Origin of the sequence: Nocardioides daejeonensis, assembly GCF_003194585.1 — a bacterium.
Classification (GTDB): domain Bacteria; phylum Actinomycetota; class Actinomycetes; order Propionibacteriales; family Nocardioidaceae; genus Nocardioides; species Nocardioides daejeonensis.
On sequence record NZ_QHKZ01000006.1, the window covers coordinates 56,004 to 113,533 of the forward strand.

Consider the following 57,530-nt stretch of genomic DNA (forward strand, 5'->3'; position numbering starts at 1 on the left):
CGGTGCTGAAACGCGCCTGGCGCAGCTCGCGGGCGCTCACCGGCCCGTCGCCCGCGGGCAGCCGGCCGGACCGGTCGGGTCCTTGCTCCTTCATCGGCGCGCCGCCCCCGGCAGCGACCACGGCGACGCCGCCCAGGAGCAGGACCGCCACGACAGCGAGGATCCACATCATCATCGGGCGATCACTCCGGACGGTGCGGCTCGGGCTGCTGGGCGCGACCGTGCCGAGCAGCCACCATGAGGTCGACGACCTCCTGCAGATCGTCGGTGACGGTGATCAGCTCCAGATCCTCGGACGACATCTTCCCCTGGGCCGCGACCGTGTCGCGCAGCCAGTCGACCAGGCCGCCCCAGTAGTCGGTGCCGACCAGCACCACGGGGAACGAGGTGACCTTGCCGGTCTGCACGAGCGTCAGCGCCTCGAAGAGCTCGTCCAGCGTGCCGAGACCGCCAGGCAGCACCACGAAACCCTGGGAGTACTTCACGAACATCGTCTTGCGGGCGAAGAAGTAGCGGAAGTTGATGCCCATGTCGACCCACTGGTTGAGGCCGGACTCGAAGGGCAGCTCGATGCCGAGCCCGACGCTGATCCCGCCTGCCTCGCTGGCGCCCTTGTTGGCTGCCTCCATCGCTCCCGGTCCACCGCCGGTGATCACCGCGAAGCCGGCCTCCACCAGGCGCTGCGAGACCTCCACGCCCACCGCGTAGACCGGGTCGTCGACCCTGGTCCGGGCCGAGCCGAAGACCGCGATCGCGGGACCGAGCTCGGCCAACGCCCCGAACCCCTCCACGAACTCGGCCTGGATGCGCAGTACTCGCCACGGGTCGGTGTGGACCCAGTCGGTCGGATCGTGTGAGTCCAACAGACGCTGATCGGTCGTCGTCTCCTCGACGAGCGCGCGACGCAGGAGCACCGGCCCCCGTCGACGGTTCCTCGGCTCGCTCACGCTCTCCCCCCTTCGACGCCTGCGGTGAGCCACGCGCGGAGGGTCCGCTCGCAGCGCTCGATGTGCTCGACCGGCACGTGCTCCTCCTGCTTGTGGGCCAATGTCGGATCGCCCGGACCGTAGTTCACGGCCGGGATGCCCAGGGTGCTGAACCTCGCCACGTCGGTCCAACCGAACTTCGGGGCGACCTGGCCGCCCACCTCCGCGACGAAGGCGGCTGCTGCCGGGACCTCGAGGCCCGGCAGCGCACCCGGCGCGCTGTCGACCACCACGACGTCGTACGGCGCGAAGAAGGTGCGCAGGAAGGCCTCGGCCTCGGCCTCGGAGCGGTCCGGCGCGAACCGGTGGTTGACCGTGACGACGCACTCGTCGGGAAGCACGTTGCCGGCCACCCCGCCGGAGATGAAGACCGCGTTGAGGCCCTCGTGGTAGGTCAGCCCGTCGATCACCGGCCGGCGCGGCTCGTGCCGCTCGAGGCGGGCGAGGATGTCGGCCGCCTTGTGGATCGCGTTGCTGCCCATCCAGGCGCGTGCGGAGTGAGCCCGCTCGCCGTGCGTGCGTACCTCGACCCGGAGCGTGCCCTGGCACCCTGCCTCCACCGAGGCGTTGGAGGGCTCCATGAGGATGGCGAAGTCGGCCTCCAGGAGCTCCGGGTCGGACCGACTGAGCAGGTTGAGCCCGTTGAAGCGGGCCTCGACCTCCTCAGCCTCGTAGAAGATGAAGGTGACATCGCGGTTGGGCTCGGCGACCTCGACGGCGAGCTTGAGCGCCACCGCGACGCCACCCTTCATGTCACAGCTGCCCAGCCCGTGGAGCGTCCCGCCTTCGAGGCGCGCGGGCAGATTGTCGTTGAGCGGCACCGTGTCGAGGTGGCCGGCGATCACCACCCGCTCGGCACGGCCGAGCCGGGTGCGCGCGACCAGCGTGTTGCCGCGACGCGTCACCTCCAGGTGGCTGGCGGCCACGAGAACCGCCTCCACCGCGTCGGCGAGCTCCCGCTCCCGGTGGCTCACCGACTCGACGTCGACGAGCTGACGGGTCAGCTCCACGACGTCGGTGCTGGTGTCGATGTGGAGGGCACTCATGTCTCCATCCAACCAGCCGCACTGTCGAGTTCGCGCAAATGGCAGGTTGAGTTAGCGCGTATTGCGCCTTGAGTTCGCGCATATGGCGCGGGCACTGCCATTTGCGCGAACTGAACAGGGCGTTTGCGCGAACTCGACACGTCATACGCGCGAACTCGACACGGCGGGCATGATGGGGAGCCCCGGAGGAGTCGGCAAGGAGACCCATGGAAGACCGGCGGGACGACGCGGTCTCGGCACTCGTGCACGCGGGGCTCGAGGTGCACGACGACGCGGGCACCCGCGCGATGTACGGCTCCGACGCGTCGCTCTACCGGATCCAGCCCCTGGCGGTCGTCCGGCCTCGCGACGCAGCAGAGGTGGAGGCCGCGCTGGCGGCGGCTCGGGAGACGCAGGTGCCGGTCACGTCCCGGGGTGCCGGCACCTCGGTGGCGGGCAACGCGATCGGCCGCGGCATCGTGCTCGACTTCTCGCGCCACCTGAACCAGGTGGTCTCCGTCGATCCCGGTGCCCGGACCGCCGTGGTCGAGCCGGGCACCGTCCACGCCGACCTGCAGCGGCGTGCGGCGGCGTACGGGCTGCGGTTCGGGCCCGACCCGTCGACCCACGGCCGCTGCACGATCGGCGGGATGATCGGCAACGACGCCTGCGGTTCGCGCTCGCTTGCCTACGGGCGTACGTCGCAGAACGTGCTCGGCCTGGAGCTCCTCACCGCTGCCGGGGAGCGGCTGTCCACCGGCGGCGCGGCGAGCGGCCCCTGGGTGCGCGGCGGCGACTCGCTGGTCTCGGGCTTGCACGAGGCGATGGCCGGGCACCTGGCGACGGCGCGCACCGAGTTCGACCGCTTCGGACGCCAGGTCTCCGGCTATGCGGTGCAGCACCTGCTCCCCGAGCGGTTCGATCTCACCCGCGGCCTGGTCGGCTCCGAGGGCACGTTGGCAGTGGTCACCGAGGCGACCGTGCGCCTGGTGCCCGACATGCCCTGCCGAGCGCTCGCAGTGCTGGGCTTCGCCGACATCGTGGCGGCGGCGGAGGCGGCGGTGCGCGCTGTCGACCATGGCCCGACGGCGTGCGAGGGGCTCGACTCCCGGCTGGTCGACGTACTCCGCGAGCGCCGGGGGGCGGCCGCAGTGCCGGAGCTCCCACGCGGTGGCGCCTGGCTCTTCGTGGAGTTCTCCGGCACTGCGGCCGGCGAGGTGCTGGACCGCACACGGCGCCTCGCCCGAGAGCTCGCAGAGGTCGATGCGATCGTCGTCGAGGATCCGGCGCACCAGGCGCGGCTCTGGCGCGTCCGCGAGGACGGCGCCGGGTTGGCCGGCCGCGCACCGTCGGGCCGACCTGCCTGGCCCGGCTGGGAGGACGCAGCGGTGCCGCCGGCACGTCTCGGCGCCTACCTGGCCCGCTTCGACGAGCTGCTGTCAGATCACGGGCTCACCGCCGCGCCGTTCGGGCACTTCGGCGAGGGATGCATGCACCTGCGGCTCGACTTCCCGCTCGACCGCGACGGCGGCGTCGCCCGGATGCGGGAGTTCGTCGAGCAGGCAGCACGCCTGGTCGGGGAGTTCGGCGGCTCCCTCTCCGGCGAGCACGGCGACGGGCGGGCACGCAGCGAGCTGCTGCCGCACATGTACTCCGCCGACGCACTCACGCTCTTCAGGCGGATCAAGCGGGTCTTCGACCCGGACGGCCTGCTCAACCCCGGCATCCTGGTCGACCCGGATCCGGTCGCCACAGACCTCCGGTCGTACGCCGCGACCCGGACCCGCGTGCCGCTCGCGTTCGCCTACCCCGAGGACGACGGAGAGCTGGCAGGCGCCGTGCACCGCTGCACCGGGGTGGGGCGGTGTCGCGCCGACAACTCGGCGGCGCACGGCGTCATGTGCCCCTCCTACCTCGCCACCCGTGAGGAGAAGGACACGACGCGGGGTCGGGCGCGGGTGCTGCAGGAGGTGGTGCGCGGCGAGCTGGCCTGGGATGCGCCGGCGGTCCACGAGTCGCTGGACCTCTGCCTTGCCTGCAAGGGATGCGCGAGCGACTGCCCGACCGGTGTCGACATGGCCGCCTACAAGGCCGAGGCGCTGTATCAGCGCTACCGAGGGCGCCTCCGGCCCCGGTCGCACTACACGCTCGGCAGGCTGCCGACCTGGGCCGCCCTGGCGGCACGGATGCCGCGCCTCGCCAACGCCGTGCTCCGTGCACCGCTCCTCGGTGGGCTGCTGGTCCGGGCGGCGGGCGTCGATGCCCGGCGCACGCTCCCGCGCTTCGCCGACCGCCCCTTCCGCCGCGCCGTCCGGGCCAGCGGCACGGGTCGTCCGGTGCTGCTCTTCGCGGACTCCTTCTCCGACCACTTCGACCCCGATCTGCTGGCAGCGGCGGTTCGGGTGCTGGAGCAGGCCGGCTACGCACCGCGCACCCTGAGCCGGCGCACCTGCTGTGGCCTCACCCTGATCACCACCGGCCAGCTGGATGCCGCCAAGCGGACGCTGCGGCGTACTGTCGCGGCGCTGGGGCCCGTCGCCCGCCGGGGCGTCCCGATCGTCGGCGTCGAGCCCTCGTGCACCGCCGTACTCCGCGACGAGCTCCCTCGGCTGCTGCCGGAGGATCCGGATGCGCTGGCGGTCGCCGCATCGACCCGGACCCTCGCCGAGCTGTTGACGACCACCGAGGGCTACGAGCCGCCGGACCTGCGGGGCGTCGAGGTGATCGCGCAGCCGCACTGCCACCACCATGCCGTGCTGGGCTGGTCCACCGACGCTGCCCTGCTCGCCCGCTCCGGTGCGGCGGTGCATCGCGTCTCCGGATGCTGCGGCCTCGCCGGCAACTTCGGCGTCGAGGAGGGCCACTACGAGGTCTCGGTGGCGATCGCCGGGCAGCAGCTGCTGCCCGCCTTGGACGCGGCACCGGACGCCGTGGTGCTGGCCGACGGCTTCTCCTGCCGCACCCAGATCGCCGATCTCCGGTCCCGCCCGTCGCTGCACCTGGCGCAGCTGCTGGATCCCCACACCGCACCACCACGACACGCGGGGGAATGAACCGTGACCGGCCCGCGTTGCCCAGATAGTCAATCTTTCAACTATTAAGCGGGGTCGCGGCGCGTCCCCGCGGAAGGTGGACGACATGGTTGTCTACAACGAGCTCATCGCCGTCACGGCGGGAGCGGGACTGCTCGGCTTCGCGGCCTTCTTGACGCAGCTGATCCGGGGCAAGCGGATCGACAGCGAGGGCTGGGCGGGCTTCTTCGGCGTGAGCGGCCTGCTGCTCTTCGTGCTGGGTGTGCACACGACCGTCACCTGGCCCTACGGGGGCGACGGCTTCGAATACGCCAACGTGGCGTTCGGTCAACCGGCAGCGGCCTTCGGCGCGCTCCTGCTGCTGGCGGGCCTCTATCTCTGGCGTCATCGCGAGCTCTTCGCCGGCGAGGTCGAGACGGCGAACGCGACCGCCCTCGCGGCGCTCAAGCCGGCTGGGATCTTCGTCGGCGCACTCGGCCTGAGCATGGCCGTGCTCGCCATCAGCTTCGTCCGCTACGAGTTGGGAGCTGCGCCGCCGGAGGAGCCGATCAGCGGGCGTTTCGGCGACATGCCGATCCTCGAGGCTCTCTTCCTCGGTGGCCTGTGGGGCATCGTGGCCGTCGGCGCGCTGCTCTTCGCCGTTGCGCTGTGGACCGACCGCCCGCAGCTGCTGCGCTGGGCGATCTGGGCCTGGGTCATCGGCGGCACCGTTTTCCTGCTCTTCGGAGCGATGAACTTCTACACCCACCTCGGGATGTACCACAACATCTCGCACGGCACGTCGTACAAGTGGTGATGCGCTGATCTCCGCCCAACAGGCAGCGGCCGCGAAGAGCTCTCCTCGCGGCCGCTGCTGTGTGTTGCTCAGGCCTTCGCGACGGCGATGTGCAGCGCGTCGCCCGGGTGCACCTCGTACGACGTCGCCAGGGTCTCCCCCGCGATGAGCTCCTGGTGGGCGCGGGCCGCCTCCTGGGTCTCGTCGTCGCCGGCGATGGTAAGCGAGATCCGGTCCGAGACGTCGAGCCCGGCGTCGCGCCGCGCCTGCTGCACCGCCCGGACCAGGTCACGGGCCAGGCCCTCGCGAGCCAGCTCGTCGGACACGACGACATCGAGCACCACGAACCCGCCGCCGGGAAGGATCCCCGTCGCCACTCCCTCGGCGCCCTCGCCCGCAACGGTCTCCAGGGTGTACTCACCCTCGACCAGCGCCAGGCCGCCCGAGGTAACCACACCGTCGGCGTCGACCGACCAGTCCCCCGTCTTCGATCCCTTGATGGCCTGCTGCACGTCGCGTCCCAGGCGCGGTCCCGCGGCCCGGGCGTTCACCGACAGCCGCTGCTCGACCGCGTAGGCCGTCGCCTCGGGAGCCCCGAGGTCGAGGAGCCGGACCGCCTTGACGTTGACCTCGTCGGCGACCAGCGCCTCGAAGCCCGTGAGCGCACCCGCCTCGGGCAGCACCACGGTCAGGGACGAGAGCGGCAGCCGGTTGCGGAGGTTGCCGGCCTTGCGCAGCGCCGACGTCGCCGAGCAGACCTCGCGCACCTGGTCCATCGCGCCCAGCAGCTCGTCGGCGGCAGGCAGTTCCTCGGGCTTCGGCCAGTCGGCGAGATGCACCGAGCGGCCCCCGGTGAGACCGCGCCAGATCTCCTCGGTGGTCAGCGGCAGCAGCGGCGCGACCACCCGGCAGATCACCTCGAGGGCGGTGTGCAGCGTGTCCATCGCCTGGTGGGTCTCGACAGGCTCGACCCCCGATGAGGTGTCGCTCCAGAACCGCTCCCGCGACCGTCGGATGTACCAGTTCGTCAGCACGTCGAGGAAGGAGCGGGTGGTCTCGCACGCGCCGGCGATGTCGTAGTCGTCCATCTGCTCGGTCATCGCCGCGACGTACTCGCGGAGCTTGGCGAGCAGGTAGCGGTCGAGGGGATCTGTCGACCCCGTCTGCCACCGTGGCTCGTAACCCGCAGCGTTGGCATAGAGAGAGAGGAAGTACCACGAGTTCCACAACGGGATCATCACCTGACGCACCGAGTCGCGGATGCCCTGCTCGGTCACCACCAGATTGCCGCCCCGCAGGATCGGAGAGGCCATCAGGAACCAGCGCATCGCGTCGGCGCCGTCGCGGTCGAACACCTCGGAGACGTCCGGGTAGTTCCGCAGCGACTTCGACATCTTCTGGCCGTCCGAGCCCAGCACGATGCCGTGGCTGATGCAGGACTGGAAGGCGGGCTTGTCGAAGAGCGCCGTGGCCAGGATGTGCAGCGTGTAGAACCAGCCGCGGGTCTGGCCGATGTACTCGACGATGAAGTCACCCGGGAAGTGGTGCTGGAACCATTCCGCGTTCTCGAACGGCACGTGGTTCTGCGCGAACGACATCGAGCCGGAGTCGAACCAGACGTCGAGCACGTCGTCGACGCGGCGCATCGTCGACCGGCCCGTCGGGTCGTCCGGGTTGGGCCGGGTCAGCTCGTCGATGAACGGCCGGTGCAGGTCGGGCTCTCCGTGCTTGTTGCGCGGCAACCGGCCGAAGTCGCGCTCGATCGCCTCGAACGAGCCGTAGACGTCGAGGCGCGGGTACGCCGGGTCGTCGCTCTTCCACACCGGCACCGGGGAGCCCCAGAAGCGGTTGCGGGTGATCGACCAGTCGCGGGCGTTCTCCAGCCACTTGCCGAACTGCCCGTCCTTGATGTGCTCCGGCACCCAGCGGATCTCCTGGTTGAGCTCCAGCATCCGCTGCTTGAACGCGGTGACCTCGACGAACCAGGAGGAGACGCCCTTGTAGATCAGCGGCTGCCGGCAGCGCCAGCAGTGCGGGTAGGAGTGGTCGTAGGTCTCGCGGCGCAGCAGCACCGTGCCGGCCGAGACCGAACCGGCGGCCTCAACTGGCTCGGCCTCCGCGAAGGCACGCGTGGCGGCCTTCAGGTGCTCCATGATCGGCGCGTTGGCGTCGAAGACCAGCATGCCGGCGTACTCGGTGACGGGTGCGGTGAAGCGGCCGTCCTTGCCGACCGGCATGACCGCCTCGATGCCCTCGCGGTCGGTGATCTCCTTGTCGACCTCGCCGAAGGCACCGGCGGTGTGCACGACCCCGGTACCGTCGGTCGTCGTCACCGCATCGTCGGCGGCGACGACACGGAAGGCCTTGTCGTGGCCCGCGTAGTAGCCGAACGGGGGCGTGTAGGTGCGGCCGACCAGGTCGGCGCCGCGGTAGGTGCCGAGCACCGTGAAGTCGCCGTTCTCCTCGGCAAGCTCCCGCGCGTACGACGCCAGGCGCGCCTGCGCAAGCACGTACTTCGCGCGCTTATCGGTCCCCGGGACGGGCGCCTCCACGACGACGTAGTCGATGTCGGAGCCGACCATGACGGCGAGGTTGGACGGCAGGGTCCACGGCGTGGTGGTCCAGATCAGGATCAAGGCGTCGTCGAGCACCGCGTCGTCGCCGGTGGCGTCGAGGGCGAAGCCGACGGTGACGGCCGGGTCCTGCCGGACCTTGTAGACGTCCTCATCCATCCGCAGCTCGTGGTTCGACAGGGGCGTCTCGTCGTTCCAGCAGTAAGGCAGCACCCGGAAGCCCTCATAGATGAGGCCCTTCTCGTGGAGCGTCTTGAAGGCCCAGATCACCGACTCCATGTAGTCGGGGTTGAGCGTCTTGTAGTCGCCCTCGAAGTCGACCCAACGGGCCTGGCGGGTCACGTAGTCGCGCCATTCGCCGGTGTACTTCAGCACCGAGGTGCGGCACAGCTCGTTGAACTTGTCGATGCCGAGCTCATGGATCTCGTCGGTGGTCTTGATGCCGGCCTGGCGCATCGCCTCGAGCTCGGCCGGGAGGCCGTGGGTGTCCCACCCGAAGCGGCGCTCGACGCGCTTGCCGCGCATCGTCTGATAGCGCGGCACGATGTCCTTCACGTAGCCGGTGAGCAGGTGGCCGTAGTGCGGCAGGCCGTTGGCGAAGGGCGGGCCGTCGTAGAAGACGAACTCGTTGCTGCCGTTCTCTCCCGGGTCGCGTGCCTCGACGGACGCCTGGAAGGTGCCGTCCGCCTCCCAGTAGGCGAGCACCGTCTCTTCGATGTCGGGGAAACGCGGGTTGGACGGAACGCCGTCGTTGCCGGACATGGAGACCTTCGGGTAGGTCATCGGTGCTCTCCTGGGGTTCGTGCCTGTGGTCTTCTGCCACGAGGACGACCCCTGGGGACCGCGGTACCACCTCGCTTGCCACCGCTACATCACGGTGGCCGCTTCATGAGGGCTGTGACGGGCCCGGCCCGTCCGGTTCTACTAGGCCCTCTGGCATGGTCTCGACAGGCTCGACCACCGATGTGGCTGTTCTTCCGGAGGCTCGCCGCTGATGACGGCTCGAACGCCTGTAGACCCAGGCTACCGCGCAGCGCGCGCCGGCTGCGAATCGGTTTCGCGGGCGGGTGCCGCCTTGTGCCGCGCTCCGCTGTCACCAGGTGGCAGTGCAGCGCGGCACAACGTCAGCCGACTCGTCGAGCAGTGAAGTTCACCGTCGCCCAGCAGCGGTTGGGCCCGTTGTAGCGGAACCTCGCCTTGGTGACCTTCTTGCCCTTGGCCAGGCCGACCAACGAGGCCGTGTAGAGCTTGCCCTTCTCGACGATGTCGATGATCCCCGACTTGGGGATCTTGGAGCTCTTGATGGAGTAGTAGTTCCAGGTGTAGGTGGGGAAGTCCGGGTAGCCACCGCAGGTGGTCATCGCGTAGACCCGGAAGCCGGTCAGCTTGCCACGCTTCACCTGGAAGGTGATGCGCTTGTCCTTGCTGCGGTACTTGCCGTCCTTGATCCGTGGCGGCGCGGAGGTGGGCTTCACCTTGAAGCTCTTCGAGGTCTTCGCGGCCGAGGTACCCCGAGCGGTCAGCTTGAGCTTGGTGGCGCGCTTCTTCGTCAACTTCACCTTGACGGTGATCGAGGCAGAGCTGTCGTCGTAGAGGTCGTAGCTCGTCGTGGCCTTCTTGACCTTCAGCCCCTTGCCCTTCCCGGTCACCGTGATCCGCCCGGCCTGGAACTCCCCGACGTTGCGGACGTCGACGACGATCGGCGTCCATATCCCCTTGACCAGCTTCAGCTTCTTGGAGCCGAGCAGCTTGGCGCTCTTGATCAACAGATCGGCCTTCGCATAGACCGGCGTGAGACTCCCCCCGAGGAGGTCATAGGTCGTCGTGGTTCCGCCAGGCTCGGTCAACGCCGCAAAGGCACAGTCGTAGGAGCTGTAGACCGAGTGTGCGGTGCTGTTCAGCGTGTACGCCGCCCCCGACCTGCTCCACCCCGCTGCCGGCGTACCTGTGGTCGGCGTGGCGTACTCGATCTGCCCGTCGCACGAGCCTCCGGTCCACTCACCCAACGTGAGCCGCAGCCGCGCGTTCTGCGCCGAGGTCGGCACCGCCCTGAGCACCACGGTCGCCCGGGCCCGGTCCTCGCGCACCGAGGTGGTGAGCTTGGCACTGCTCAGCTGCCGGGCCGGCGTACTACTGGTGGGTTGGCCCGTCGGCCGCTGCGTCAACGTGCCCGAGCGCCCCACGACCGGCGGCTCGTCCGCCTGCGCGGAGCCGGCACCGAGCACGGCGACCCCTGGGAGAACCATGCCCAGGAGAGCAAGATGGAGGAAGAGTGGACGGACGCGCATGCGAGTCTCCTGTCGTCTCGAGAGCGGCACCCCCTGCCGCACGACTGCCTCGACCCTAGGTCACCTCGCGCTTGTTGGGTACCGCTGGGAGCACGACGGAAGGAGACTCATGTCAGACGTTGGAATCGTGGTGATCGGCGGCGGCCTGGCCGGCGCCAAGACGGTCGAGGCACTGCGCGAGCAGGGATACGACGGCCCACTGACCCTGGTCGGCGCCGAGCCGCACCTGCCCTACGAGCGCCCGGCGCTCTCCAAGGACCACCTGCTGAAGGGAACTCCCCTGGCGGAGTTCACCCCGCACAATGCCGCCTGGTACGACGACCACGACGTCACGCTGCGCCTGGGCGTCGCGGCCGTGGTGCTGGACATCGCCGGCCACACTGTTGCGCTCTCCGACGGCGAGGAGCTGAGCTACACGAAGCTGGCTCTCGCCACCGGGTCGCGACCACGACAGCCGGAGCTGCCCGGCGCCGATGCCGAGGGCGTGCACGTGCTGCGGACCTTCGAGGACTCGGAGGCGCTCGACGCCGCGTTCGGCGCCGACTCCCGGGTCGCGGTCGTGGGTGGCGGCTGGATCGGGCTCGAGGCTGCGGCTGCCGCGCGCGAGCGAGGGGCGGAGGTGACGGTGCTGGAGATGGGCGAGCAGCCCCTCGGCAAGATCCTCGGCACCCGGATCGGCGCCGCCTTCGCCGACCTCCACCGCAAGCACGGGGTCGAGGTGCGCACTGGCGTCGAGGTCGCCCAGGTCACCCAGAGCAAGAGCCGGGCCACCGGCGTCCAGCTTGCCGACGGGGCGCATGTCCCTGCCGACGTCGTGGTCTTCGGGATCGGTGCCGCACCGAACATCGAGCTCGCCGACGAGGCGGGCCTGCAGGTGGACAAAGGGGTGCTGGTCGACGCCGCCCTGCGCACCAGCGACCCTGACGTGGTGGCCGTCGGCGACATTGCCGAGCAGGCGCATCCGAGCCTCGGGAGGCGGGTCCGCGTCGAGCACTGGGACACCGCGCTCCGTCAGCCGGAGATCGCCGCCCGCACTCTGCGGGGGGAGGAGGCGGCGTACGACCGGACGCCGTACTTCTTCACCGACCAGTTCGAGCTCGGCATGGAGTACCGCGGCCTGGCGACTCGGCCCGACGACGTGGTCGTCCGCGGCTCCTTGGACGGCGACTACCTGGCGTTCTGGTTGACCGAGGACGATCGGGTGGAGGCCGCCATGAACGTGAACCTCTGGGACGTCGGCGACGACCTCGCCGCCCTCGTCGCCGAGCGCCGTCCGGTGGATCGGAAGCGACTGGCCGATCCCGAGGTCCCCTGGGACGAAGCGACCAGCTGAGGTTTGGCGGCGCGCGGGCCGGGCAGGGTCGTGACCGACTACAAGCACCGAGGTGAGTCATGTCCGAAGCAACGACGGCCGGCGCGCCGTCCGCCGGCGAGGGCAACGGCCGCGTGCTGATCGGCCTGTTGGTGCTGCTGGGCCTGTTGGTCGCCGGCGGTGTCGGCGTGGCCGCCGCGCTCGACGCCGACGAGCCGCGGGCACCGGCCACCACCTCGTTGACCCCGGCTCAGACCGTGGCCGAGGCGATCGGCTCGATCACGGAGGGCGACTGCGAGGCGGCCCGTCGCCACGTGCCGGCGCTCGATGACACCTTGTGCCACGCGCTGCGTCCTGCCGGGTTCCGGTACGGCGAGGTGCGGGCGCTCTCCGCCGACGCCGAGGAGGCGATCGTGCAGATCACCGTCCATGCCGCTGGCGACGCCTTCCCCGTGCGGGTCTGGCTGGAGCGCGATGTCGAGCGTTGGGTCGTCGTTGACTGGAGCGAGCCGGCCGGGACGGCGCGGCAGTAGCCGGCTCCGACTGGTGCGATCCGCTCCGACTGGTGCCGTCTTGATGTCGCGGAACGGCGTCCTGGCGCTTGTGAAGCGACCACCACCCCGCGTGACAGCGGGGTGCGGCAGCGGCGGTCAGAAGGTGGCGGCGAAGCTCCAGGCGGAGTGGATCGCGCCCTCGATGTAGCCGACCGTGGCGGCATCTCCGACCACCTCGACCGGGACGCCGGCGGTCGCCAGCGCCTCGGCGAGCGGAGCCCCGGCGGTGGTGTCGGCGGCATAGACGACCATGTCGGCAGGCGCGGAGAGAGTGTTCTCCCCCACCGTGAACTCGACCGAGTCGGAGGTGATCCGGGTGACCGTCGCCTCGCGGTGCAGGGTCACGCCCAGCTCTCCGGCCTTGCGCACGGCGGTCCACCGACGCGGCATCGCCATCGGCAGGCCCAGGGGCTTACCGGCTTCGACGAGCGTCACGGAGCGACCGCGCTCGGCCAGCCACTCGGCAAGCTCCAGGCCCACCAGGGAGCCTCCGATCACCACGACGTTCTTGCCCATCGGAAGGAAGGTGCGGGTGAGCTTGCGGATCGCCTCGGGGCTCTTGGTCACCCCGGAGAGCTTGCCGAGCTTGCCGATGGTGCGCAGCAACCGAGAGCCGTCGGAGGCCTCAGCGCTGCCGAGCAGCAGGTTGCGCAGCGTGTCGCCGGTGTGCACGTGCGGCAGGTCGCCCCCAGGCACGTCGGGACGCGGCCGCACCGCACCCGTCGCGACGACGACGTGGTCGGGTCCGATCTCCTGCACGAGCTGCGGGGTCGCCTCGGTGTCGAGGCGCACGTCGATGCCGAGCCGCTCCACCTCGACGGTGAGCCAGTCCAGCAGCCGCTCGTTGTCGGGCGTCGTCAGTGTCGAGAACCACAGCGTGCCGCCCAAACGGTCCGCTTTGTCGACGACTGTGACCCGGTGACCGCGCTCGGTGAGCAGCCGCGCGGTCTCCAGGCCCGAGGGACCGGCGCCGACGACCAGCACGTGACGGCTCTGGCGGGTCGGCGAGAGGGGCAGGAGCTTCTCGTTGGCAAGCACCGGGTTGACCGCGCAGAGCGGCGTGTCGTCGTAGAAGTTCTCCTGCACGCAGACATAGCAGTTGATGCAGGGGCGGACCCGCTCCGGCTCGCCGGCGGCGATCTTGTTGACCAGCTCCGGGTCGGCCAGCAGCTGACGGCCCATCGCGGCGAAGTCGATCCGGCCGTCCGCGATCGCCTTCTCGGCGATCTCGGGCAGCATCCGGCCCACGGAGATCACCGGGACCGAGACGTGCTTCTTCACCTCGGTCGCGAGATCCAGGTAGGCAGCGACCTTGTTGGGCAGCGGGCCGTCGGTGAAGTTGGAGAACGGGTTGCGGCCCCACCCGGTCACGTGGATGGCGTCGGCGCCCGCCTTCTCGAAGAGCGCGGCGGCCTGGCAGGACTCCTCGTTGGTGAGGCCGCCCTCCTGGCCGTACTCGGCACCCGCGACGCGCACGATGACGGCCATGGTGTCGCCCACGGCCGCCTTGACCGAGGCGATCACCTCACAAGCGAGCCGCGCCCGGTTCTCGAGGCTGCCGCCGTACTCGTCGGTGCGACGGTTGTCGGCACGGTTGAGGAAGCCGCCGAGCACGTAGCCGTGGGCGCAGTGGATCTCGATGGCGTCGACCCCGGCGCGCTGGCAGCGCAGTGCGGCGTCGGTCCAGGTCTCGATGAGCCACGCGATGTCGTCGGCGGTGGCCTCGTGGTAGCTGCCGGACTTGCCCTGTGTGACGGCGCCCATCTTCATGAGCTCGTCCATGGTGTTGTCGGCCAGGGCGCTCATGTCGTAGCTGTAGTCGGGCCTCGACGGCACCAGCATGGGGCGGTCGTTGAGGATGTCGACGCGGGCCACCTTGCCGTGGTGAGTGCTCTGCACGCAGAGCTTGCTGCCGGCGGCGTGGACCGCGTCGGCCAGGGCCTTGAGGCCGGGCAGGAAGCGATCCTCGGAGAGGCCGGGCTCCTTCGTGCTCGTCGCACCGATCGGGTAGGCCACCGCCGAGGCTCCGGTGATGATCAGCCCGGTACCACCGGCCGCACGGGCGACGTAGTGGTCGACGTCCTCCTGCTCGATCTCGCCGTCGACGCAGACGTTCATGTCCATCGCGGGCAGCACAACCCGGTTGGCGAGCGTCATCGGGCCGATACGGCCCTCGGAGAGCAGGTGGGAGTAAGTCTTGGTCCTGGCCACGCCCGCACGCTAGGCCGGGCCGGGCCGGGCCGCGTGGCGGTGGCCCGCTCAGCGGGAATCGACGGACGGCGTCACTGCGGGCAGCTCGAGGCCGCAGGCTTGCCCTCGAGCCGGTCGATCAGCCACTTGATCACATCGGTGACCTCCGCGTAGGCGATCCCGACGTGCGTGGCGTTCGGGTACTCCCGGTAGTCGATCGCCTGGCCGGCGGCGCAGCGGCGTTGCACCCAGGCGCGCTGGGAGGCGACCGGAACCACCTCGTCGGAGCCGCCCTGCGAGACCCGCACCGGCGCCTCGATCTTGCCGTCGGGGAGGTTTTCCTCCACCAGCTTGTAGAAGGTCGTCCCTGGCTCGAGGGCGGGCAGCACCGGCGCCTTGAGCTGCTTCTCCATGCCGTTCAGCCCCTGGTTGCCGCACCGGTCGCCGATCTTCTCGATGAGCTCCCGATTGGACGGGTCGACCTCGTCCCACAGCCCGCTGTCGGGATAGACCTGCCGCCAGGAGTCCAGCAGGTAGGCCCAGAGCCGCCGCTGCGCGGACGTGTCCTGGGTGTAGTCGAAAGTCTTGAGCAGGTCGGTCGGCGGAGCGGTGGCCGCGACGCCGAGCAGCTTGATGTCGGGGGCGTAGTCGGGTGCAAGCATCCCGGTCCACAGCGCGGCGTGCGCTCCTTGGGACTGACCCCAGACCAGGGCCTTCTTGGAGACCTGGAGATCCGGCATCTGCCGCGTCGCCCGGATCGCGTTGAGCATGTCCTGCGCAGCAGCCTTGCCGACCAGGAAGCCGTGCGGTCCCGGCGTGCCGAGCCCGGCGTAGTCGGGGGCGACCACGACCGTGCCCTGCTGGGCCATCGCTACCAGCGTGTTGGCCGCGAACTGGAGGCGGTCCAGGTCTTCGGAAGGCGCGCACGACTCCGCGATACCCGTAGTGCCGTGAGCGAAGGCGAGGATCGGCTGCGTCTTGACCGCACCGTCGGTGGCCGCCATGACCAGGGCCGAGGCCTCGCGGACCTTTCCCTCTCGGTCCTGAGTGAGGTAGACGATCCGTCGAGTCTCGAAGCCCTTGACGTTCTGCTTGCCGACCGGCGGGCCGACACTGACCAGGTCGCCGGGCTCGGAGGCACCCGGGAAGGTCTCCGGTGGCGTCCGCTGCGGGTCGCCCTTCGTGGCCAGCCAGATGACCAGGCCGGCCACGAGCACCAGGCAGAGCCCTCCGGCCAGGAGGTAGGGCAGCGGGCGGCGCGCGAAACTCACGGGGTCATCATGACCGATCCCTGGTCGCCGCCGACCGCGGATCGGCCGACTTCACCAGATCTCGTAGGATCCACCAGCGTGACTGACAACGCTGCCCACGGCTGGGGCCTGGCCACCCTGACCGCCGACGACACCCTGCTCGACTGCTGGTTCCCAAGCCCCTCGCTGGGGCTTCCGCAGGCGAGCGAGGCACCGAGTGAACTCGGCTCCCTGGCTGGGCAGGACCCGCTGCGCGGCGTACGCCGGGAGGTGCGGTGGGTGGCGATCAGCGACCTGGCCGAGGCACCGGCGTCGAGCGAGGACGCGTGGCTGCGGCTGCATCTGCTCTCGCACCGCCTGGTGGCTCCGCACGGTCTCAACCTGGACGGCGTCTTCGGTCTGCTCGCCAACGTCGTGTGGACCAGCGCCGGCCCGTGCGCCGTCGAGGGCTTCGAGCTCACCCGTGCCCGACTGAGGGCTGCCGGCCAGCACGTGAGCGTCTACGGCGTGGACAAGTTCCCGCGGATGGTCGACTACGTCGTGCCGACCGGCGTGCGGATCGCAGACGCCGACCGCGTGCGCCTGGGCGCCCACCTCGCGTCGGGCACCACGGTCATGCACGAGGGCTTCGTGAACTTCAACGCCGGCACCCTCGGCGCCTCCATGGTCGAGGGCCGGATCTCCGGCGGGGTCGTGGTCGGTGACGGCTCCGACATCGGCGGGGGCGCCTCGATCATGGGCACGCTGTCGGGTGGCGGCAAGCAGATCATCTCGATCGGTGAGCGCTGCCTGCTCGGGGCCAACGCCGGCCTGGGCATCTCGCTCGGCGACGACTGCGTGGTCGAGGCCGGCTGCTACATCACCGCGGGCACGAAGGTCACGCTCGCGGACGGCTCGGTGGTCAAGGCGCTGGAGCTCTCCGGCGCCAGCAACGTGCTCTTCCGCCGCAACTCCGTCACCGGCGCCGTCGAGGCCGTCGCCTGGCAGGGCGAGGGCATCGCCCTGAACGCCGCGCTGCACGCGAACGACTGATCAGATGAGACTGCGCGGCCCGGTCCTGGGCGGCCTGGCCGCCATCGGTCTGGTCGCGGGGGTCTTCGTGGCTGTCGAGATGGGCATCGGCCCGTTTCCCGACCCCGAGGGGTGCACGGCTGACGTCGGCGGCCACCAGGTCTCCTTGAGCACCGAGCAGGCGGAGAACGCTGCCCTCATCTCCGCCATCTCGGTGCAGCGTGGCATGCCGCCGCGGGCCGCGAGCATCGCCCTCGCGACGGCGTACCAGGAGTCGAAGATCGAGAACATCGAGCACGGCGACCGCGACTCGCTCGGGCTCTTCCAGCAGCGACCGAGCCAGGGCTGGGGCACCGAGGAGGAGATCCTCGACCCCTACTACTCCACCAACGCCTTCTATGACGCGCTGGAGAAGGTCGACGGGTACGCCGACATGCGGATCACCGAGGCCGCGCAGCTCGTGCAGCGCTCGGGCTTCCCTGAGGCGTACGAGGATCACGCGGACGACGGCCGGGCCCTTGCCTCCGCACTCACCGGGCAGTCGCAGGGCGGCCAGTTCACCTGCGTGGTGAAGGATGACGTGCCCACCTCCTCGACCAAGCTGGACGACTCCGGACTCACCTCGCGTGCTGCGTTGGTCCGGCAGGACGTCGAAGCCGCCTTCGGACGGCTGTCCCTGGGCGGCTTCGCCCCTGGGGGCGTGCGCGACGGCCACATGGAGGGGTCGGCGCACTACGACGGCCGCGCTCTCGACATCTTCGTCCGGCCGGTGACAGACCCCTCGCGCGCCAAGGGCTGGGCGATCGCCTACTACCTGGTCGCCCAGGCTGACCGTCTCGACATCCAGACCGTCATCTTCGACGGCAGGATCTGGACCGCGGGCAAGCGCTCGGAGGACGGCTGGCGCGACTACAGGCCCGACACGTCGGGCCGCACCGCCGAGCAGGCCGCGATCCTCGAGCACCGCGACCACGTGCACGTCGACGTCTATCGGTGACGTCCGACCGTTAGCGGACAATCAGCAACCGGACAGGTCAAATCCCCCGTTTCCAGGCCACGATGGCAGACACCTGTTGTCTTCCTTCTCTGGAGCTGATCGCGATGACCGTTCTCACGCCTGCCACCGTTCGCCGCAGCGGGGCGGCCCTGGTCGCCACCTTGCTCGGCACCGGGCTCCTCGCCGCCCCGGCCGATGCCGGGGCCCTGACGGAGCGACGCGCTGCGGTGAGCGTCACCATCAAGGCCGACGGAGTGGATCTCTCCGGCAAGGTGAAGAGCCGGCGTACTGCCTGCAAGGTGGAGCGGACCGTCCTGATCTACAAGCAGTTCGGAGGCCGCGGTGGCGGCAACGACCACCTCTTCGCTACCGACACCACCGATGAGCGCGGTCGCTGGAACTCGGGGAACACCGGTCAGGCCGGCAAGTTCTACGCCAAGGTGCGGCCCACCGCGAAGTGCCGCGGCGCGAGCAGCCCGACCGTCCGGGCGGTGCGCTCGAACTAAGACCGCAACGCGCTAATGCCGGGCACGCCACGCCATGCCGAGTGTGAACCGCGAGTTCACCCCGAGCTCCGTCATCGCCTCGGCGATCCGGCGCCGCACGGTGCGGGTGGTCACCCCCAGTACCCGGGCCACCGCGTCGTCAGTGAGTCCATCGGCCAGCAGGCGGACCACGTCGACCCAGGGCGGCTCGTCGGTGCGCCACGCCTGGGAGCGCATCCACAGGTGCTCGAAGAGCAACTCCATCGCTGTGACAACCGGCGGCGTACGGATCGTCAAGGCGCTCTCCGGGCTGCCGTTACCCCAGTGCACCGGCAAGGCCACGAGGCTCGGCGCGTCGACGTAGAGCCAGCTCGGGACGACCTCCGTGCATCGGAACTCGACGCCGGCAAGCCGCGCCCCCGCTACCAAGGTGGCGAGCTCCGCCCCGGTCCCCCAGGTCGGGTCGGCCGGCACCAGCACCCGGACCCGAGCCGATGGCGCCACCTGCTCCTGAAGCCGCCCCAGGTGGCCGGAGTCCAAGGCCACCCGCAACACCTCGGCCTCCGGAGTGACGAGCGAGGGCCGGCAGGGCCGCTCCCGCTCGGCATGGCGGAACCACTCCGCCCAGGAGTCGGAGCGCGCGTGCACGATGCTCACCGCGAGAGGGTGCTCGCCGTCCGGATCGGCGGTGCCAAGATCCCAGGCGCGGATAAGGCCCGGCAATGCGTCCATGAGGGTGACGGTCCGCAGGTTCTCGGCGAGCAACGCCTGAGCCCGCGCCTGGCCGAGCGCAACGAACACGGCGTACGGCGACTCGAACTCCAGGCCATCAGCCACCCGGCGGGCGAAGCCCGCGGCCTCGAGCGCATCGAGCCGGGCAGCGAGGTCGTCCGGACAGTTCCGCAACGCGGCAGCCAGCGTCTGCTCGTCTCGGGGGCGGAGCAGGTAGGCGGTGTGGAGCACCTCCATGGTGACCGAATCCAGGAGTGGTCCCTCCTGCACTCCACGCGGCGAGGCGAGAGGGGAGAGATCGGGAGTCATGAGCAGAGCCTGACCAATCCCCTCCGCACCCGCAAGGGACCGGCCGCTACTCGGCGCGAGCGGTCAGTTCCCCAGACGTGCCACGGCGGCGTCGATGCGCTCGTCCGTGGCGGTGAAGGCGACCCGCACGTGTCGAGCGCCGGCGTCACCGTAGAAGGCCCCCGCCGCGACCAGGATCCCGCGGTCGGCAAACCAGGAGACCAGGTCCCAACAGTCGGTGTCGGCTCCCTCGCGGGTGGTCCACAGATAGAGGGATGCCTCGGAGTCGTCGATCCGGAAGCCCGCGCGCTGCAGTGCCTCCTTGAGCTTGGCCCGCCGCGCCGCATAGCGGGCATGCTGCTCGACGACATGGGTGTCGTCCTCCAGCGCGGCGATCATCGCGTGCTGCTGCGGGCCAGGCATCTGCAGTCCGAGGTTCTTGCGCACCGCCAGCAGCTCGGCGACGACGGCGGGGTCACCGGCGACGAACGCACACCGGTAGCCGGCGAGGTTGGAGCGCTTCGAGAGCGAGTGCACGGTGAGGATGCCCTCGTGTGACCCGCCGCAGACGTCCGGGTGCAGGATCGACATCGGCCGCGGCTCCTCCCACGAGCACTCCAGGTAGCACTCGTCGGAGATCAGCAGCGTCCCTCGTTCACGGCACCAGTCGACCACCTTGCGCAGATGGTCGAGCGGCAGCACCTTGCCGGTCGGGTTGGAGGGTGAGTTGATCCACATCAGCTTCGGGCGCTCAGGCCCGATCGCGGTGAGCGAGTCCGCCGCCAGCCCACGGGCGCCGGCCAGCGCCGTACCCACCTCGTAGGTCGGGTAGGCGAACCGCGGCCAGACCACCAGGTCGCCCGGGCCGACGCCGAGGTGGACCGCAGCGCTGGCAATGAACTCCTTGGAGCCGATCAGCGGCAGCACGCCGTCGATGCCCAGGCCGGTCACGCCGAAGCGACGTCCGAGCCAGTCGACCACGGCCTGCCGCGACTCGGGCAGGCCGATGGTGACCGGGTAGCCCGGGCTGTCGGCGGCCTCGGCGAGTGCACGCTGCACCACCGGCGGAGTCGGGTCGACCGGGGTACCGACCGAGAGATCGACGATCCCGTCCGCGTGGGCTCGTGCGCGCTCGGCGTACTCCGTCAGGCGGTCCCAGGGAAAGGCTGGGAGCCGCGACGAGACAGAGATCAGTGGTCCTGGTTCTGCGGCGGCAGGGCGGCCACGAACTCGGCGTCCTTGTCGATCTCGCCCATCTTGGCGGCGCCGCCGGGAGAGCCGAGGTCGTCGAAGAACTTCACGTTCGCGTCGTAGTAGTCCTTCCACTCCTCCGGGGTGTCGTCCTCGTAGAAGATCGCCTCGACCGGGCAGACCGGCTCGCAGGCACCACAGTCGACACACTCGTCGGGGTGGATGTAGAGCATCCGCTTGCCCTCGTAGATGCAGTCGACGGGGCATTCGTCGACACAGGCGCGGTCCTTGACGTCGACACACGGCTGGGCGATGACGTAGGTCACCAGATCCTCCTGAAGGAGATGCGAATGATGCGGATGGGTCCAGCCTAATATCCCCGCATGGATTCGTCGGAGGGACTCCACGAAATGGGCAAGCATCTGCTTGGTCCGCACGTGGTCGGGCAACGTGTGGTGGTTCGCCGGATTCTGCGCGGGCAGACCGGACCTACCGGGGGCCCGGCCTTCACCGACATCCTCGGGGTGTGTACCGCGTGGGGCGAGGGCCGCTGCCTGGTCCAGCCCGAGCGCGGTCCGGCGGTCGTCATCGCGATCGCCGACATCGTCTCCGGAAAGCCCGTGCCGCCACGGCCATCGGTGCGTCACCGCGTCTCGCCGGAGGAGGCGGAGAGCCACTCCCTGGTGCTGTGGCCGCAGGTGGAGACGGAGCAGGTCGGCGCCTGGGTGCTCCGTACCGACCCCGCACCGGTCGGCCGGCTGCTGAAAAGGGCCAACTCCGCGCTGGCCATCGGCGATCCGGGCCTGCCCCTCGGCGAGGCCGCCGAAGCGGTGACCCGCTTCTACGCGGCCCGGGAGCGAGAGCCACTCGTGCAGGTCCTGGCGGACTCACCCGAGGAGCGGTTCTTCGCCGACGCGGGGTGGGAGCTGGTGCCGGGTGGCGACGCGGAGTTCCTGATCGGCTCGGTCGCACGGACCGCCCGTGCCTTGCGTCCCGCCGCGGCACTCGACTTCGAGACGCTGCTCGCCGGCAACCGACCGCGGGAGGCGCAGGTCGGCGTCGTGTCGGACGGTCCACGCCTCAACGTGGAGCTCCGGATCGGCAACCGCCTGGTCGGCGGCGGCCGGGCCGCCCGCTCCGGCGACTGGCTCGGCGTCCACGCCCTCTCCGTCGAGCCGGAGCTCCGCCGGCGGGGGCTCGGGCGCCGGATCATGGCCGAGCTGGTGGAGTGGGGCGCTGAGCAGGGCGCCACCACGCTCTGGCTCCACGTGGAGGTCGACAACCACGCCGCCCAGGCACTCTATGCCTCTCTCGGCATGACGCCGCACCACGCGTTGCGCTACCTCGCTGCCCCTGCCTCCGCCTCACGTCATGCGTTCTTGAGGCCATAGCCCGCGCAACGCATCACGTCCGATCCGGCTCTGGGCGTACGGCGGCATGAGGTCGAGCTAGTCGGTGGCGGTGGCCCCGGCGAGGTCGATCCGATGCGTGAAGGGCGCCACGAGAGCAAGGATCTCGTCGGTGATGGCGAGGTTGGGGTCGTTCGCGCAGTTGTCGAGGTCGAGCGTGCGGCTCAGTGAGCCGTCGATCTCGAAGCCGAGGCCAGTGCCTCCGCTGCATCCTTCTTGCCCGGGCGCCGGCTCCCCCAGTTCGGCCACGGCAGCGGGGAGATCGGCGGTGAACCTTTCCCACTCCGGGGCCGGCATCGGCAACGTCTCGTCGCTCAACACATCGCCGTAGGAGTCGACGACGAGCCGGATCGACTCCTGGTCAAGGGTGAGCTGCCAACTGCGGTGGTACTCGGGCGGCACCGACGAGTCGCGGAAGGCGACCTTGACCGTGGTGGTCGCCGGGTCGGCGTACTCCTGCTTCTCCCCGCCGCCGCCACCGCCACCGTCGTCGCACGCGGTGAGGCCGGTGAGGGCGAAGGCCAACAACAAGGTCGAGAGGATCAGGCGCATGCGGGTCCGACGCCGGCCGCGCCGAGACGGTTCCCGTCACGACGCTCCGGCCGGCGGTTGCTGTCGCGACGCTCCCGACAGAGCGCCAGGCGCTCAGTCCTGCTTCTCGTCGTCCTTCTTCTCGCCGGGCGGCGGGCCGCAGACGACGCGGTCGACGGCGATGTAGGCGGTGTGGAACTTCTCCGTCTTCTCGATCTTCTTCGAGCCGGGCTTGTGGAAGTAGCGCCAGACGTCGACGTCGAAGCCACTGCTGGGCGCGGCGTTGGGCACGCAGCCGGGCGTGGTGATGTGCCGGGTCGCTGCGGGCCGGTAGTTGTAGCGCTCGCTGGTCTTGGTGGTGATGTCCCAGATCTTGGTCGAGTACATCTTGACCGTCACCACGCCGTTGGACGAGTAGCCAGGCGTCACCTTCGCCGAGATCAGCACACCGTAGTCGGTGTTGTTCTTGAAGCGCAGGTCGACCGAGCCCCAGGCCACGGTTGCCTCTCGTCCGACCGGATAGCGGTCGATGTAGAACGAGTGCGGCTTGTGCTCGATGTCCTGCAGGCCGGCGAAGAACATCGCGTTGAACGTCGTGGTCGCCATCTGGGAGACGCCACCGCCGAGGTCTTCCTTGAAGACCCCGTTGCTGATGATCGTGCCGGTGGTGAAGCCGTTCTCGAGGGTCCGCTCCCCCACGATGTCGTTGAGCGAGAAGACCTCACCGGGCTTCAGCACCGTGCCGTCCACCAGCTCGGCCGCGCGACCGATGTTGACGTTGCGGTAGTTGGCCGGCGGGTAGTAGGTGGTGAAGGACGAGATCTCCTCCTTGATGCCCAGCGCCTTGGCGTCGGCGGTGGTGAAGTCGGCGTCGGTGACTGTGGCCTCCACGTCTGCCTCCCGCTCACCGGCCGGCTTCACGACGAGGTCGAGGAAGGTCGCGGTGATGTCTTCGGTGGCGAAGTCGACTCCCGGCTTGGCGGGGATCACCTTCGGCTTGCCGTTGACCAGCTTCACCGTGGCGTCGACGGGAGCATCGTCGCGGCCGACCATCTTGCTGCGGACGATCTTGTCGAGCCGCTTCTCGTCGAGCGTGGGCTCGAGGGCACCATCGGTCGCCACCAACGAGAGCGCCTTGGTGTAGGCACGCGGAGCCAGCTGCACCTTCGTCTTGTCGAAGTTCAGGGTGACCGACGCAGAGACGGCCGGGTTGGCAAACTCGTCAAGCGCCTTCTGCACGTCGGCCTCGTCGATCTCAGGGTCGGCCTCGGTCAGGCTCAGGTCGGCCGTCTCCCCCTCCAGGAATGCCTCGACCAGCTGCCGCTCGGCGGTGTCGCGATCGATCAGACGGCCGATCACCGGGTCGGTCGTGCGCACCTCGGCGCCCTTGAACGTGACGCTGCCGTCGACCGGGGCCTTGCCGTACTGCTCGTCGAGCAACGCGAGCACCTTCTCCAAGCTTGCGGAGTCGACGACGGTCACCGGCTCGATCTCGTCGCCACCGGTGTAGTAGTTCCACAAGCGGGACGGCGACCAGCTGCGGCCGCCCCCGGCCTCGGCGACCGTGGCCGCTGCATCGAGCGTGATCGGCGCGTCGGCGATGCGGATCTCCTCGCCGCCGTCGATCGAGGCTTTGACCGCCCTCGGGGTGCCGAACTCCTTCTCCAGCTTGGCGATCGCGGCATCTTCGTCCATGCCGCCGATCTTCACTCCCGCGACCGTGGTGCCCTTCGGAACCTTCGCTCCGGCCCCCGCGTAGGCGCCGGCGTACCCGGCCCCGGCGAGCACGAGGACTCCCAGCACCGTCAGCACGACGACACGACCGCCCTTGGACTCCTTGGCGGGCGCTGGGCCGGTGTTCTGCTTAGTCACGCGCGCAAGCCTAGACGTCGCCACCGACGCATCCCGGGGGTGTCCCGCTTGGGCATGTTGTCCCCGCGCTGACAGCGTCCCGCCTCAGCAGCAGCCGCCGCACCGGCCCACGGTCGGGGTGGTCACTGCTCCTGGCTCCCCGGGGACGGACCTGGAGACACCGCGCCGCGGGCCCGGGGAGCCGGCAGGGTGACGATCGCCGCGACCATCAGCCCGAGGCCGCTGGCGAGGAAGAGATAGCCGCGGAGATCTGCCGAGATCGCGTAGGAGCCCGCCGCCGTCCCCTGGATGGCCACGAGGACAAGCACCAGCCAGCCGGTGGTGAAGCCGATCCGAGGCCAGCCGGTCGGCCAGGCCGCCAGGGCGGCGGCAGGAGCCGCCACGGCCAGCAGGAACCAGGCCCAGTTGTGGTCGTGGACGGCGGTGGACGCCAACCCGGTGCCGAGGCCGACGACGAGGGCCAGGAGGCTCAGCAGGACCCGTCCCCAGCGAGCGACTGCGCTGCGACCGGCAGCGGGCATCGTCACAGGCCGGCGAAGAGGTCGGTCTCCAGCCCGTCGGCGCCGACCGGGCCCTTCGCGCCCTTGACCAACCGGTAGAACTCGTAGCCGAGCATCGCCGAGCCGACGTTGTTCGAGAGCGCGAAGAACGGGCCGTCGACGGTGATCTGCGTCTTGTGCGCGGCGAGTGCGGCCATCTTCGCGTCGGCGTACTCGCTCGCGTCGACGCAGGCGCTCAGCAGCTCGTCGGCGCAGACGAACGGGGGCAGCGGGCCATCGGGGTCCATGCCCTCGAACGCGGTCTCGTCGCCCGCCTCGCGCAGCATCCGCAGGCCTTCACGCATCCGCGACTCGGACATCGCGCCCCAGTAGACCTTCGCGATCTCCCAAGGCTCACCCAGGTCGGGCCGGTGCCCGTCGATCGCCGCCAGGAACGCGGCGTAGGTGGCCACCCGGTGGGCCTGGATGTGGTCGGGGTGGCCGTAGCCGCCGAAGTCGTCGTAGGTCACCATCACCTGCGGTCGCACCTCGCGGATCACCGCAACCAGGTGGTCGGCCGCCGCGAGCAGGTCGGCGTGCCAGAAGGCGTTGTCGTGGATCGTGTCAGCCGGGATCGCATGGCCATCGGCGTGCCACTGCATGCCGGAGTCCCGGTAGGTGCCGAACCCCCCGAGGAACCGGTGGTCGGTGACGCCGAGCGCCTTCATCGCCTCGGCGAGCTCCGTACGCCGGTGGGCACCGAGGGCATCGTCCTGATCGGCGGCGAGGTGGCTGAGCTCGGGCACCAGGATCTCGCCCATCTCACCCGCCGTGCAGGTGACCAGGGTGACGCCCCGCCCCTCAGCGGCGTACTTCGCCATCGTGGCGCCCTGCCCGATCGACTCGTCGTCAGGGTGGGCATGCACCAGCAGCAGGCGCTGGTCGGGGATCTGGCCTTCGGTCATGGGCCAAGCCTACGGATCCGCTCCGACGCGGACAGCCACGGTGGGCACTTGTGCTGGTGACGCTCGATGGAGTGTGCGGGCTGCTGACGCCCGAGAAACGCGCCATCTCGCTCCATCGAAGCGAGGTGGTGCGTGGTGCTAGACCGAGGGACGCTTGATGCGACGCGGGGCGAGCGGGAGCTCCATCGGGGCGGCAGCGGTCCCCGAGCCAGCATCGGGCCCCGAGCCGAGATCGGCGCCCGGCCCGACACCGGGACCGGGGGCGGGGACCTGGCCGTCGTCCAGCCAGCCGTCGTGGTTGTCGATCAGCAACTCGAACTGCACCGCGGGCGCGTCGGTGCGCACCGCCCACTGGTGGTCCTCATCGTCGTCCTCTCCCGCCAGGCGCTCGACCTCGACCTGCGCGTTCCAACCGGAGCGGATCAGCTGGGCGGCGACCTCGCGGGCCGTCTCCTCCTCGAAGAAGATCCCCCTCACGAGGCCCGTTCCTCGTTCTCTGCCAGCGCCGCGTCGAGGGCCGGGCGCCGCGCCTCGAACTCGAGCAGCGCCTGGCTGCTGACCGACCGCAGCGGCTCGTCCAGCTGCGCGACCGCGGCACGCACCCGGTCACCGACAGCGGCAAGGAGCTCGCGTGCCGAGGGCCCCGAGAACGCCTCGGCGATCAGCTCCAAGCGGCGGACGATCTCGGCGTCGGAGAGGGTCATCGGCGCCGCGGCCCAGGCGAGGTGGGCGAGCTGTCGCAGCGGCAGCGTCGGTGCGGCGTGCCGCCAGCCGGTCACGCCGGTCACCCGCGTGCCCTCGAAGAGCACCTGCTCGGGCCCGAGCTCGTCGTGGGAGAAGAGCGCGATCGGCCCGAGGTCGGGATGGGAGAAGCCGCCCGCCGCCGCGTTGACGGTGTCGAGGAGCTGCACCAGGGCCACCAGGTGTACGTCGTCCATCTCCTCGACGGGCACGGGGCGGCCGGGCAGCAGCTCGAGCACCTCGCGACCGCGCTCGTCGATGCCGAGGACTCGCGGCACGCCCGGCACCAGGTGCCGACGCAGCTGCGCGAGCAACGCGTGCACGGCCGGGGTCCACGGGCCGGTGGGGCGGCGTACGGTGCGACCGACGCGCACGACCTCCGACCCCTCGGCCATCGGGTCGCCGTCGAGCAGCACCTCCCGTAGCTCAGCGAGGAAGGGACGGTCGGGTTCGAGCCAGTCGAGCTCGTCGAGCTCCTCCGGCCCCACCCAGCGCAGCTGGTCGTGCTCCACCGGCTGCGGTACGGCGTCACGGGCGATCCGGGCAAGCGCGACGGTGAGGGCGTGGGTCTGGCCGACGGGCACCGAGCCGGCGAGCCAAGGGCCGAGCTCGACGTCGAGCCCGAGCTCCTCGCGGATCTCGCGGACGAGACCCTGCTCGGCACTCTCCCCCGCCTCGACCTTCCCGCCCGGGAACTCCCAGCGGCCGGCCGCTGCGGCTGGTGCGGTCCGTCGAGCAGCCAGCACACGCCCGTGCCGAATGATTGCTGCTCCCACTACCGCCTTCATCTCGGTCACGAGTGTTTCATAGATCAACTACCGGGCGAGCCGGGAGCCGGAAACTGTGCCTGCCGTCACCCGATGGTTGATCGACAGGAACTGGAGCAGCGACTCTGCGCAGCGGGACTGCGAGGGTTGCCCCGCGCTCGATAGCATGCGGGTTCCATCGCAGACGCGCGGACCACCATCCAGGCAGGCAGACCAGGGGGCACAGTGACCAGCAACATCCGGGTGCAGGCAGGCGGCCAGAGCTACACCTTCCCGGCAACGGGCCCGGTCCGGATCGGGCGCTCCCCCGAGGCCGACGTGGTGCTTGCGGGTGGCAGCGTCTCTCGCCAGCACGCCTCCCTGGTGCCGGGGCCGCAGGGCTGGCAGCTGGTCGACGCCGGCTCGAGCCACGGCACGTGGGTCAATGGTCAGCGGGTGCAGGCGATCCCGCTGACGGGGCAGACCACCGTCACCCTCGGCCAGGGTTCGGACGCCGCCACGATCCTCGTCGTCCAGGAGGGAGCGGAGGACCGCCCGGTGCCGCACGCACCGACGATCAACCCGGCGGCCCTGCCGCCGACGATGGTGCCCAACGGCTCGGGCGCGCCCGGTGCCCAGGCGCCCGGCATGCTGGTGCGCTCGCGGGCCGGCGACAAGCGCTTCGGGCTGATGGCGCCGGTGCGGATCGGGCGCGAGCCGGGTCTGGAGATCACTGCCGACGACCCGTCGGTCTCGCGCCAGCACGCACTCCTGGAGCCCCGGCCCGACGGCTGGTGGCTCTCCGACCGATCCACGAGCGGCACCTACATCGACGGTGAGCGGGTCAGCCAGCGCAAGATCGAGGAGCCCACCACGATCATGCTGGGCCACCCGACGGCGGGCTACGAGCTGGAGCTGGTGCCGGTCGTGACCGCGGAGATGGCCACCAAGGCGATCCAGGGCCGCAAGCGGAAGAAGGCGTTCGGCCGGGTCGGGCTGATCGCCGCCGCGCTGGTGCTGTTGATCGGCGGCGTGACGACGGCTGTGGTGCTCAGCAGCGGTGATGACGACCCGAAGAAGCAGGACGAGGCCGGCCTCACCGAGGCCGAGCTCGACCGGGCCAAGGCCGCCAGCGTCTTCCTGGTGGCGGTCGGCGCGGACGGCCAGCCCACCCACACCGGCTCGGGCAGCATCATCAGCGACGACGGCCTGATCCTCACCAACGCTCACGTCGGCAAGCCCTCCTCCCCGGGGCAGGGCGCCAGCGAGTTCGCCGACCCGGCCTATCTGCTGGTGGCGCTCACCCAGGAGTCCGACGACAAGCCGGCCGAGCCGACGTACCGGGCCGTGCCGATCGTCAGCGACGGCTATCTGGATCTCGCAGTGCTCCAGATCATCGAGGACGCCGACGGCAACAAGGTCGACCAGGCCGACCTCGAGCTGCCGGAGCCGATGCCGCTGGGCAACAGCGACGAGCTGCGCACCGGTGACAGCATCACCGCGCTGGGCTACCCGGGCATCGGCAACCCGCAGGCCGGGATCGACCGGCCGCTCACCGTGACGAAGGGCGTCGTGTCGACCTTCCAGCGCGACGAGGTGGTGGGCACCGAGCGCGGCTACATCGACTCCGATGTGCGGCTCGGCTCGGGCAACTCCGGCGGCGCCTCGATCAACGACGACGGCGAGCTGATCGGCATCAACACCGCCGTGATCACGGCAGTCTCGGAGTCCGCCGGCGCGATCACGCAGGGCTCGGCGCTGCTGCGCCCGCTCAACCTGGCCGACAAGGTGCTGGAGATCGCACGCAAGGGCGGCGACCCCGACTACGTGTCGCCGTACGCCGAGGAGCTGCCGGACCCGCAGGACGTCCCCTCCGACGTCTCCGGGGTGGGCAACGGATGGACCACGGACGGTCAGGGTGGCTGCGTGGGCACCACCTCGTTGGACAGCCCGCAGACGATGTCGGTGGCCCCGGAGCAGACGATCTATGCGGAGTTCACCATCACCGGCCTCCCGGAGGGTACGCCGATCGGCGTCGGCTTCGTGGCCCCCGACGGGGAGACCCAGCTCGGCAGCGTCCAGGACACCTGGAAGTTCGACCCGTCCAGGCAGTGCGTCTCGGTGCCCTTCACGGTGCCTGCCGGCGTCAACGGCGCCAACGCGGTCTTCTTCGTCGGCGAGGGCGACGTGCTGGCGGAGAACCCCCTGCTCTTCCAGTGAGCATCCATCTGACCCGATCCCGACCGCTGCTGCCGGAGGCCGAGGCCCTGGCAGCGGCGGCCGGCGGACGGATCGGGCTCGACGGACTGGCCGAGGCGCTGGCTGCCGGCACGGACCGCCGGCTGCACCGCGGCCGCGGCTCTCGGGTGCCCCGGCTGCTGGGCCGCGCCGTCGACTGGGCCTTCACCTGGGACCGGGCCGACCGCCGTGACAAGCGCTGGTGGCCCCAAGGCATCACCACCTCGGCCGACGGCGGCCCCCTCGCGCCCGCGCCGGAACGCGACCTCGTGGTCACCTCCTGGTACTCCAAGACCGTCGACGGCACCACCCATGGGGCCCGGATCAGCGTCGTCGATCTCGCCACACTGCGCTACGAGCACGTGCTGCTCGTGCAGCCGAAGCTGGTCGACGGAGCACTCGTGCTCGAACCGCTCCGAGTCCATGCGGGCGGACTCGTCTGGCACGGCCCGTGGCTGCACGTGGCGGCGACCGGCCGCGGCTTCATGACCTGCCACTGGGACGATCTGGTGCGGGTGCGCACTCCGGCTCCCCAGCAGGACTCCCTGGCCGTGACCCCTGACGGCATCGCCAGCTGGGGCTACCGACACCTGCTCCCGGTCCGCTTCACCCACCGCGGAGCCGGCAGCGCGGACGCGGCCAAGCTGCGCTTCTCGTTCCTCTCGCTCGACCGCAGCGGCGACGTACCCCAGCTCGTCGCGGGCGAGTACGGGCGTGGCACCCAGAGCCGCAGGGTGGCGAGGTTCCCCGTCGACCCGGTCTCCGGGCTCCTGGCCGACGACCTCGGAGGCGAGGGCGGCACCACCACGGCGCTCGGGCTCGACGACGCCGGTGTCGCCCGGATGCAGGGGGCCGTGGTCGCACGGGACCGCTGGTACGCCACCGCGTCGGTCAGCCCGTTCCTTCCCGGGTCCGTGTACGTCGGCTCACCGGGTCGGCTGCGCGGTCACCACCTGGCGACCCCGATCGGCCCGGAGGACCTTGCCTACTGGCCGGCGCAGGACCGGCTGTGGACCGTCACCGAGCATCCACACCGGCGCTGGGTCTGCGCGATGCGGCGGGCCTGGTTCGACTGAACGCACGCCTCGATCTATGGGTCGCGGCCCAGCGGCGGCCATCACTGGTGGGGACGACCGCCGCTGACGGGAGCCTCAGCGGGTGCGCTGAACCCGCACGGTGACAGCGGTGTCGGAGGCCTCGGTGGCGCCGTTGCCGCTGTAGACGATGCTGAGCCGGTGCTTGCCGAGGCCGCGCAGCGTCTTGGTGGGCACGGTGAGCTTCACGGAACGCCCGACGTTGGGCATCCGGAGGCGAGCGATGCGGCGTACGCCGTCGAAGATCCGGATCGTGCCTGCGGTGCTGGCCTGGCGCGGCACCTCGAGCTTCACCACCACGACCGTGCCCTGGCCCTCGCGCACCACCTTCTGCACGCGCTTGATCCGCAGTGTGCTGGGCGCCTTGGTCACCGCGACCGGCGGCGTGGCGACGCTCGCCGGCGCCCGACCGGCCTGGGCGGCGGTGACGCGCGCGCTCACCTGGTGGCCGGCGTCCGCTTTGCGGAGCGCATAGCCGGCGTCGGTGGCCCCGGGGATCGGGGCACCGTCGCGCAGCCACTGGTAGGTCACCTCGACGTTGCTGGGCTGCCAACTGCCGGCGGTCACCCACAGGCTCTTGCCGACCATCGGCTTGCCGCTCAGGTGCGGCGCGGTCACGGAGGCGACGGCGCTGCGGGCGGCCACGGTGAGCGGGGTCGTGGTGGCGGTGGCGTCGGCGTACCCGGTGAGCTTCGCGGTGACCCGCAGCGTGATGGCGCGTCCGAGGTCGGCGGCGGTGAGCACCAGGGTGGGGCCGGTGGCACCAGCGATCGCGACGCCGTCGCGCAGCCACTGCCGGGTCAGCGTCGCACCGACCGGCGCCCAGACGCCGTCGTCGGCGGTGAGGGTCTCCCCCACCTCGGCGACACCGCGGATCCGCGGCGCGGTGGTCGCCGAGAGGCCCGCGCCGGGTAGCACGGTGACCGGAGCCGAGTAGACGACGGTCCAGCCGGTCAGCGAGGTCGAGGTGGCCTCGACGCGCACCGTGAGCGGCCGGTTCAGGTCGTCGATCGTCGGCGTGTAGGTGAGCGTCGTCGCGTCAGGGATCGCGGTGTTGTCGCGGAACCACTGGTAGCGGAAGGTGCTGTTGGCCGGCGCCCACAGCCCGGGATCGGCGGTGAGCTGCGTGCCGACCTTCGGCTGGCCGGTGATCGCCGGCCTGCGCGTCGGCACCGGTGCGTCGCCGAGGCCGACCGTCGTGGCGGCGGAGTCGGCGATCGTCGCCGCGCTGCCGGGGACCGCCGCCGCCACGCGGACCGAGAGCCTCTTCAGGTAGTCGTCCGCCGTGACCAGGTAGCTCGTGCCGGTGGCGCCGAGGACGGGCACACCGTCACGGAGCCACTGCACGGCGGTGGCGGCGTACGACGGGTTCCAGGTGCCGCGGTCGGTCGTGACCGTCTCACCGACACGTACGGAGCCGAGGATCCGGGGGGCCGTCACCAGGACCGGCTGGTCGATGCTCGGAGCGGCGGTCGCGGCGCCGCGGGCGGTGCCAGCGTGCGCGGGCGCGATCCCGGCAAGGAGGGGACCAGCGACCAGAAGCGCGGCGGCAGCCGCCAAGCTGCGGGCGCGGAGGCGCCGAGGCGTCGGCCGAGGGCGGGCGGAGGCACGGGTGGACGCGGTCAACATCACTCCTGACGAAACGGTCCCTCCCCGGACTCACGAAACCTAACGACGGGCGACGGCGCGGCTCGGAGTTCTTGTCTCGACCCGGTCGAGCCAGACAACCTGGGTTCGGTCCGGACCAGACCAGTCGCCGGTCAGCGTCGCAGGTAGGCCCGGAGCGGCGGCTCGGTGGCCGTCAGCGTGCTGGGGTAGGAGGTCAGGATGCCGGTCCCGAAGCCGGGAAGCGCCGGCAGCGCGTTGGCGACCTGCTTGTCGAGGCCGCAGGTCACCTTGCCGATCCGCGAGAGCTTGCCCGGCCCGCGGTGGTCGAGCGCGTCGAAGGCCAGCTGGAAGAACGGCTTCTCGGCGATGATCAGCAGATGCTCGGCGACATCGGCCGGGCACAGGTCTTGCAGAAGGTAGTTGCGGGCACCCGGGGCCTGGAGATGCGAGGCGGCAGGCTGCGGGGTGACGATCTCGTCGTAGCGGGTGGCGAAGGCTGTGTAGGACGGCCCCGGGGGCAGCGGGTGCTTCGCCAGCGCCGTCAGGAAGTTCGAGCCAGGCGTGTACTGCTTGAACGCCTCGGCACAGGGCAGCACGCAGAGCACGTTCGCCATCGAGGTACCGAGATCGAAGGCGCCGGCGTACGAGATGAAGTCCGCGACGCGCTTGGCGGTGTCGGGCCAGATCCTCAGTGCGTACGCCGGCAGCGTGGCGCCCTGGCTGTGGCCGATGATGGCGATCTTGCGGCCCGCGCGCCGATGGACGGCACGGATCGCGTGCACCACGAACTCCACGTTGTGTTGGAGATCGCCCATGCCGCGCTTGGGGATCCGCACGGTGCAGTAGGGGTTGCCGCGCTTCTTCAACGCCGCGTAGTAGTTCCAGGTGAAGTTGTCGTCCGGCACCGCACCGGTGCCGTGCACCAGGAGCACTGTCCGCTTGCGCACCTTGCCCACGTTCGACGTGCACGCGATCGCGTGGTTGAGCACCGCCTTGCTGGTCCGCAGCCGTGGTCCCTTGGCCCGGATCGCCTTGACGGCGGTGGTGCGCGCGGCCACCGCCTGCGAGTCCGTGGGCGCCGCGGAGCCCACCGAGACGGCGGGCGACGAGGGAGCGAGGAGCGCCAGCAGGACGCCGATCGTCAGCAGTGCGCGGGCAGGGACGGTGGACATGTGGCCTCCGAGGGACGTGCTACTCAAGGACGAATCGGACCATTGGCGCATCTGGGCAGCGCCGCTCGCACGGCAGGCCGAAATGCGCGACAGCCCACCCTCGTCAACCGAGGGCAGGCTGTACGGTTACGGGGCGGACCGGGTCACGCGCGCGCAGCGGCTGGCTCGCATGACCCGGTCCGCGTCTGCGTCCCGTTGGGTGTTAGCCCGAGAGAGGGCACGGGGAGAGGACCCTCTCCCAGCGAGGTGCCGGGGCGACTCGACCAGCGAGCCGCCCCGATCCCTCAGAGGGTCACTTGACCTTCTTGGTGTTGCTGGTCGCGGCCTTGGTCGTGGCCGTGGCCTTGACCACCACGCGGTAGGCGGTCTTCTTCTTGCCGTTCAGGTCAGCGACCTTGAAGGACTTCTTGCCCTTCTTGTTGATGACCTTCGAGTCGACGGCCTTCCACTTGCCCTTGGCGTTCAGGCGCTGGAGGGTGACGACGGCGCCCTTGGCGGCCGGCGACGTGGTGACCTTGAGCTTGTCCTTCTTGGCACCGTTGTGCTCGCCAGCGAGCTTCGCGGTGACAGCGGACGGCTCGGTCGGCTCGACCGGCTCGGTGCCGAACTTGATCTCGAGGGTCTGCTCGCCAGCAGCGATCACGTCGCCGGTGTTGCCGTCCTCCGCAACGGTGGTGATGATCGCGGTGCCCGCACCCTTGCCCTGGAAGGTCACCTTGACCTCGCCGTCAGCGTTGGTGTTGCCATTCGCGTTGCCGAAGAGGCCGTCGAGCGGGTTGTCGGTCGGGCCGGTCCGGAAGAACTCGACGTCGATGTCGTCGAGCGGGTTGCCGTTCTGGTCCTTCGCCGTGTAGGTCACGGTGACGACCTTGCCGACGGCGTTCCACTCAGCGCCGTTGTGGCTCAGCGTGTAGCTGCCAGCCTCGAGGTCCACGACGTACCACTCGGTGGTCGTGGCACCCGACTCGGCGGAGACCGCGTTGTTCGGGCCGTCCAGGCGCACCCAGGTGCGGGCCGGAGCCGGAGCCGGGGTGGTGTCGTTCCAGGTGTTCTTGTCGCCGTTGACGACGTGACCGGAGACGGCCTGGTCACCAGCGGTGGCCGAATCGAGCCAGGCGTTGGAACCCTGGTCCGTGAACTTGGCGGTCACCACGGCGGTGCCGTTCGAGCCCTCGATCCGAGCGTCGGCCTTGTTGTCCTTCAGCTCGACGTCGGCGTCGGTGAGGTTGCCGAACTGGTCGGTGGCGAAGACGTCGAGGTAGACGTCGTGGCTGGTCGGCGCCTTCGGCAGGACGCGGACGTCCTGCTGGTCGGCGAACTCGATCGTCACGTCGCCGACGTTGAGGGCGTCGCTCGAGCTGAAGGTCTTGGTGGTCGTGTTGGTCTTGCCGCCCACCGTGGCCGACAGCGTGACGTCGGCAGCGCCGTCGTCGTCGAAGTCCACGTCCTTCTCGATGCCCACCGTGACGGTGAACTGGCCGTTGGCGTCGGTGGTCACCGTCTTCGTGGCACCCGCGGAGGCCCAGTCACCCCACAGGCCACCCTCGGCCGGCGCGACGTCGGGGACCAGACCGTTGTTGTCGGTCTGCACGAAGAAGCCCTTGTCGAGCGACAGGTCCACCGCGGTGTTGCTGACCGGGTCACCAGCCGCGTTGACGACCGTGCCGGTGAACTCCACGGGACGACCCGGGGTCGCCTTGCCGTCGAAGAGGTTCGTGTTGGTGAAGGTGGTCTTGTCCACAGCCAGGTCCTGGAAGTCCAGGTCGAGGTTGGCCGTGTTCGCGAAGGTGATGCCGAGGCCGGCGGACTCAGCGTCGAGGATGACGTTGAGCTCCTTCGGCTGCACCGCCGGCGCAACAACGGCGGGGTCGGTGACCTTCACGGCGAAGGTGCCGTCGGCCTTGGTGGTCACCGTGGCAACGCCGGCGGTGACCACGGTGCCCTGCGGCTGCGAGGCGGTCGGCGCGAAGGCAGCATCGCCACCGGTCACCAGGGTGACGTTCGCCTGACGGTCGGCGAGCGCGGTGCCGTCCTCGAGGGTGATCGAGCCGTTCACGACCACCGAGGTGCCGGCGGCAGCCTGCACGTTGTTGTTGGCCGCGTCCCACTTGATCGACGCCTCGCCGACCTTGACGGTCAGCGCGGCGGCCTGCACGTCGCCGTTGCTCGGCTGCGGGTCACCGTCGATCTCGTTGCGCACGTTGAGGGTGGCGGTGCCGGACTTGGCCGTCGGGATGCCGGTGACCTCGCCCGTGGCCAGGTTGATGGATGCCGGGGCGGTCAGGTCGGCGGTACCGTCGAAGGGCACCAGGGTCCAGGTACCGCGCATGGTGGCCGGCAGAGCGCCGGTCATGGTGGCACCCTCCTGGTCCTTCGCGACGACCTTGAAGGTGGCGTTGGTGATCTCGTCACGGTCGAGCACCGGCTTCGCGGCGGTGGTCGTCAGCGTGGTGAGCGCCGGCGTGTAGGCCGCGATGGTGAAGGACTTCTGGATGTCCACACCGGGCTCGAAGGTCGCGCCGCTGCCGTTGACGTCGACGTGGATCGAGTGCGCGGCGGGGGTGACACCAGCGAAGGTGGCCTGGCCCTTCGCGTTGGACTGAACCGCAGCACCGGCACCGTCCAGGTAGACGAGCGCACCGGCGACCGGCTTGCCCTGCTGGTCGGTGACCGAGACGGTCACGTTGGAGTTGCCGGCCGCCTTGGCGGGCGCGTCCACGGAGACGCCGCTGGCCGCGATGGTCTGCTTGTAGAGCTTGACCGGGACGGCGTCGTCGCTGTCGTTGGTGGCGGCGTGGAGCACGGCCTCGTCAACGATCGGCGCGGTGCTGTCCCAGGTGTAGTTGCCCAGGTCCTGCACACCGGAGAAGTTCTTGATCCCCGAGTTGTTGGCCTGGCCGAGCTCGACGCCATTGAGGCTGACGTCGCCAGCGGCTGCCGCGTCGGTGGTGCCGGAGACGATCACCTTCGTGGTGCCGCCCGGCGTGTCGTAGGCGCCGACCTCGGAGCCGGGAGCGGCGGCGATCGCGATCGCCTTCGTCGCACCGGCAACGGCGACGTTGCTGTTGGTGTCCTCGGCGGTGGCGATCGGGTTGCCGGCCGCGTCAAGGCCGATGGCCTTCAGCTCGACGTTGCCGCCGAGCACGTTCTGCGGGGGTGCCCACTGGGTGGAGAAGGCGCCGTTGACGCGATCCACGACCGCGATCTCCTGAGCGGCGCCGCCGCCGATGGAGTAGGTGAAGCGCACCTTCTTCACGTCGGCGCTGGCACCGGCGACAAGGCTCACCGTGGTGTTGGCACCGTCGTTGGCCGTCGACGCACCGACGCCGTCCTGCGTGTAGAAGTTGACGTCCGCCGAGGCTGCCTGCTGGTCGTCGATCGAGACTGCGTGAGCCGTGCCGGCGAAGCCCGCCAGGCCGGATACTGCGAGTGCGGAGACGGCGACAGTCGCCAGTCCCCGCTTGATGCCGCTGCTGCTGTTCATGAAGGAATTCCTCCTGGTTCAACCTCCGGGACTTTCCCGGCGCGTCAAAAAGGGGGATTCGCTGCAGATTGTCTACTGCCCCCCACGGGCGACTGGTATAGACCACTCACTCGTCCGACGTCGATGACGATAGACGCCAACGGCCTCGACCTTGGCAGCGTTTCGGGGATTTCCGCAAACGACCACCACATGGCGAAGTCCCGGGGGCTCAGGTGAAGCAACAAAAAATGACCCGAAAAGACTATGAGGTCCCGCCCAGGTCCCAGTGCGGCCACGCGCCGGCTCGACGGCGGGCGTGGCGAGCTGTCGCGAAGTGAGCACTCGTGGGGCCAGTGTGCTTTCATAGCGCCCAGCGGTCCGGGTCGTCCCCGCGCCAGCGGCTGTCTGGGACGACCCGGGCCGCCTTGCATTTCAGCAGGTCAGAGCGGGATTCCCGGAGACGGGCGCGGGGCGTGCGCGGGTCCGGCCGACCAGGCGACGGAGCCACGAGCTTCGCTCAGATCGCCGCTCTCAGAATCGGCGTCTGCCCACTCCGGCTCCCCCGCGTCTCACCTCATCGAGATCGACACGCCCGAGGGAAATGAACGCGAGACCCGGAGGAGATCCGGGCCTCGAACATTCAGCAAGTGGTCTAGACGATGCCGCTACTGGTCTAGATGTTTCACTCGCTTGTTTTGAGATTTTCTAAAAGAAGATTCGGAAGGCGGTCCGGGCCATTTCCGCCCAGCGGCTGGCTGAAATGACCCGGACCGGTTCTTGGAGTTCCGGTTCTTTCCCGCGTCCAGCTACTCCTGGTCGCTCTCCGCGGGACGCTCTCGGAACAGTCCCTCCGGGGCGGGCCCCCGGGTGATCAGCGGATCACCCGGGGCACCCGACCAGGTGGAGCAGGTGTTACTTGACCTTCTTGACCGGCGTGCGGTCGCCCTTGGTGAGGTCCGTGGCGGAGACGACCGCGTAGTAGCGGGTCACCTTCTTGCCGTTACGGTCCACAACCTTGAAGGAGCGCTTGCCGTTCTTGTTGAGGGTCTTGGTGCCGATCAGGACGTCACCGGACGGCGTGGTCCGGTAGAGCTTGACCGTGGCGCCCTTGGCCTTGACGTCGCCGGCGTTGACCTTCAGCTTGTCCTTCTTGGCGCCGTTGTTCTTCGCCTCGATCTTGGCGTTGATGGCAACCTGGCCACCGCCGGTGCCGCCCTTGAACTCGACCTTGTCCTCGACCTGAGCGATCAGGTTGTTGCCGTCGAAGAACGAGGCGGTCGTGGTGGCGGTACCAGCCTTGCCGCCGGCGAAGGTGTAGACCGCGTTGCCCGCGGCACCGGTGGTGCCGAAGACGTTGCCGTCGGAGTCCTCGTCGGACGGGCCCGAGCGGGTGAACGTGACGCCGATGCCCGCGATCGGGGCACCCTCCTGGTCGACCGCCTTGGCGATCTCGTTCACCGTGCTACCGACCGGGATGGTCTCGGCGCCGGCCTGACCCAGGGTGAAGGTCGAGTTGGCCAGGTCGAGGTTGTACCAGTTGATCGGCGCCGTGGTGGTCTGGATGTCGTCCGGAGTCACCAGCTCCATGGACGCAATGGACGCGAGGATGCTCAGCGTGCTGTTGGTCGGGATGTCCTTGATCTTGGACTTGGTCTGGTTGACCAGCTCGACCTCGAGCGACTGGTTGGTCGCGCTGTCAGCCCAGGCGGTGATGGCCGGGGCGTCCAGCGTGAACTGGCTGACACCGGCGTTGGTGCTGTGCGCCACCGGGGTGTTGTCCAGCACCGAGAAGGACTGCTGGGTGCGGTTGCCGAACTGGTCGGTGGTGACCACGTCGTAGGTGACGCCGTGGCCGTAGGCACCGGCGCGAGCCTTCGGCAGCACCGGCGACTCCTGGTTCGCCGAGAGCGCCACCGAGAACGAGCCGTTGTTCAGCGGGAGACCACCGATGGCCTGGATGGTGTTCCACTTGAAGTCGTGCTCGAAGGAGGCGGTGCCGGTACCGGCGATCACCTTGTCGTCGACCAGACCGTCGTCATCGAAGCCCTGGTTGCGCTCGATGTTGACCGCGAAGATGACGTCGTCGTCGCCGAACGAGGCCGGCGAGTCGGAGGCACCCTGGAAGTCATCACCGGTGACGTAGTTGATCGTCTTGCCGATGTTGCTCCACTCGCCCAGGTTGTTGCCGACCACGGGCGCCGGGTCGAACAGGCTGTCGATCGGGTTCGACACGTCAACGAAGTTGCCCTCGGTGATCTTGACCGGGATGGTCGCGTCGGAGAGCAGCACGCCGTCGGCGTTGCGCGCCTCGACGTAGCCCACACCCAGCTTGCCGGGCTGCAGGTCGTCGTTGCCGCCGAAGCCCCCGGCCAGCGAGTCCGCGTTGTCGTTATTGGCGTTGCGCATCACCACGGTGGCCGGGGTCAGGCTGCGCAGCCAGTCAACGGTCAGCGTGATGCGGTTCTCGACGAAGAGACCGTTCGGGCCATTGATGTTGGCCGGCTCGAGCTCGGCGTCCGTCTCCTGGCCGACCGGAGCAGCCGGGTCCACGAGCTTGATGGAGAGCTTGCCGTCGGGGCCGGTCTTGGCCTCGGCCTCGGTGTGGCCGTCGGAGGCGTCGCTGTCGCCGGTCACCACGCCGGGCGTGGCGGGCTGGTCGACCGTCGGGGCGATGCCCGAGTTGCCCGGCGCGCCGTTGCCGGTGTAGCCGTCCATCGCGACGGTGCGGCCCGGCAGGACCACGTTGCTACCCCGGAGCTTCAGCGTACCGCTCTCGGTCGTGCTGCCGTTGGCCAGCACCTGGTGACGCGTGCCGTTGTCCCAGACGACCTCGGACTCGCCCACCTTGATGTTGAAGGTGTCAGCGATGGCGTCGCCGCCCGACGGGTTCGGGTTGCCGTCGACGTTGACGTAGGCGTCGATCTTGATGTCGTGCAGCTCGTCGCCCGTGGTGTGCAGCGGGTCGTCGGCGGGGAGCGGAACGGAGACCTTGCCCTGTGCGTTGGTCGGCGCGGAGTTCACGTACGTCGCCGCGGCGCCGTGGCCAGCGCCACGGTCGACCTTGTAGCGGACGACCTCGCCGACAGCCGGGTTGCCGTTCTGGTCCTTGACGGTGAAGGTCAACGTCGAGTTCTCGTCGTCGTCCATCGCCGTGCCGTCGGAGTTGACGTTGGCCAGCTTGTTGTCGATGGTGACCGTCTTCGCGGTGGCCGCGTAGTTGGTCTGCTGGATCTCGAGAAGCCAGTCGACACCGCTCTGGTAGCCGGGGATCCCGTTGACCTCGACGCGGTAGTACGTCTTCTGCGAGTTGGCGGCCGGGTCCCGGTCGCTGCCGTTGTCCATCGTGCCCTCGTTGAGGGTCACCGTGGCGTTGCCGTCGACGTCGGTGTTGACGACGTTGGGCGTACCGTTGCCGCCCGGCGTGTAGGCGCCGCTGGCGTCGGCCTCACGGACCTCGGCACCGTAGATCGGCTTGCCGTTCTGGTCGGTCACCTTGATGACCCAGTCGGTGTCGTCGGCGACGCCGTTGCCGAAGGGCACGTTCAGGCTGCTGCCCGGGGCGAGCTCGGCAGTCACGTTGGTGATCGCCTGGTCGTAGACCTTCACCACCGCGACGTCGTTGCTCTGAGCGTTGGCGCTGGCTCGCAGGACCGAGACGTCCTCGCCGGGCGTGGTGAGCTCGTTGCTCACGTTGACCGGGGCGACCCAGTTGTAGATGCCCGCGTTGGGCGCACCCACCGCAGCGTTGACGATCGGGCCGGGGGCGACCGGGCCCAAGGAGTGGACCTGGACCGTGTTGGTGCTGCTGGTGCCGCGGACCACGGCGAAGCCGTTGTACTGACCGACGGACGAGAAGTCCGCGTTGTCGAAGTGCACGGCCTCGCGACCGCTGCTCACCACGGCGTTGTTGACGGCGGTGTCCAGCACGTTGCCGAAGTTGTCGAGCGCCTCGACCTCGAACTTCGTGGAGGCCGCGTTGGGGAGATCAAGAAGGAAGCGCGCCACGCCGTTGGTGGGAGCCTTCTCGTCCACTGCGACGTCGTCGATCTTCAGGCGCACCGAGTTGACGGTGGTGCCACCGATCGTGGTGGAGACGCCCGCGACGACCGACACCTTGGTGTCCGCACCGTCGTTCTTCGTCGACGCCCCAGCCGGGAGGGGCGTGTAGAGCACGATGTCGTTGGCCAACTGACCACCGACGGACTGAGCTGCCGTTGCCGTGCCTGCCAGGAAAGGCAGACCGACAAGGGCAAGCGCGGAAGTAGCCGCTACGGCCAACCCCCGCTTGATGCCGCTGTTTGTCATGACTTGATCCTTCCGATCTTCACTGATCCCCCGTGGAGACGTCCCCCTCGGAGCAAGCGACCTGTCAAGAGGGAGTCAGACAGGTCACCAACCGGCCTGTGCTCGGGCACAGGTCTTGCCAGTGATGCGGAAACTACGGATCCAGCCGCAGGGCGCGGCGGTTAGTTGTCGAACTATGCAAGGGGCTGCAAGAAAATATGTCCGACCGGACATCGAACTCTGACCGACCGGACAACCGCTTCTCGAGCCGTTCGCCCGCTCAGCAGGCGTGTTCTCGACCTGAAACGACGGTCGACAACGGCCGCGCGCGCCTCAAGTTACGCACCAATCCGTACTGGTCCAGTCCAGTGTCGAAAACTAGAACCGCGTCAGTGCCTAGGAACAACAAATCGCCCTATCGTCGTACTCGTCGCATCGCGACAAGGGGGAAATATCGTGCCGAGCGAGCAGTTCAACGACGCTCCGCCCAGACGGCGGAGGGGTCGACCACAGCGCCTACCCGAGGACCGATCACCAGCCGTCGGACGACAGGTAGCCACCGAGCAGCGGGTGGCGTGGTTGCTGGCCACCAACCGGATCCTGGGCCGGCATCCCGAGCTGGCCCACCAGGAGTCCTTCGCTCAGGCGCTGCGCGAGCGTGGGCTCACCGTCGACAACAGCAGGATCAGCCGGTGGGAGTCCGGGACCCGCGCGCTCCCGCCGAGAGTCGTGACGGCGTACGAGGAGGCGCTGGGGCTGCCGGCCGGAACCCTCGCCGCCGTCGCCATGGCGGTCTGTCGCGCTCCGGGCGCCAAGCAGCCCCCGGCGACCACCGCCGACCAGCGTGCGCTGCTCAGCCAGTCGGACCTCGACGCTCTCTTCGGCCGCGCCGAGTCAGGCACCGCCACCGGTGCCGACTGGCTCCGTCTGGCCACCGAGCTGGGGTGCTACGAGCGCATCTACCTCTCCCCCAGCACGTGGCAGCGACTCTCCACGACGCTCCTCAACGAGCTGACCCGCTCCGTCGGCGCTGCCTGGGTACGCCGTCAGGAGGCGAGCCAGGTACTCCTCGGCCACGCTGCCGCTCGCCGCCACCTCTTCCGTGCCATCGGCGAAGTGGTCACGCACCCGTGGGCTCAGGTGGTGGACCCGGCGCTCCACCTCTTCCGCGATGTCGACGACCCGTCTGCCGGCGGTCTGCTGCTCCGGCTGATCGAGCACGACAGCCCGATGCTCCGGCGTACCGCTGCTGGCATCGTGCCCGGCAAGCTGGCGCGCGGCCACTACGGCGCCGACGCACACCCACAACTGGAGCAGGTGGCCGCCCTCGGCCTCCGCGGGCCCTGGAAGAACGGCCGCGGCCTGCATGCCGTCGACCTGGCGATCACCCTTCCCGACGCCTCCCTGCGCCGGTTGCTCCGTACCCTGCGCGACCCAGCCCAGGTCGAGCGCGTGGAGCGCGCGCGGGCCACCGGCCTGCTGGTCACCGCCGAGACGGCTCGCAACACGACCCGGGCCGTCACGACACCCGTCCAGGAGGCGACGGCCGGCGCAGTCATCGCAGACACCGACCGGATGCTGATGAGCCTCACCCAGGATGCGCTCTTCCACGCGCACCGTGATCGGCGCGCCCAGGCAGCGACCCTGCTCGCCGCCAGTCCCTATGCCGACGCGCTGGCTGATCGCTGTCTGGACCTGGTCGGCTCCTCTCCGGAGTTCGTCGCGGGCCGGCTGATGTCGCTCGTGCAACGCGTCGGCCTCGGCAGCAAGCGCGGTCAGGCCATCGAGCTGGCGGCCGCGTCGACCCAGCTGCCCACCACACGCATGCACGCGCTCGTCGGACTCGGCCTCGCGCGCAACCCCCTGGAAGCGCACGAGGCACGTCAGGTGATGACGGTCGCCGAAACCGACCCCCATGACGCGCTCCGGCAGTCGGCCCTCTTCGCCCTGGGCATGAACGCCCCGCACGAGGCACAGCGGCTGACCGAGCACACCGATCCGGTCATCAGCCAGCGCGCGTCGTGGTGGCAGGAGCACGGCTCGGCGTTGCACGACACCGACGATGTCGCACCCGACCCGACGCCGATCGCGGAGCCGGGCTGGATCCCGGCCCCGCGGCAGCGTTGAGGATCAGCTCTCGTCGGTGACGAGGGCCGCGAAGACCGTGCCTACGGCGGCGATCTCGCTGTCGGAGTAGCGGATCCGAGCGCACACGCCCTGTCCGGACTTCTCACCGAGCTCGACCAGGGCGATCTGGCCCGAGGCGTCCTCGCCCGTCGTCTCCTCAGCGCCCTTGGCGACCCGGACCTCGACGGAGAAGGGCGACTTCTTCTTGCCGAGCTGGATCCGGTCGCCCTGCGCGGGCTGCTCGGCCTTCTTTCCGGTGCCCTTCGCGGCGACGGTGATCGTCGCAAAGGTGGCCGACTCGTCCTTGCGCGGCGACGCCGGCAGCTTGTCGAGGTCGAGCTCCTGGTCGCTGACCCAGAGCGTCAGCGTGCCGTCCTTGAGGACGGCAGCCGGGTAGATCGCCTCGGTCGCCTCGGTCTCCTTCTCGGAAGGGAAGGTGATCTGGAGTGCCGTCTTGCAGCCGCCGACACTCTCCGGCTTCTCACGCGTGCCCACCACGAAGTCGGGATCGACCTGTGCCTCCCATGCCTTCTGCTCGGGGCTCTTCGCATCCTTGTCGTCGTCGCCGGAACAGGCAGCGAGCGACAGAGCGAGCAGCGATGCTGCGGCGACACGGGGCAGGGCACGGGACAACACGACGTACGAACTCCTCGAGAGTGGCGGCTGAGAACGGCGACAGCAAAGCACCTCCGTCCCCACTGCCCCGTGCCGGGGACAACGGCGCAACGCCCGCTAGGTCACGGCGGGCCACGTCACAGCACCCGCATCCGGCGGATGACCGCCGCACTGTGCAAGAAACCGTCGGACGACGCCGCTGCTCTCCTACGGTGGCGCAGGCACCATCGACACTCACGCCCGGGGGATCCCCATGCACATGAGCCGGCTGACTGCCCTGCTCTCCCTGATTCTCGCCCTCTCCTTCGGCCTGCCGGCACTGCCTGCCGGCGGACATGCTCCTCCGCCGGAGACGATGGCCGCGGCGAAGAAGAAGGTGCGGCCCTATGCCGTCGTCAAGGTGACCACGCCCAGCGGCGTACCCGCCAACGTCGTGGTGACGGGACCGCAGAAACGCGTGCTCGTCAAGGGCTCCTCCGGACGCAGCAAGCAGTGGAAGGCCGTGCTCAAGCCCGGGCGCTACCGGGTCAAGGCCGCCGGGGTCGTGCACGGCGGCGTCCGCTATGCCGCCTCCGCGAAGCCCGCCACCTTCAAGGTGCCGAAGGCCAAGAAGGGCAAGAAGTACCGGGCGCCGAAGGTCACCGTGACACTGCGCGAGGTCAAGGTCACGACCATGGTGGAGGCAGCGCGCGTCACACCCACGGAGGTCGAGCTGCGCTGGCTGGTCCCCGCCTCCACCGGCTTCGCTGTGGTGCGGACCGTCGGCGAGACGGCGGCAACGCAGCCCGGCGCCGGCACGACGGTCGCCACGAGTGGCCCCCGGACGATCGATCGCAGCGTCCAGGCTGGAACGACGTACACCTATGCCCTGCTGCTGAAGAGTGGGAAGACCTGGCGGCTGAGCTCACAGCAGGTCGTCGGCGTGCCGGAACTGGCGGGCGCGCCCGCCATCGAGAAGGTGCCGTACGCCGTCGCACCGACCGCGGTGCGCGTCGCTCCGGGGGAGCGCGACGTACCGGAGATCGCAGGCGGGCAGGTGTGGGTGCGGTTGGCACCGGGGCGACCGACGCCGCTGCTGGGCGCGGGCTTCTCGCTCCCGCCCTCCACGGCGCTTCCCGACGGGTTCCTGGGTCGGGTCGCCGAGATCTCCGTGGACGGGCGCCGGGTCCGACTCGAGCAGGGCGGGCTGCCGGATCTCTTCAGCTACCTCGACCTCGACCTGTCCCTCGCCGGACCGACCGAGACGCTCCCGATCGTGAAGAGCCCGAGCGTGGCCCGCCGGATGCTCGCCGAGCGGGCGCGCGCCACGGGGCAGCCTGTGAAGACCGAGTGCCAGGGGCAGGCCGGCGTCAACGTCACGGTGCACGGCCCGAACTTCACACCCGGCGGGTACGTGCGCCACCACATCGACTCCACCTGGGGCGTGCCGCACACCCTGCAGTTCGAGGTCCGGTCGACCCACACGATCTCGCTGGCGATGGATCTCGAGCTCAGCGGCGGACTCTCCTGCGGCTACGTGATCGGCCCGTGGGAGAAGACGTTCTTCCCCGCCGGCGTCCCGCTCGCGCTGTCGTTCCACCCGAGCGTCGACGTCTCGGTCAACGGCAAGGTGAAGGTGGAGAACATCGGCGGCTCCTTCACCTCCGGCGCGTGGGCGAAGGGGTCCGTGGGGTTGAACAACAGCTACGAGCAAGGGCCGGTCCACCAGGACCACAACAACATCCCGAAGGTCTCCTTCGAGGGCGAGGCATCGGTACGGCTGGGCGGTTGGTTCTCCGTCGGCCTAGGCGGGGCCGACAACACCACCGGCACCTCCTTCGGCGCCGTGCTCGGGCTGCACGGCGACGTCGACTTCTTCAAGCTCTCGGGGCGTGCGGTCTTCGCCGACCCGACGGCCGGCCCTTGCGCGGTCGTAGAGACCACGTCGCGGCTGAACGCCACCTTCGGGCTGCGGGCCTGGGCCGGACCGTTCGAATACAAGCTGGAGACACCGTCGCTGCTCGACTTCACCTACAACTGGAGCGAGCCGCAGTACTACCCGAAGGGGTGCGAGGTGGTGATCGGCGAAGGCGACGTGCTGGCCACCTTGTCGTGGCGCAGCGAGGCGGACCTCGACCTCCACGTCTTCGAGCCTTCCGGGGAGGAGATCTGGTACGCCGACCGCAACTCGGCGACCGGCGGCTACCTCGACACGGACGCCAACGCGGGCTGCTCCGAGCGTCGCACCGCCCCTCAGGAGAACGTCACCTGGCCCAGCGGCAAGGCGCCCAAGGGCTCCTATCGGATCTCGGTGGTCGTCTACGACAGATGTGACCAGGCGAAGCTGGAGTGGAACCTCGTCGTGAAGGTCGGTGGCCGGACCGTGCTCAACACCGGCGGCTCCGGAAACTCTCCGGTCTACGAGATCAAGTACGGCGACCCGCTCCTGCCGACCGTCGTGCGTGAGCTTCCCGCACCGAAGGTCGCCTCCCGCGCGGTCAAGTAGGCCCGATCCTCTCGGCCACCAGCGGCCTCTCGCCACCCCCCGGGTGAGGGGCCGCTGGCCACTCGGCTGGCTCGCCATTGCCTGCACCACGACTGCTCCCGACAGCAGTCAGGCTGTCTAGCGCGCTGCTTGCGGAGCATGGGCGCACACTCTACGGTCGGGAACTTCATTCACGTCCGGCTCGGACGCCCGAGCAGCGCCGAGCCGGCTGTCTCTGCAACGAGGAGCAGGCCGTGCCTGTGTATGCGATCGCCCAACTCACGATTACCGACCCCGCGGCGTACCAGCGATACCTGGAGGGGTTCTTCGCGGTCTTCGCTAAGTACTCGGGCACCCTCCTGGCCGCCGACGATGCGCCCGAGGTCGTCGAGGGCGACTGGGACCACCAGAAGCTCGTGATGATGGAGTTTCCGAACCGGGATGCCTTCGAGAGCTGGGCGTACTCCGAGGAGTACCAACGCATCTCCGAGGACCGCCGCGCAGGTACGACGTCGGTGGTGTTGCTGGCCCGCGGCGTCGGCGCTCCCTAGCAACCGGAAGGCCTCCTGGAGCCTGGCCTGCCACCTGCCCGTGGGCGAGCGCTGTGTCGCGACCGTGTCGCTCGCCGGTCCCGGCGGTCGCACCGTCGTGCAGCACGCGCGGATAGCCGCCGGGCGCTCCGCGCTGCTCTCCTTCAAGGTGCCCCGCTCCTGGGCCGCTGCCGCCAAGACAGGCGAGGTCAAGCTGCGGATGACCGGCACCGTCAAGCGGCCCAACGGCGCGCAGGTCACTCTGCGCGCGGTGAAGCTTCGGCTCAAGCGGAGGTAGCCGACTCCCCCGCCGATCGGCGCCCCTGCATGCCTTCGACACCGGGCCACCGGTGGCCCGGTTTCGCCTGTGTGGACTGAGGATTCTCTGCTTTCTCCACAGGCGCGTCAGTAGTGCTTCGTTGTGTCGGAGCTCCTTCCTACGCTGGTCTTTCAGGTTGATCTCACAGCGTGAGGAGGTGGTAGGCGATGACGACGATGATGCATCCGATCGGTACCGCCGCGGGCGAGCTCAGGGCGACGTTGAAGGGCGTGTCCGACGCCAACCCCACCTTCCTCACCACCGAAGAGAAGGCGGAAGTGCTCCACGAGCTCTCCTCGGCCCGTGCGCAGCTCGACGAGCTGCTGTTGCGGGTGATGGCGGCCGCGGGGGACCTCGCGGCTTCCTCCGGCGCGCGTGACATCGCCTCGTGGATGAGTCACCACACCCACCAGCACCCCGACGACCTGCGCGTCGACGGCCGTCTGGCCGAAGGGCTCGACCGACGCTGGCCCTTCCTGGCGGCCGGGATGCGCGAAGGCAACGTCAACCGCGCTCAGGCCCAGGTGATCGCCCGGGCGCTCGAGGCCATCCCCGCGCGACTCGGCAACGAAGTGACGGAGATGGCGGAGCGCCACCTGGTCGACCAAGCCACCCGCTTCGGGCCCCGCCAACTGGCCAAGCTCGGCCGCAAGATCCTGCACGTCATCGCCCCCGAGATCGCCGATGAGGAAGAAGCCCGTCGCCTGGCCGCTGAAGAACGCGACGCCTGGGAGAAGACCCGCCTCGCGCTCCGGGCCGAGGGCGACGGCACTACGCGCCTGTCCGCGCGGATCCCCGACGCTGCAGCCGCTCGCCTCGCCGCCTACCTCGAAGCCTTCACCAACCCCCGCAAGGAACCCATCCGGCCCGACGACCCCCTGCGCAAGCAGCCCTACCCTCGACGCCTCGGTTGGGCCTTCTGCGCGTTCCTCGAACACTCCGACCCCCACCAGATGCCGGTCCACGGCGGCGACGCCACCACCCTGGTGGTGACCATCGGCCTCGACCAGCTACGTCAGCAACTCGGCACCGCCACCATCGGCGCCCATCTCTCCGGGCACCCGACCGACCAGATCACCGCGGCCGAGGCCCGCCGGCTGGCCTGCACCGCCCAGATCATCCCCGCCGTCCTCGGCGGAGCCTCCGAGGTGCTCGACCTCGGCCGCGCACAGCGCCTCTTCACCCGCGCCCAGCGCCGCGCGTTGCAGCTACGCGACCACACCTGCGTTGCCGAAGGCTGCGACATCCCCGGCACCTGGTGCGAGGCCCACCACTGGCTCTCCTGGGCAGCAGGCGGCCCTACCGACCTCGACAACGCCGGCCTGCTCTGCAGCCACCATCATCACCGCGCCCACGACCCCACCTACCGGGCCGAGCGACTACCCAACGGCGGAGTCAGATTCCATCCCCGACGGTGAGCGGCGGGAGAGCCCGCAGCAAGCAGGCCGCAGACGATCTGCCCGTCGTGCCGGAGCCCTCCACGACGCTCGTCACCGAGAGTGCCCGCTGACCCGGTTCGCGGACGCTCTCCGACGACGTCAGCCGCGCGGGAGGCGGGCGAGCTGGCGGGCCTGCGCCACGAGTCGGTCCGTGGAGTCCCAGACCTCGCAGTCCTCCTCGAACATGCCGCCAGCAACGTTGCGCGTGGCGTGCCGGACTCGCAGCCAACCCGGCGCAGGCAGGCCACGCACATGTGCGGTGAGCTCAACGGTCGGGGCCCAGCCCGGTCGCCCCAGGTCGAAGGTGACCGGTGGCAGTGCGTCGACCGCCAGCAGCAGGGAGAGCACGTCGGACTCGCGGCCCTCGGGTAGCCGGAACCATCCTTGGATGATCCCCTCCCCGCTGGGCGCGCCCACTGCCCAGCCGGCGTACGCCGGGTCGAGGCGCAGGTCCATGCGTTCCATCAACGGCGCGATCCTGCGCAGTTCCTCCGGTGCCGCGCTCGTCGGGAAGCACTGCTCGAGCGGCGCCATCTCCGGAGGCTGCGCCGTCGTCCGCACCTCGCTGGGCATCGTGTCGTGGTCGCCGTACGTCGCCAGGGCGGTGATCTTGCGCTGCCCCTGTTGCGCCAGCTCGGCGGCGAGGGTCACCGACGATCCGCCCAGCCGGACCACCCGCGTGCTGATCGTCGCCTCGCCCGCTACCCCCGGGCCGACGTAATAGGCGCTGATCGAGTAGGGGTGAGGGTGCTTCGGCACGGTCTGCTGCAGTGCCCGGCCGATCGTCGCCAGCAGGTATCCCCCGTTGAGGCCGCCGCCGACCTGCCAACCGGGAGCCAGGTCGGCGGCGAAGACCGCCTCGTCCTCGGTGCGCGACACCTCGGAGACAGACGTGTCGCGGTCGAACTCGGTGGACAACTGCGGCTCAGAAGACATGGAGGAAGCCTACGAAGTGGCTCCGAGTCACCGACGCTCGGTGCGTACCTGCTTGAGGACCGCCCGGAACTGCGCGCGGGCACCGGCCGCGTTGGGGTGCGCCGGCACGACCACGCCGAGGTCGTTGATGGTGACGCCCAGGGCCTCGGCGTAGCGGACCGTAGGCGAGGCGCAGACGTCGTGGCCGATCGTCGGCGTGAAGGTGTCGGCAACCTCCGCCTTGGTCTTGCGTGCGGCCTTGTCGAGCATCTTGTTGAGGCGCAGGAAGGACTTGTGCAGGTAGGCCATGTCGGTGTCGGTGATCGGTACCAGCGGCCAGCAGCCCTTCTTCGGGACCGCGTTGAGGTAGTTGACCAGGATGACGCGAGCGTGGGGCGAGCGCTTGCGCACCTGCCGGACCGCCTTGACCAGCTTGGGCAGCGACTGGTCGATCGCGACCTTCAGCTGATCGACACCGCCCTTGGTGAAGTAGGGCTTGCAGGAGCCGAGCGGAAGCTTCTGCCCGAGCAGGGGGATCGGCAGGTCCGGGAGGGTCGGCAGCGCCTCGATCCCGGGAAGGTTGAACGGGAGCACCGAGAGGCAGTCGAAGGCCGCTGCCGCGATGCCGGCGTCGTTGCCGCCGATGCCCATCGTCACCAGATCGGTGCGCTTGGTGAGGCGGTCGAACTGGGGCGGGTTGGTGCCGCCCAAGGGCAGCTTCTGGGACTTCGTGAAGTGGACGGTCGTCGCCGAGCCGCAGGTTGCGTCCCGGAATCGCTTCACCTTCAGCTCTTTGGCGAGCAGCTTCGGATAGTTGACCGGGGACTGGAAGCAGTCGATCGGGGCGTAGGTCTTGTCGGGCAGCCCGTTGACGTCGATGAACATGGTGTCGGCCGACCAGGAGTCGCCGAGCGCGACGTACTCGCGGATCTTGCGCTTCTTCTTGGTCTTCTTCGTCGACACCTTCTTCGCCGCAGGTGCAGACGCAGCCGGCCCGGAGGCGGCGGCCGATGCCGTGGCCGGCGCAGCCGTGGACACTGTCTGCCCAGCCGGGCCGAAGGTCAGTAGGGCGGTCACCATCGCCGCCGTGGTGGCGATCCCCGCCAGCCGTCGTGTGCCTCGCATAACGCTCCCTCGCCGCGATCACGCCTTCGTGACCGACCTCTGTGGGGCCAACGACCCACTCAGGTGTGGGTCACGCTACGAGGCCACGGCGCAGGGCCCGCGTGACAGCGGGAGGGGCGGGGAAGGAAGGCGGTCAGTAGCCGGTGACACCGTCGAGACGCTCCCGCAGCAGGTCGGCGTGACCGAGGTGGCGGGCGTACTCCTCGATCATGTGGAGGTAGACCCAGCGCAGGTTGACCTGCTTGCCGTGCCGCAGCCCGGGGAGCGGGACGTCGAGGTCGCTCACCTCTGCGGCGAACCCGCGGGCCCGCACCAGCTCCTGCTCGTAGCGCTCCAGCTCGCCCCAGACGGTCTCCGGCGAGACCGCGTCGAAGTCCCCGTCGGGACCGGTCTCCTTGTAGAGCAACGGCTCCTCCCGGGCTGCGACGGTGTTGGCGAACCAGGCCTGCTCCACCATCGTCAGATGACGGACCAGGCCGGCCAAGGTGAGGGAAGACGGCTCGATCGCCGGGCAGCAGAGCTGGTCGGCGGACAGTCCGGCGACCTTGCGTGGCAACGTCTGCCGGTAGAGCTCCAGCCACCCTTCGAGGCCGGCGCGGTCGCCGTCCAGCTTCCCCGGCGGCGTACGGCGTCCCGCGGGTTCCGGCGCTCGCCGCGGGTCCTCGCGGCGAGCCTTCCACTCGTCGGCGAGCAGGGCGAAGACCCAGTTGTCGGTCCACTCCCCCTTGCTCCACCAGCTGCTCCGGTGCGCACCCTCGAGCGTCATGCCCAGGCGGCGGGCCAGTCGTGCCGACGAGGTGTTGCGCGGGTCCATCTGGGCGACGGCACGGTGCCATCCGAAGCCGAAGACGATCTCGAGGACCTTCTCCACCGCCTCGGTCGCGAAGCCGCGGCCGGCGTACTCCGGGTGGAAGACCCACCCCAGCTCCCCCTGCCACGCCTCCCGGTCAGTGGGCCACGCGCCGATGTCTCCGATCAGGGTTCCCTCGAACTCGACGGCCAGAGCGAGGACGTCCTCGGGGCCCCCGAGACTGGTGCTTCCCAGGCGCTTCTCGACCTGCTTGACCGCGTCGTCGCGGGTCCATGGCCCGACCAGCAGGTAGCGCGCCACCTCGGGAAGGGACTGGTAGGCGAGCATCGCGTCGACGTCGTCGCGACGGAAGGGCCGCAGCACCAGCCGCTCGGTGCGGATCGGCTCGGTCACGGGAAGGCGCACAGGCATCGAGGACACGGCGACCACGCTAGCGGGTCGCACCGTTAGAGTTCGGGGGCATTTTCTTGGGAGTTGCACGGCGAGCGCGGGAGGCGACGGCATGGCGGTGCGGGCACGCGACAAAGACCGCAACCAGGTCGTCGAGACCCTGCAGCAGGCGTTCGTCGACGGTCAGATCGATGCGGAGGAGTTCGAGCGCCGCAACACGGCGGCGTTGTCGGCGGTGCACATCAGCGAGCTGGAACGGCTGATCCGTGACCTGCAGGGCGCGAAGCCGCTGGCCCCCGACCTGCCGGAGCTGGCGGAGCGCACGGTGCGGCCCGCCTCCGCGGCTGCTGCGACACCGGTGGCGAAGGGCGTCAGGACCGCCGCGCTGGTGGCCGTCAGTCTCGCCGTGGCAGCCGTCGTCGTGGTCCCGATCGTGCTGGCCGGCAACGACGACGCCGACCACACCCCGTTCTCCAGCGAGGTGCAGCGGGAGGAGGACAAGGCGATCGAGCACGCCGCCACGATGACCGTGCCGTGGAGCCGGGTGAAGGACGAGCTGAGCAGTCGTGCCTGGGCAGACGGCACCTACTCACCGGTCAAGGGTCTCGGGGTGTGGCGGATCGAGGCCGACGCCATCAAGGCGGTCTTCGCGCACTGGGAGAAGGCGTTCGAGTCGCCGTACGTGCGCTCCTTCTCGTTCTGGCCCACCTACCTGACCGCCGAGCGTCCGCTGGGCCGCTCCCGGCCCCGGATCGAGGAGTGGCGTCTCGAGAACGGCAAGCGAGGCCTCGAGCTCTTCGACGAGGCCGAGAACGGGGAGCGCGACCTCGACCTCTTCGACCTGCACGACCTCGACGTCGACACGCTGATGGACAACATCGAGCGGGCCAAGACCACTCTCAACGTCGAGGACGCGAAAGTCAGCTGGATCGACGTCGGGATCTCCAGCAGCGAGGGCGTGCCGATCGTCAAGATCTGGGTGACCAACACCTACGAGGAGACCGCCTCCATGGAGACCGCCCTCGACGGGCGAATCATCACCGAGTGGCCGCACACGGCCACCTGACGCGGGCACGACGCTCCCCGACGCATCGCGGGCGCGCACCTGGGTACTGGCCGGGTGCACCCGAACGACGCCCAGCGTCGGGAAGGGGACGAGATGCCGGTAGCGCTCCAACCCCTGACCTGGTCAGGACCCGAGGAGATGAGGACCGATGAGCGCACACAAGGATGAGGACGTACCCCGCAAGAGCGCGCTGTCCTGGTGGCTGTGGATCGCCATCGCGGTGGGCGCGGCGATCATGCTCGGCGTGTGGTGGCTCGCGCGGTGACCGTCCGGTCCTGACCCCATGATCCGGTGGGCCGGGGGTCCCGAGCGGCAGAGTCTGCCTCGGCCCACCACCGGGTCGTCGCCGTGCACCCCTCCCTAGTGAGCCGCGGCGACGACCCACCTCTCAGCCCGGGTGCGACTCTCGCAGATGCGAGAGCGCGAACCACTGGTCGTGCGCGCCCGGGGTCAGCATCAGCGGCAGGTCCGCCGACGACTCGTCCTCGAGCTCGATGCGCACATAGCGGTAGCCGCGCCAGCCCGAGGTCGTCTGCACCGAGAGATCGCGCACCGCCGACCAGGCGACATCCCGGTCGGACAGGTGGATGCCCTCCGCATCGACAACCACGGAGCCGCCCGGCAGCAGCTGACGTACGCCGAGCACCAACCCCATGACCAGCAACGGACTGAAGATGACCACGCCGAGATAGCCGGGGCGCGGATCGCTGCTGCCGATCAGGTCGACGAACAAGGCCACGAAGGCGACGGTGAACGCCAGCGCCACGACGCCCACCTTCCAGGAGCGGCGAAGGACGACGCGGCCATCCCGCTCGTAGCGGGTGACCAAGGCACGTGCCTCGGGGGTCAGCATGCGGCGTGGAGGGAGTCGTTCATGGTGCGCTCAGGGTACGTGTGCTGTGCTGGGAGCGTGTCTGTGGAACGGATCATGCCCATCCTGACCGTCACCGACCTCCCGGCGGCGGTTGCGGAGCACCAAGCCGTGCTGGGTCTCGACGTGGTGATGGACCATGGTTGGATCGTCACTCTCGCCGACCAGGAGGGTCGGCAGCTCAGCCTGATGACCCGCGATGCCACGGCACCGGTCAATCCCGACGTCTCGGTCTTCCTCGACTCCCGCGACTCCGTGGAGAAGGCGCTGGCCGAGGCGGTCATCGCTGGCTGCGAAGTCGTGCACCCGCTGAGCGAGGAGCCGTGGGGCGTGACCCGCTTCTTCTACCGCGACAGCAGCGGGCGCGTGATCAATGTGGGCACGCACACCCGCTGACCGGCTCCGCCTCCCGTGGGTGACGCACACTGGAGGCTATGTGGACCCCGCCCTACAACGTGATGGCCGACGACGAGCTCCGGCGTACCGTGCTGGAGGTCGGCTCTGCGGAGCTGGTGACCGTCGGGGCCGACGGGTTCCCGGTGGCGTCGCGGCTGCCGATGGTCTGGCGTGACGATCGGCTGCTCTTCCATCTCGCGGTGGCCAACCCGCAGTGGCGCGACCTCACGGACGGCTCCCCCGCCCTCGCCGTGGTCACCGGCCCCGAGGCCTACGTCACCCCCCGTTGGTACGCCGGCAAGCAGCTCCACGGCCGCGAGGTGCCGACCTGGAACTACTCGGCGATCCACTTCCGCGGGCGGGTCGAGGTGTATCGCGATCCGGAGCGGTTGCGGGCTGCCGTCTCCGAGCTCACCGACCTGCAGGAGGCAGCCCGACCCGACCCGTGGGCGGTCGGTGACGCACCCGACTCGTTCGTCGACCAGATGGTGAAGGCGATCGTCGGCATCGACCTGGTGGTCGAGCAGATCTCGGCGCGGGCCAAGCGCAGCCAGAACCGCACCCTGGAGGACCGGCGGTCGGTGATCGACGGGTTGTCCGCAGGCACCTCGCGCGAGCGGCAGATGGCCGAAGCGATGACACGGGACCTGGAGGGACGGTAACCACGCGGTCACGGCAGCGGAATCCGGTTGCCTCGACTCGCCGTCCCAGGGATGCTGCCCTGATGGGCGAAGCGAGCGGGTTCAGCTATCGGGTGCGCGGCGACGGGAGCGTGGTGATCACCCACCAGGGCCGGGCGGCCGGCGTGCTGCGCGGCGGCCGGGCCGCCGAGTTCCTGGCCGAGGTCGAGGACGACCCTCAAGGCACGATGGCGCGCTGGACCGGCAACTACAAGCATGGCAACGAGCGCGTGGCGCGCCAACACCCCCGCAACCGCGGCCGCTGATCTGCGGCCGCCTAGGACGGGACGCCGGTCGACGCAGCCGGCTCGTCCGTCGCCTGGGCCGTGGCGAGGCAGTAGGTGGAGGCGATCATCACGAGCGGCCACAGCAGCGCCACCACGACCGGCGGCACCGCATTGAGGATGACGAACGGAGCCGGATAGACCAGGAAGAGCAGGGCAGCGATCAGCAGGCCGGTGGTGGTGAGCAGCAGCAGGCCCAACACCGTGACGGGGAGGACCGTCCGCCACGCACGCCGTGCCAGGGCGAGGCTGCGCCACCAGGCCGGGAAGCCGCGGGTCTCCTCCAGCACCATGAGCGGGAGCAGCAGTGTCCAGCCGGCGAGCAAGGCCAGGGCGATGGGTGTCAGCACGAGTGAGCCGAGGCAGAAGACGATGACCGCCCCGGCCACCACCATCGGCCCCGCGGCAGCCACCGCCTTCCGCCACGACGCGGCGTACGCCGTGCGCGCGGTCACCGGCCGTCCCTGCGCGAGTGCGCCGATCGCATGGACGGTGGCGGCTGCGGCAGCGAGCAACGCGGCCAGCGCGGCCGCCATCAGCAGCGCCTGCCACCACCAACGCACCCCGGAGACGAAGCCGAGCGAGCGGGCAGCGATGGCGACCAGGGTGATGCCCAGCATCGGGCCCGAGATCTGGACGAACAGCGGAGCGTGACGGCGGAACATCGCCCACGACGCCGCAGCCACCTGGCCCGCCGAACGCCGGCGCCGTAGCGGGAGCACGTCGGTCTCCCACGCCGTACGGCGCAGCAGCCAGCGCATGCCGAGCAGCGCGACGCCGAGGAAGACGAGCACCGAACCGGGCGAGGAGACGTAGCGGCGGAAGAGATCGCTGCCCGTGCCGACCGCTGAGCAGTAGGTCTCGGTGACACCGGAGCTGATGCTCCCCGACCCGGGCACCTTGAAGCTGCTCTCGCGTGCCTTCGCCGACCAGCTGAACGGACGGTTCCAAGCCTGCTTGCGGTTGGGGCCGGTCGGGCCCTCGTAGAAGCGTCGCGGACCGACCTCACCCCAGTGACCGCGGTACTGCGTCCAGGGGAACTGCTCGGCGGCAGCCGCCTCGTCGGTGGGGATCGTCTTGACCAGCGGCTCGATCGCCACCTGGTCGCCCGCCGTGCTGTCACAGCCGAAGCCGAGCTCGGCGTTGTTGCCCATGTAGAGGCCACTGGCGAACTGGTTGGCGTGCGACCCGGCGGAGACGTAGACGACCGGGTGGGTGTCGGCGTGGATCTCCAGCTTGCCCTCCGGCTCCTCGCCCCAGTCGGCGTACTCCGCCCCGTAGTGCTGGGAGTAGACGGCCCGGACCGGAAGGAGGTCGAGCGCCTCCTCGGCGGAGCTGGCCTCGAACTCGAGCTGGATCCGCTCCCAGTCGGTCTCGTGCTTGTTGTTGTAGTCGTTGAACGGATAGAAGAAGAAGTACTGCAGGGCGAGCTTGCCCTCGTGACCTTCCTGGAAGGCGACCCGCGCGTAGATCGTGGGGGTGGCGTCCTCGCCCCACTGCTCGTTCGCCCACTTCTCATAGCTGCAGCCGGGCGCGAGCGGGTCGCCCGGGAGGTCGAGCGCGTAGCCCGGCAGTCCCTGCGCCACGTCCTCGACGCTCGGTGCGACCTTGACGAGGTCGTGGTCGGTCCACGGGCCGCGCAGCGCCACCGTCGGGTTGTCGAACATGACGTCGACATCGCTCGGCAGGTAGGGCTCCCCCGGTCCGCAGCTCTCCCTCTGTTCGACGAGGCTCATCACCGGCGCGAACCGCTCCGCCAACGCCGCCTCCGGGCTCGCGGGAGCCGACACCGCGTCCTCCTCGGCGCGCGTAGGGGCTACCGCCTGCGCCGGGACGGTCAAGGCCAGGTGACCGGCAACGGCTGCCGTCGCGATCACCACCCTGCCGAACCGCGCACTCCAGGACGCTGCCATCCCACTCCTCCAGCCCGGGAACGTTGTCCGCAGGGTCGTGGTGGAGGACAGTGTTTGTCAATCGACGCCGGTTCCGGCCGGCCGATCACCGGGAGGCACCATGACCGACGACTCCGCGACCTGGGTGGTCCTCACCCACACGCCCGGTCCGACGGTGAGCGGACCGATCTTCGGGGATCCCCGCTTCGCGCACCACCGCGCCTTCCTCCGCGCGATGCACGAGCGCGGCTGGCTGGTCGCGGCGGGCCCCTTCTCCGACCGCCCGGCCGAGGGGATGACTCTGCTCCGCATCCC

At 69.9% G+C, this 57,530-nt stretch carries 46 protein-coding genes (2 of these 46 cut by a window edge); 20 read left to right on the forward strand and 26 right to left on the reverse strand.

The genetic code is table 11. The annotated features are described in order from the left end of the window. The 3 genes in view from DNK54_RS15765 to dapE are tightly spaced (at most 7 nt apart) and all read right to left on the reverse strand, a layout consistent with a single transcriptional unit that may run on beyond the window. A protein-coding gene (locus tag DNK54_RS15765; protein ID WP_239460139.1) for a DivIVA domain-containing protein crosses the window boundary here: on the reverse strand, window positions 1-175 show its 5' portion. 131 nt of this gene lie to the left of the window's left edge; 175 of the gene's 306 nt are visible here — the first part of the coding sequence; its start codon is at window positions 173-175; its stop codon lies beyond the left edge, outside the window. A 7-nt stretch (window positions 176-182) separates the two neighbouring features. Further along, the gene (locus tag DNK54_RS15770) at window positions 183-947 is read right to left on the reverse strand and encodes an LOG family protein (RefSeq protein WP_239460140.1); all 765 of its coding nucleotides are present in this window, start codon (window positions 945-947) and stop codon (window positions 183-185) included. Next, a complete protein-coding gene (dapE, locus tag DNK54_RS15775; RefSeq protein WP_110207965.1) occupies window positions 944-2,032 on the reverse strand; it encodes a succinyl-diaminopimelate desuccinylase in 1,089 nt (362 codons plus the stop codon). Before dapE ends, DNK54_RS15770 begins: the two co-directional genes overlap by 4 nt. A 206-nt stretch (window positions 2,033-2,238) precedes the next feature. On the opposite strand from dapE, the gene DNK54_RS15780 reads away from it, so the two are divergent. Beyond that, entirely contained in the window at window positions 2,239-5,064 is a 2,826-nt protein-coding gene (locus DNK54_RS15780; RefSeq protein WP_110207966.1) for an FAD-binding and (Fe-S)-binding domain-containing protein, read from the forward strand. Between the two features lie 85 nt (window positions 5,065-5,149). Beyond that, a complete protein-coding gene (locus DNK54_RS15785; protein WP_110207967.1) occupies window positions 5,150-5,839 on the forward strand; it encodes a DUF981 family protein in 690 nt (229 codons plus the stop codon). Window positions 5,840-5,907: 68 nt separating this feature from the next. On the opposite strand, the gene ileS is transcribed toward DNK54_RS15785, so the two are convergent. Both ileS and DNK54_RS15795 read right to left on the reverse strand, forming a co-directional pair. Next, window positions 5,908-9,174: an isoleucine--tRNA ligase gene (ileS, locus tag DNK54_RS15790; RefSeq protein ID WP_110207968.1), complete on the reverse strand. Its 3,267-nt coding sequence runs from the start codon at window positions 9,172-9,174 to the stop codon at window positions 5,908-5,910. Between the two features lie 341 nt (window positions 9,175-9,515). Next, window positions 9,516-10,679, reverse strand: a complete 1,164-nt coding sequence (locus DNK54_RS15795; RefSeq protein WP_110207969.1) for a hypothetical protein — start codon at window positions 10,677-10,679, stop codon at window positions 9,516-9,518. 109 nt (window positions 10,680-10,788) lie between these two features. Between DNK54_RS15795 and DNK54_RS15800 the strand changes: the two genes are divergently transcribed. Continuing rightward, window positions 10,789-12,012 (forward strand): NAD(P)/FAD-dependent oxidoreductase, encoded by a 1,224-nt coding sequence (locus DNK54_RS15800; RefSeq protein ID WP_110207970.1) that lies wholly within the window; start codon window positions 10,789-10,791, stop codon window positions 12,010-12,012. Window positions 12,013-12,071: 59 nt separating this feature from the next. Then, window positions 12,072-12,524, forward strand: a complete 453-nt coding sequence (locus DNK54_RS15805; protein WP_110207971.1) for a hypothetical protein — start codon at window positions 12,072-12,074, stop codon at window positions 12,522-12,524. Between the two features lie 117 nt (window positions 12,525-12,641). Here DNK54_RS15805 and DNK54_RS15810 read toward each other — a convergent pair whose 3' ends face one another. Beyond that, entirely contained in the window at window positions 12,642-14,756 is a 2,115-nt protein-coding gene (locus tag DNK54_RS15810; protein ID WP_204164636.1) for an FAD-dependent oxidoreductase, read from the reverse strand. Between the two features lie 71 nt (window positions 14,757-14,827). Then, window positions 14,828-16,006 (reverse strand): alpha/beta fold hydrolase, encoded by a 1,179-nt coding sequence (locus tag DNK54_RS15815; RefSeq protein WP_110207972.1) that lies wholly within the window; start codon window positions 16,004-16,006, stop codon window positions 14,828-14,830. 78 nt (window positions 16,007-16,084) lie between these two features. Here DNK54_RS15815 and dapD point away from each other — a divergent pair, with 78 nt between their 5' ends. The 3 genes from dapD to DNK54_RS15830 all read left to right on the forward strand — a co-directional run bounded on the left by dapD (window position 16,085) and on the right by DNK54_RS15830 (window position 18,499). Beyond that, window positions 16,085-17,017 (forward strand): 2,3,4,5-tetrahydropyridine-2,6-dicarboxylate N-succinyltransferase, encoded by a 933-nt coding sequence (dapD, locus tag DNK54_RS15820; RefSeq protein ID WP_239460141.1) that lies wholly within the window; start codon window positions 16,085-16,087, stop codon window positions 17,015-17,017. 4 nt (window positions 17,018-17,021) lie between these two features. Next, on the forward strand, window positions 17,022-17,993 hold the full coding sequence (locus DNK54_RS21775) for a VldE C-terminal domain-containing protein (protein ID WP_110207974.1): 972 nt from the start codon (window positions 17,022-17,024) through the stop codon (window positions 17,991-17,993). Between the two features lie 104 nt (window positions 17,994-18,097). Then, the gene (locus DNK54_RS15830; RefSeq protein ID WP_110207975.1) at window positions 18,098-18,499 is read left to right on the forward strand and encodes a hypothetical protein; all 402 of its coding nucleotides are present in this window, start codon (window positions 18,098-18,100) and stop codon (window positions 18,497-18,499) included. Between the two features lie 12 nt (window positions 18,500-18,511). Here the strand turns inward: DNK54_RS15830 and DNK54_RS15835 are convergent, their stop codons facing one another. The 3 genes from DNK54_RS15835 to fdxA form a co-directional block, all read right to left on the reverse strand. Next, on the reverse strand, window positions 18,512-19,519 hold the full coding sequence (locus DNK54_RS15835) for a helix-turn-helix transcriptional regulator (RefSeq protein WP_162602494.1): 1,008 nt from the start codon (window positions 19,517-19,519) through the stop codon (window positions 18,512-18,514). Window positions 19,520-19,582: 63 nt separating this feature from the next. After that, on the reverse strand, window positions 19,583-20,692 hold the full coding sequence (gene dapC, locus DNK54_RS15840) for a succinyldiaminopimelate transaminase (protein WP_204164653.1): 1,110 nt from the start codon (window positions 20,690-20,692) through the stop codon (window positions 19,583-19,585). Further along, on the reverse strand, window positions 20,689-21,015 hold the full coding sequence (gene fdxA, locus DNK54_RS21315; protein WP_204164637.1) for a ferredoxin: 327 nt from the start codon (window positions 21,013-21,015) through the stop codon (window positions 20,689-20,691). Before fdxA ends, dapC begins: the two co-directional genes overlap by 4 nt. A gap of 57 nt (window positions 21,016-21,072) precedes the next feature. Between fdxA and DNK54_RS15850 the strand changes: the two genes are divergently transcribed. Continuing rightward, window positions 21,073-22,080, forward strand: a complete 1,008-nt coding sequence (locus DNK54_RS15850) for a GNAT family N-acetyltransferase (RefSeq protein WP_110207979.1) — start codon at window positions 21,073-21,075, stop codon at window positions 22,078-22,080. 57 nt (window positions 22,081-22,137) lie between these two features. On the opposite strand, the gene DNK54_RS15855 is transcribed toward DNK54_RS15850, so the two are convergent. The 6 genes from DNK54_RS15855 to DNK54_RS15880 all read right to left on the reverse strand — a co-directional run bounded on the left by DNK54_RS15855 (window position 22,138) and on the right by DNK54_RS15880 (window position 27,474). After that, window positions 22,138-22,650, reverse strand: a complete 513-nt coding sequence (locus DNK54_RS15855; protein ID WP_110207980.1) for a hypothetical protein — start codon at window positions 22,648-22,650, stop codon at window positions 22,138-22,140. Between the two features lie 93 nt (window positions 22,651-22,743). Next, window positions 22,744-24,501, reverse strand: a complete 1,758-nt coding sequence (locus DNK54_RS15860; protein WP_162602496.1) for a VanW family protein — start codon at window positions 24,499-24,501, stop codon at window positions 22,744-22,746. Window positions 24,502-24,623: 122 nt separating this feature from the next. Then, window positions 24,624-25,022, reverse strand: coding sequence for a hypothetical protein (locus tag DNK54_RS15865; protein ID WP_110207982.1), 399 nt, complete (start codon window positions 25,020-25,022; stop codon window positions 24,624-24,626). A gap of 2 nt (window positions 25,023-25,024) precedes the next feature. Further along, window positions 25,025-25,945 (reverse strand): N-acetyl-1-D-myo-inositol-2-amino-2-deoxy-alpha-D-glucopyranoside deacetylase, encoded by a 921-nt coding sequence (gene mshB / locus DNK54_RS15870; protein ID WP_110207983.1) that lies wholly within the window; start codon window positions 25,943-25,945, stop codon window positions 25,025-25,027. Between the two features lie 138 nt (window positions 25,946-26,083). Further along, on the reverse strand, window positions 26,084-26,422 hold the full coding sequence (locus DNK54_RS21320; protein ID WP_204164638.1) for a hypothetical protein: 339 nt from the start codon (window positions 26,420-26,422) through the stop codon (window positions 26,084-26,086). Then, window positions 26,419-27,474 (reverse strand): (deoxy)nucleoside triphosphate pyrophosphohydrolase, encoded by a 1,056-nt coding sequence (locus DNK54_RS15880; RefSeq protein ID WP_204164654.1) that lies wholly within the window; start codon window positions 27,472-27,474, stop codon window positions 26,419-26,421. Before DNK54_RS15880 ends, DNK54_RS21320 begins: the two co-directional genes overlap by 4 nt. Before the next feature lie 204 nt (window positions 27,475-27,678). Between DNK54_RS15880 and DNK54_RS15885 the strand changes: the two genes are divergently transcribed. Both DNK54_RS15885 and DNK54_RS15890 read left to right on the forward strand, forming a co-directional pair. Then, window positions 27,679-29,652, forward strand: coding sequence for an FHA domain-containing protein (locus DNK54_RS15885; RefSeq protein ID WP_110207985.1), 1,974 nt, complete (start codon window positions 27,679-27,681; stop codon window positions 29,650-29,652). Then, a complete protein-coding gene (locus DNK54_RS15890; protein ID WP_110207986.1) occupies window positions 29,649-30,746 on the forward strand; it encodes a hypothetical protein in 1,098 nt (365 codons plus the stop codon). The genes DNK54_RS15885 and DNK54_RS15890 overlap by 4 nt, the downstream gene beginning before the upstream one ends. 75 nt (window positions 30,747-30,821) lie before the next feature. On the opposite strand, the gene DNK54_RS15895 is transcribed toward DNK54_RS15890, so the two are convergent. The 4 genes from DNK54_RS15895 to DNK54_RS15910 form a co-directional block, all read right to left on the reverse strand. Further along, window positions 30,822-32,390, reverse strand: coding sequence for a hypothetical protein (locus DNK54_RS15895; protein ID WP_162602497.1), 1,569 nt, complete (start codon window positions 32,388-32,390; stop codon window positions 30,822-30,824). Between the two features lie 134 nt (window positions 32,391-32,524). Then, window positions 32,525-33,544 (reverse strand): esterase/lipase family protein, encoded by a 1,020-nt coding sequence (locus DNK54_RS15900; RefSeq protein WP_162602498.1) that lies wholly within the window; start codon window positions 33,542-33,544, stop codon window positions 32,525-32,527. Between the two features lie 292 nt (window positions 33,545-33,836). After that, window positions 33,837-37,028 carry an Ig-like domain-containing protein gene (locus DNK54_RS15905; RefSeq protein ID WP_110207989.1) on the reverse strand — a complete coding sequence of 1,064 codons (3,192 nt, stop codon included), beginning with the start codon at window positions 37,026-37,028 and terminating at the stop codon, window positions 33,837-33,839. A gap of 891 nt (window positions 37,029-37,919) precedes the next feature. Then, window positions 37,920-41,312: an Ig-like domain-containing protein gene (locus DNK54_RS15910; RefSeq protein ID WP_162602499.1), complete on the reverse strand. Its 3,393-nt coding sequence runs from the start codon at window positions 41,310-41,312 to the stop codon at window positions 37,920-37,922. Window positions 41,313-41,861: 549 nt separating this feature from the next. Here DNK54_RS15910 and DNK54_RS15915 point away from each other — a divergent pair. After that, the gene (locus DNK54_RS15915) at window positions 41,862-43,418 is read left to right on the forward strand and encodes a helix-turn-helix domain-containing protein (RefSeq protein ID WP_110207991.1); all 1,557 of its coding nucleotides are present in this window, start codon (window positions 41,862-41,864) and stop codon (window positions 43,416-43,418) included. Window positions 43,419-43,421: 3 nt separating this feature from the next. Here the strand turns inward: DNK54_RS15915 and DNK54_RS15920 are convergent, their stop codons facing one another. Then, window positions 43,422-44,054 (reverse strand): hypothetical protein, encoded by a 633-nt coding sequence (locus DNK54_RS15920; protein ID WP_110207992.1) that lies wholly within the window; start codon window positions 44,052-44,054, stop codon window positions 43,422-43,424. Between the two features lie 238 nt (window positions 44,055-44,292). On the opposite strand from DNK54_RS15920, the gene DNK54_RS15925 reads away from it, so the two are divergent. The 4 genes from DNK54_RS15925 (at window position 44,293) to DNK54_RS15940 (ending at window position 48,764) form a co-directional block, all read left to right on the forward strand. After that, window positions 44,293-46,518 (forward strand): hypothetical protein, encoded by a 2,226-nt coding sequence (locus DNK54_RS15925; RefSeq protein WP_162602500.1) that lies wholly within the window; start codon window positions 44,293-44,295, stop codon window positions 46,516-46,518. Window positions 46,519-46,751: 233 nt separating this feature from the next. Continuing rightward, window positions 46,752-47,048 (forward strand): DUF1330 domain-containing protein, encoded by a 297-nt coding sequence (locus tag DNK54_RS15930; protein WP_110207994.1) that lies wholly within the window; start codon window positions 46,752-46,754, stop codon window positions 47,046-47,048. 64 nt (window positions 47,049-47,112) lie between these two features. Beyond that, entirely contained in the window at window positions 47,113-47,325 is a 213-nt protein-coding gene (locus tag DNK54_RS15935; protein ID WP_162602501.1) for a hypothetical protein, read from the forward strand. A gap of 188 nt (window positions 47,326-47,513) precedes the next feature. Then, window positions 47,514-48,764: an HNH endonuclease signature motif containing protein gene (locus DNK54_RS15940; protein WP_110207996.1), complete on the forward strand. Its 1,251-nt coding sequence runs from the start codon at window positions 47,514-47,516 to the stop codon at window positions 48,762-48,764. A 120-nt stretch (window positions 48,765-48,884) separates the two neighbouring features. Here the strand turns inward: DNK54_RS15940 and DNK54_RS15945 are convergent, their stop codons facing one another. The 3 genes from DNK54_RS15945 to DNK54_RS21325 all read right to left on the reverse strand — a co-directional run bounded on the left by DNK54_RS15945 (window position 48,885) and on the right by DNK54_RS21325 (window position 52,047). After that, complete coding sequence (locus tag DNK54_RS15945) at window positions 48,885-49,721, reverse strand: thioesterase family protein (RefSeq protein WP_110207997.1); 837 nt, start codon at window positions 49,719-49,721, stop codon at window positions 48,885-48,887. A 27-nt stretch (window positions 49,722-49,748) separates the two neighbouring features. After that, window positions 49,749-50,825 (reverse strand): SGNH/GDSL hydrolase family protein, encoded by a 1,077-nt coding sequence (locus DNK54_RS15950; RefSeq protein WP_110207998.1) that lies wholly within the window; start codon window positions 50,823-50,825, stop codon window positions 49,749-49,751. 133 nt (window positions 50,826-50,958) lie between these two features. Then, complete coding sequence (locus DNK54_RS21325; protein ID WP_239460149.1) at window positions 50,959-52,047, reverse strand: GNAT family N-acetyltransferase; 1,089 nt, start codon at window positions 52,045-52,047, stop codon at window positions 50,959-50,961. A 91-nt stretch (window positions 52,048-52,138) separates the two neighbouring features. On the opposite strand from DNK54_RS21325, the gene DNK54_RS15960 reads away from it, so the two are divergent. Next, window positions 52,139-53,092 carry a DUF1707 SHOCT-like domain-containing protein gene (locus DNK54_RS15960; protein WP_110207999.1) on the forward strand — a complete coding sequence of 318 codons (954 nt, stop codon included), beginning with the start codon at window positions 52,139-52,141 and terminating at the stop codon, window positions 53,090-53,092. Window positions 53,093-53,480: 388 nt separating this feature from the next. Here the strand turns inward: DNK54_RS15960 and DNK54_RS15965 are convergent, their stop codons facing one another. Then, entirely contained in the window at window positions 53,481-53,945 is a 465-nt protein-coding gene (locus DNK54_RS15965; protein WP_110208000.1) for a hypothetical protein, read from the reverse strand. Between the two features lie 75 nt (window positions 53,946-54,020). Here DNK54_RS15965 and DNK54_RS15970 point away from each other — a divergent pair, with 75 nt between their 5' ends. The 3 genes from DNK54_RS15970 to DNK54_RS15980 all read left to right on the forward strand — a co-directional run bounded on the left by DNK54_RS15970 (window position 54,021) and on the right by DNK54_RS15980 (window position 55,305). Next, a complete protein-coding gene (locus DNK54_RS15970) occupies window positions 54,021-54,359 on the forward strand; it encodes a VOC family protein (protein WP_239460142.1) in 339 nt (112 codons plus the stop codon). Between the two features lie 38 nt (window positions 54,360-54,397). Further along, a complete protein-coding gene (locus DNK54_RS15975; protein ID WP_110208002.1) occupies window positions 54,398-55,021 on the forward strand; it encodes an FMN-binding negative transcriptional regulator in 624 nt (207 codons plus the stop codon). A 62-nt stretch (window positions 55,022-55,083) separates the two neighbouring features. After that, on the forward strand, window positions 55,084-55,305 hold the full coding sequence (locus DNK54_RS15980) for a hypothetical protein (protein ID WP_110208003.1): 222 nt from the start codon (window positions 55,084-55,086) through the stop codon (window positions 55,303-55,305). Window positions 55,306-55,316: 11 nt separating this feature from the next. On the opposite strand, the gene DNK54_RS15985 is transcribed toward DNK54_RS15980, so the two are convergent. Further along, a complete protein-coding gene (locus tag DNK54_RS15985) occupies window positions 55,317-57,236 on the reverse strand; it encodes a hypothetical protein (protein WP_110208004.1) in 1,920 nt (639 codons plus the stop codon). Between the two features lie 100 nt (window positions 57,237-57,336). Between DNK54_RS15985 and DNK54_RS15990 the strand changes: the two genes are divergently transcribed. After that, window positions 57,337-57,530: the 5' portion of a YciI family protein gene (locus tag DNK54_RS15990; protein WP_110208005.1), read on the forward strand. Its footprint extends 127 nt past the window's final position; the window shows 194 of its 321 coding nt (coding positions 1-194); its start codon is at window positions 57,337-57,339; the stop codon falls past the right edge of the window.

Coding starts and splice junctions, on each gene's coding strand:
- DNK54_RS15795 (WP_110207969.1), bottom strand. CDS start 10,679: ATGCGCGTCCGTCCACTCTTCCTCCATCTTGCTCTCCTGGGCATGGTT.
- DNK54_RS15800 (WP_110207970.1), top strand. CDS start 10,789: ATGTCAGACGTTGGAATCGTGGTGATCGGCGGCGGCCTGGCCGGCGCC.
- DNK54_RS15805 (WP_110207971.1), top strand. CDS start 12,072: ATGTCCGAAGCAACGACGGCCGGCGCGCCGTCCGCCGGCGAGGGCAAC.
- DNK54_RS15910 (WP_162602499.1), bottom strand. CDS start 41,312: ATGACAAACAGCGGCATCAAGCGGGGGTTGGCCGTAGCGGCTACTTCC.
- DNK54_RS15975 (WP_110208002.1), top strand. CDS start 54,398: ATGTGGACCCCGCCCTACAACGTGATGGCCGACGACGAGCTCCGGCGT.
- DNK54_RS21325 (WP_239460149.1), bottom strand. CDS start 52,047: ATGCCTGTGCGCCTTCCCGTGACCGAGCCGATCCGCACCGAGCGGCTG.
- DNK54_RS15905 (WP_110207989.1), bottom strand. CDS start 37,028: ATGAACAGCAGCAGCGGCATCAAGCGGGGACTGGCGACTGTCGCCGTC.
- DNK54_RS15945 (WP_110207997.1), bottom strand. CDS start 49,721: ATGTCTTCTGAGCCGCAGTTGTCCACCGAGTTCGACCGCGACACGTCT.
- DNK54_RS15950 (WP_110207998.1), bottom strand. CDS start 50,825: ATGCGAGGCACACGACGGCTGGCGGGGATCGCCACCACGGCGGCGATG.
- DNK54_RS15780 (WP_110207966.1), top strand. CDS start 2,239: ATGGAAGACCGGCGGGACGACGCGGTCTCGGCACTCGTGCACGCGGGG.
- DNK54_RS15985 (WP_110208004.1), bottom strand. CDS start 57,236: ATGGCAGCGTCCTGGAGTGCGCGGTTCGGCAGGGTGGTGATCGCGACG.
- DNK54_RS15900 (WP_162602498.1), bottom strand. CDS start 33,544: ATGTCCACCGTCCCTGCCCGCGCACTGCTGACGATCGGCGTCCTGCTG.
- dapE (WP_110207965.1), bottom strand. CDS start 2,032: ATGAGTGCCCTCCACATCGACACCAGCACCGACGTCGTGGAGCTGACC.
- DNK54_RS15855 (WP_110207980.1), bottom strand. CDS start 22,650: ATGCGCCTGATCCTCTCGACCTTGTTGTTGGCCTTCGCCCTCACCGGC.
- DNK54_RS15925 (WP_162602500.1), top strand. CDS start 44,293: ATGAGCCGGCTGACTGCCCTGCTCTCCCTGATTCTCGCCCTCTCCTTC.
- ileS (WP_110207968.1), bottom strand. CDS start 9,174: ATGACCTACCCGAAGGTCTCCATGTCCGGCAACGACGGCGTTCCGTCC.
- DNK54_RS15980 (WP_110208003.1), top strand. CDS start 55,084: ATGGGCGAAGCGAGCGGGTTCAGCTATCGGGTGCGCGGCGACGGGAGC.
- DNK54_RS15785 (WP_110207967.1), top strand. CDS start 5,150: ATGGTTGTCTACAACGAGCTCATCGCCGTCACGGCGGGAGCGGGACTG.
- DNK54_RS15880 (WP_204164654.1), bottom strand. CDS start 27,474: ATGAAGGCGGTAGTGGGAGCAGCAATCATTCGGCACGGGCGTGTGCTG.
- DNK54_RS15970 (WP_239460142.1), top strand. CDS start 54,021: ATGCCCATCCTGACCGTCACCGACCTCCCGGCGGCGGTTGCGGAGCAC.
- DNK54_RS15940 (WP_110207996.1), top strand. CDS start 47,514: ATGACGACGATGATGCATCCGATCGGTACCGCCGCGGGCGAGCTCAGG.
- DNK54_RS21775 (WP_110207974.1), top strand. CDS start 17,022: ATGAGACTGCGCGGCCCGGTCCTGGGCGGCCTGGCCGCCATCGGTCTG.
- DNK54_RS15830 (WP_110207975.1), top strand. CDS start 18,098: ATGACCGTTCTCACGCCTGCCACCGTTCGCCGCAGCGGGGCGGCCCTG.
- DNK54_RS15850 (WP_110207979.1), top strand. CDS start 21,073: ATGGATTCGTCGGAGGGACTCCACGAAATGGGCAAGCATCTGCTTGGT.
- DNK54_RS15835 (WP_162602494.1), bottom strand. CDS start 19,519: ATGACTCCCGATCTCTCCCCTCTCGCCTCGCCGCGTGGAGTGCAGGAG.
- mshB (WP_110207983.1), bottom strand. CDS start 25,945: ATGACCGAAGGCCAGATCCCCGACCAGCGCCTGCTGCTGGTGCATGCC.
- DNK54_RS15960 (WP_110207999.1), top strand. CDS start 52,139: ATGGCGGTGCGGGCACGCGACAAAGACCGCAACCAGGTCGTCGAGACC.
- DNK54_RS15965 (WP_110208000.1), bottom strand. CDS start 53,945: ATGCTGACCCCCGAGGCACGTGCCTTGGTCACCCGCTACGAGCGGGAT.
- DNK54_RS15865 (WP_110207982.1), bottom strand. CDS start 25,022: ATGCCCGCTGCCGGTCGCAGCGCAGTCGCTCGCTGGGGACGGGTCCTG.